Annotated in this window: 50 protein-coding genes and 3 pseudogenes (1 of these 53 only partly in view); 30 read left to right on the top strand and 23 right to left on the bottom strand. The window is 71.3% G+C overall.

Annotated features, from left to right (window positions below):
- A protein-coding gene (locus ACIRU3_RS34325; RefSeq protein ID WP_404064851.1) for a MarP family serine protease crosses the window boundary here: on the bottom strand, positions 1 to 1,071 show its 5' portion. Its footprint begins 123 nt before the window's first position; 1,071 of the gene's 1,194 nt are visible here — the first part of the coding sequence; it begins with the start codon at positions 1,069 to 1,071; the stop codon falls past the left edge of the window.
- A gap of 199 nt (positions 1,072 to 1,270) precedes the next feature.
- Between ACIRU3_RS34325 and ACIRU3_RS34320 the strand changes: the two genes are divergently transcribed.
- The 4 genes from ACIRU3_RS34320 (at position 1,271) to ACIRU3_RS34305 (ending at position 3,305) form a co-directional block, all read left to right on the top strand.
- On the top strand, positions 1,271 to 2,134 hold the full coding sequence (locus ACIRU3_RS34320) for a peptidoglycan recognition protein (RefSeq protein ID WP_404064848.1): 864 nt from the start codon (positions 1,271 to 1,273) through the stop codon (positions 2,132 to 2,134).
- Positions 2,135 to 2,199: 65 nt separating this feature from the next.
- On the top strand, positions 2,200 to 2,418 hold the full coding sequence (locus tag ACIRU3_RS34315; RefSeq protein WP_404064845.1) for a hypothetical protein: 219 nt from the start codon (positions 2,200 to 2,202) through the stop codon (positions 2,416 to 2,418).
- Between the two features lie 259 nt (positions 2,419 to 2,677).
- Entirely contained in the window at positions 2,678 to 2,884 is a 207-nt protein-coding gene (locus tag ACIRU3_RS34310) for a DUF397 domain-containing protein (RefSeq protein WP_404064842.1), read from the top strand.
- Between the two features lie 166 nt (positions 2,885 to 3,050).
- Complete coding sequence (locus ACIRU3_RS34305) at positions 3,051 to 3,305, top strand: hypothetical protein (protein WP_404064839.1); 255 nt, start codon at positions 3,051 to 3,053, stop codon at positions 3,303 to 3,305.
- On the opposite strand, the gene ACIRU3_RS34300 is transcribed toward ACIRU3_RS34305, so the two are convergent.
- The 6 genes from ACIRU3_RS34300 to ACIRU3_RS34275 form a co-directional block, all read right to left on the bottom strand.
- Entirely contained in the window at positions 3,247 to 3,816 is a 570-nt protein-coding gene (locus ACIRU3_RS34300) for a hypothetical protein (RefSeq protein ID WP_404064837.1), read from the bottom strand. The genes ACIRU3_RS34305 and ACIRU3_RS34300 overlap by 59 nt on opposite strands.
- A gap of 47 nt (positions 3,817 to 3,863) precedes the next feature.
- Positions 3,864 to 4,718 (bottom strand): helix-turn-helix domain-containing protein, encoded by an 855-nt coding sequence (locus ACIRU3_RS34295; RefSeq protein ID WP_404064834.1) that lies wholly within the window; start codon positions 4,716 to 4,718, stop codon positions 3,864 to 3,866.
- Between the two features lie 303 nt (positions 4,719 to 5,021).
- Positions 5,022 to 5,540 (bottom strand): DUF4240 domain-containing protein, encoded by a 519-nt coding sequence (locus ACIRU3_RS34290; RefSeq protein ID WP_404065014.1) that lies wholly within the window; start codon positions 5,538 to 5,540, stop codon positions 5,022 to 5,024.
- A gap of 76 nt (positions 5,541 to 5,616) precedes the next feature.
- On the bottom strand, positions 5,617 to 6,600 hold the full coding sequence (locus ACIRU3_RS34285) for a helix-turn-helix transcriptional regulator (RefSeq protein ID WP_404064831.1): 984 nt from the start codon (positions 6,598 to 6,600) through the stop codon (positions 5,617 to 5,619).
- 73 nt (positions 6,601 to 6,673) lie between these two features.
- Positions 6,674 to 9,385 carry a pyruvate dehydrogenase (acetyl-transferring), homodimeric type gene (gene aceE, locus ACIRU3_RS34280; protein ID WP_404064829.1) on the bottom strand — a complete coding sequence of 904 codons (2,712 nt, stop codon included), beginning with the start codon at positions 9,383 to 9,385 and terminating at the stop codon, positions 6,674 to 6,676.
- A 270-nt stretch (positions 9,386 to 9,655) separates the two neighbouring features.
- A complete protein-coding gene (locus tag ACIRU3_RS34275) occupies positions 9,656 to 10,279 on the bottom strand; it encodes a GntR family transcriptional regulator (RefSeq protein ID WP_404064826.1) in 624 nt (207 codons plus the stop codon).
- Positions 10,280 to 10,588: 309 nt separating this feature from the next.
- On the opposite strand from ACIRU3_RS34275, the gene ACIRU3_RS34270 reads away from it, so the two are divergent.
- The 9 genes and pseudogenes from ACIRU3_RS34270 (at position 10,589) to ACIRU3_RS34230 (ending at position 15,959) form a co-directional block, all read left to right on the top strand.
- Positions 10,589 to 10,978 carry a WXG100 family type VII secretion target gene (locus ACIRU3_RS34270; protein WP_404064823.1) on the top strand — a complete coding sequence of 130 codons (390 nt, stop codon included), beginning with the start codon at positions 10,589 to 10,591 and terminating at the stop codon, positions 10,976 to 10,978.
- Positions 10,979 to 11,056: 78 nt separating this feature from the next.
- On the top strand, positions 11,057 to 11,371 hold the full coding sequence (locus ACIRU3_RS34265) for a WXG100 family type VII secretion target (RefSeq protein ID WP_404064820.1): 315 nt from the start codon (positions 11,057 to 11,059) through the stop codon (positions 11,369 to 11,371).
- Entirely contained in the window at positions 11,371 to 11,841 is a 471-nt protein-coding gene (locus tag ACIRU3_RS34260) for a hypothetical protein (RefSeq protein WP_404064818.1), read from the top strand. The genes ACIRU3_RS34265 and ACIRU3_RS34260 overlap by 1 nt, the downstream gene beginning before the upstream one ends.
- Entirely contained in the window at positions 11,741 to 13,117 is a 1,377-nt protein-coding gene (locus tag ACIRU3_RS34255) for an RNase A-like domain-containing protein (RefSeq protein ID WP_404064815.1), read from the top strand. Before ACIRU3_RS34260 ends, ACIRU3_RS34255 begins: the two co-directional genes overlap by 101 nt.
- A gap of 17 nt (positions 13,118 to 13,134) precedes the next feature.
- Positions 13,135 to 13,704 (top strand): hypothetical protein, encoded by a 570-nt coding sequence (locus ACIRU3_RS34250; protein WP_404064812.1) that lies wholly within the window; start codon positions 13,135 to 13,137, stop codon positions 13,702 to 13,704.
- Positions 13,705 to 13,743: 39 nt separating this feature from the next.
- Positions 13,744 to 14,034: pseudogene (locus ACIRU3_RS34245) on the top strand (RNase A-like domain-containing protein); the annotation flags it as partial.
- 344 nt (positions 14,035 to 14,378) lie between these two features.
- On the top strand, positions 14,379 to 14,933 hold the full coding sequence (locus ACIRU3_RS34240; protein ID WP_404064810.1) for a hypothetical protein: 555 nt from the start codon (positions 14,379 to 14,381) through the stop codon (positions 14,931 to 14,933).
- Between the two features lie 59 nt (positions 14,934 to 14,992).
- On the top strand, positions 14,993 to 15,292 hold the full coding sequence (locus ACIRU3_RS34235) for an RNase A-like domain-containing protein (RefSeq protein WP_404064807.1): 300 nt from the start codon (positions 14,993 to 14,995) through the stop codon (positions 15,290 to 15,292).
- 16 nt (positions 15,293 to 15,308) lie between these two features.
- A complete protein-coding gene (locus ACIRU3_RS34230; RefSeq protein WP_404064804.1) occupies positions 15,309 to 15,959 on the top strand; it encodes a contact-dependent growth inhibition system immunity protein in 651 nt (216 codons plus the stop codon).
- A gap of 82 nt (positions 15,960 to 16,041) precedes the next feature.
- On the opposite strand, the gene sucB is transcribed toward ACIRU3_RS34230, so the two are convergent.
- The 3 genes from sucB to ACIRU3_RS34215 form a co-directional block, all read right to left on the bottom strand.
- Positions 16,042 to 17,790: a 2-oxoglutarate dehydrogenase, E2 component, dihydrolipoamide succinyltransferase gene (sucB, locus tag ACIRU3_RS34225; protein WP_404064801.1), complete on the bottom strand. Its 1,749-nt coding sequence runs from the start codon at positions 17,788 to 17,790 to the stop codon at positions 16,042 to 16,044.
- 61 nt (positions 17,791 to 17,851) lie between these two features.
- Entirely contained in the window at positions 17,852 to 19,240 is a 1,389-nt protein-coding gene (gene lpdA / locus ACIRU3_RS34220; RefSeq protein WP_404064799.1) for a dihydrolipoyl dehydrogenase, read from the bottom strand.
- 291 nt (positions 19,241 to 19,531) lie between these two features.
- Positions 19,532 to 21,058 (bottom strand): leucyl aminopeptidase, encoded by a 1,527-nt coding sequence (locus ACIRU3_RS34215; RefSeq protein ID WP_404064797.1) that lies wholly within the window; start codon positions 21,056 to 21,058, stop codon positions 19,532 to 19,534.
- 345 nt (positions 21,059 to 21,403) lie between these two features.
- Here ACIRU3_RS34215 and ACIRU3_RS34210 point away from each other — a divergent pair, with 345 nt between their 5' ends.
- The 4 genes from ACIRU3_RS34210 to ACIRU3_RS34195 all read left to right on the top strand — a co-directional run bounded on the left by ACIRU3_RS34210 (position 21,404) and on the right by ACIRU3_RS34195 (position 27,298).
- Complete coding sequence (locus tag ACIRU3_RS34210) at positions 21,404 to 23,440, top strand: hypothetical protein (RefSeq protein ID WP_404064794.1); 2,037 nt, start codon at positions 21,404 to 21,406, stop codon at positions 23,438 to 23,440.
- Between the two features lie 116 nt (positions 23,441 to 23,556).
- Positions 23,557 to 25,077, top strand: a complete 1,521-nt coding sequence (locus ACIRU3_RS34205; protein ID WP_404064792.1) for a DUF3492 domain-containing protein — start codon at positions 23,557 to 23,559, stop codon at positions 25,075 to 25,077.
- The gene (locus tag ACIRU3_RS34200; protein ID WP_404064789.1) at positions 25,074 to 26,651 is read left to right on the top strand and encodes a hypothetical protein; all 1,578 of its coding nucleotides are present in this window, start codon (positions 25,074 to 25,076) and stop codon (positions 26,649 to 26,651) included. The genes ACIRU3_RS34205 and ACIRU3_RS34200 overlap by 4 nt, the downstream gene beginning before the upstream one ends.
- Entirely contained in the window at positions 26,648 to 27,298 is a 651-nt protein-coding gene (locus ACIRU3_RS34195; protein ID WP_404064786.1) for a spherulation-specific family 4 protein, read from the top strand. Before ACIRU3_RS34200 ends, ACIRU3_RS34195 begins: the two co-directional genes overlap by 4 nt.
- A gap of 78 nt (positions 27,299 to 27,376) precedes the next feature.
- Here ACIRU3_RS34195 and ACIRU3_RS34190 read toward each other — a convergent pair whose 3' ends face one another.
- Positions 27,377 to 28,162, bottom strand: a complete 786-nt coding sequence (locus ACIRU3_RS34190) for an adenosylcobinamide-GDP ribazoletransferase (protein ID WP_404064783.1) — start codon at positions 28,160 to 28,162, stop codon at positions 27,377 to 27,379.
- A gap of 146 nt (positions 28,163 to 28,308) precedes the next feature.
- On the opposite strand from ACIRU3_RS34190, the gene ACIRU3_RS34185 reads away from it, so the two are divergent.
- The gene (locus tag ACIRU3_RS34185) at positions 28,309 to 29,073 is read left to right on the top strand and encodes a hypothetical protein (protein WP_404064781.1); all 765 of its coding nucleotides are present in this window, start codon (positions 28,309 to 28,311) and stop codon (positions 29,071 to 29,073) included.
- Here the strand turns inward: ACIRU3_RS34185 and ACIRU3_RS34180 are convergent.
- From ACIRU3_RS34180 to cobT, 3 genes and pseudogenes are all read right to left on the bottom strand, one after another.
- Positions 29,013 to 29,741 carry a hypothetical protein gene (locus ACIRU3_RS34180; RefSeq protein ID WP_404064778.1) on the bottom strand — a complete coding sequence of 243 codons (729 nt, stop codon included), beginning with the start codon at positions 29,739 to 29,741 and terminating at the stop codon, positions 29,013 to 29,015. The genes ACIRU3_RS34185 and ACIRU3_RS34180 overlap by 61 nt on opposite strands.
- 13 nt (positions 29,742 to 29,754) lie before the next feature.
- Positions 29,755 to 31,564: pseudogene (locus ACIRU3_RS34175) on the bottom strand (phosphatidylglycerol lysyltransferase domain-containing protein); the annotation flags it as partial.
- Positions 31,565 to 31,653: 89 nt separating this feature from the next.
- Positions 31,654 to 32,754, bottom strand: a complete 1,101-nt coding sequence (cobT, locus tag ACIRU3_RS34170) for a nicotinate-nucleotide--dimethylbenzimidazole phosphoribosyltransferase (RefSeq protein WP_404064775.1) — start codon at positions 32,752 to 32,754, stop codon at positions 31,654 to 31,656.
- 132 nt (positions 32,755 to 32,886) lie between these two features.
- Between cobT and ACIRU3_RS34165 the strand changes: the two genes are divergently transcribed.
- The gene (locus tag ACIRU3_RS34165; RefSeq protein WP_404064773.1) at positions 32,887 to 33,867 is read left to right on the top strand and encodes a class I SAM-dependent methyltransferase; all 981 of its coding nucleotides are present in this window, start codon (positions 32,887 to 32,889) and stop codon (positions 33,865 to 33,867) included.
- A 17-nt stretch (positions 33,868 to 33,884) separates the two neighbouring features.
- Here ACIRU3_RS34165 and ACIRU3_RS34160 read toward each other — a convergent pair whose 3' ends face one another.
- On the bottom strand, positions 33,885 to 35,102 hold the full coding sequence (locus ACIRU3_RS34160; RefSeq protein WP_404064770.1) for a bifunctional adenosylcobinamide kinase/adenosylcobinamide-phosphate guanylyltransferase: 1,218 nt from the start codon (positions 35,100 to 35,102) through the stop codon (positions 33,885 to 33,887).
- Positions 35,103 to 35,184: 82 nt separating this feature from the next.
- Here ACIRU3_RS34160 and ACIRU3_RS34155 point away from each other — a divergent pair, with 82 nt between their 5' ends.
- Positions 35,185 to 35,397, top strand: a complete 213-nt coding sequence (locus tag ACIRU3_RS34155) for a hypothetical protein (protein ID WP_404064767.1) — start codon at positions 35,185 to 35,187, stop codon at positions 35,395 to 35,397.
- Positions 35,398 to 35,429: 32 nt separating this feature from the next.
- Here the strand turns inward: ACIRU3_RS34155 and ACIRU3_RS34150 are convergent, their stop codons facing one another.
- From ACIRU3_RS34150 to ACIRU3_RS34140, 3 genes are all read right to left on the bottom strand, one after another.
- On the bottom strand, positions 35,430 to 36,500 hold the full coding sequence (locus tag ACIRU3_RS34150; protein WP_404064765.1) for a S1C family serine protease: 1,071 nt from the start codon (positions 36,498 to 36,500) through the stop codon (positions 35,430 to 35,432).
- A gap of 85 nt (positions 36,501 to 36,585) precedes the next feature.
- Positions 36,586 to 37,323, bottom strand: coding sequence for a class I SAM-dependent methyltransferase (locus ACIRU3_RS34145; RefSeq protein ID WP_404064763.1), 738 nt, complete (start codon positions 37,321 to 37,323; stop codon positions 36,586 to 36,588).
- Positions 37,324 to 37,406: 83 nt separating this feature from the next.
- Complete coding sequence (locus ACIRU3_RS34140; protein WP_404064761.1) at positions 37,407 to 38,033, bottom strand: DUF3043 domain-containing protein; 627 nt, start codon at positions 38,031 to 38,033, stop codon at positions 37,407 to 37,409.
- A gap of 279 nt (positions 38,034 to 38,312) precedes the next feature.
- Here ACIRU3_RS34140 and ACIRU3_RS34135 point away from each other — a divergent pair, with 279 nt between their 5' ends.
- Both ACIRU3_RS34135 and ACIRU3_RS34130 read left to right on the top strand, forming a co-directional pair.
- Entirely contained in the window at positions 38,313 to 39,104 is a 792-nt protein-coding gene (locus ACIRU3_RS34135) for a PspA/IM30 family protein (RefSeq protein ID WP_404064758.1), read from the top strand.
- A gap of 34 nt (positions 39,105 to 39,138) precedes the next feature.
- Complete coding sequence (locus tag ACIRU3_RS34130; protein WP_404064755.1) at positions 39,139 to 39,417, top strand: hypothetical protein; 279 nt, start codon at positions 39,139 to 39,141, stop codon at positions 39,415 to 39,417.
- A 22-nt stretch (positions 39,418 to 39,439) separates the two neighbouring features.
- On the opposite strand, the gene ACIRU3_RS34125 is transcribed toward ACIRU3_RS34130, so the two are convergent.
- Positions 39,440 to 40,753 carry a DUF3616 domain-containing protein gene (locus tag ACIRU3_RS34125; protein WP_404065011.1) on the bottom strand — a complete coding sequence of 438 codons (1,314 nt, stop codon included), beginning with the start codon at positions 40,751 to 40,753 and terminating at the stop codon, positions 39,440 to 39,442.
- A gap of 266 nt (positions 40,754 to 41,019) precedes the next feature.
- On the opposite strand from ACIRU3_RS34125, the gene ACIRU3_RS34120 reads away from it, so the two are divergent.
- The 4 genes from ACIRU3_RS34120 (at position 41,020) to ACIRU3_RS34105 (ending at position 48,577) form a co-directional block, all read left to right on the top strand.
- On the top strand, positions 41,020 to 42,240 hold the full coding sequence (locus ACIRU3_RS34120) for a sensor histidine kinase (RefSeq protein WP_404064753.1): 1,221 nt from the start codon (positions 41,020 to 41,022) through the stop codon (positions 42,238 to 42,240).
- On the top strand, positions 42,237 to 42,920 hold the full coding sequence (locus tag ACIRU3_RS34115; RefSeq protein WP_404064751.1) for a response regulator: 684 nt from the start codon (positions 42,237 to 42,239) through the stop codon (positions 42,918 to 42,920). Before ACIRU3_RS34120 ends, ACIRU3_RS34115 begins: the two co-directional genes overlap by 4 nt.
- Before the next feature lie 169 nt (positions 42,921 to 43,089).
- Entirely contained in the window at positions 43,090 to 46,206 is a 3,117-nt protein-coding gene (locus tag ACIRU3_RS34110) for an efflux RND transporter permease subunit (protein ID WP_404064749.1), read from the top strand.
- 85 nt (positions 46,207 to 46,291) lie between these two features.
- The gene (locus tag ACIRU3_RS34105; protein ID WP_404064746.1) at positions 46,292 to 48,577 is read left to right on the top strand and encodes a PQQ-binding-like beta-propeller repeat protein; all 2,286 of its coding nucleotides are present in this window, start codon (positions 46,292 to 46,294) and stop codon (positions 48,575 to 48,577) included.
- A 34-nt stretch (positions 48,578 to 48,611) separates the two neighbouring features.
- Here the strand turns inward: ACIRU3_RS34105 and nadA are convergent, their stop codons facing one another.
- Positions 48,612 to 49,808 carry a quinolinate synthase NadA gene (gene nadA / locus ACIRU3_RS34100; RefSeq protein WP_404064744.1) on the bottom strand — a complete coding sequence of 399 codons (1,197 nt, stop codon included), beginning with the start codon at positions 49,806 to 49,808 and terminating at the stop codon, positions 48,612 to 48,614.
- A gap of 274 nt (positions 49,809 to 50,082) precedes the next feature.
- Between nadA and erpA the strand changes: the two genes are divergently transcribed.
- Positions 50,083 to 50,439, top strand: a complete 357-nt coding sequence (gene erpA, locus ACIRU3_RS34095) for an iron-sulfur cluster insertion protein ErpA (protein ID WP_020939558.1) — start codon at positions 50,083 to 50,085, stop codon at positions 50,437 to 50,439.
- Between the two features lie 79 nt (positions 50,440 to 50,518).
- Here the strand turns inward: erpA and ACIRU3_RS34090 are convergent, their stop codons facing one another.
- Positions 50,519 to 52,216 carry a hypothetical protein gene (locus ACIRU3_RS34090; RefSeq protein WP_404064741.1) on the bottom strand — a complete coding sequence of 566 codons (1,698 nt, stop codon included), beginning with the start codon at positions 52,214 to 52,216 and terminating at the stop codon, positions 50,519 to 50,521.
- A gap of 101 nt (positions 52,217 to 52,317) precedes the next feature.
- Complete coding sequence (locus ACIRU3_RS34085) at positions 52,318 to 52,527, bottom strand: hypothetical protein (RefSeq protein WP_404064738.1); 210 nt, start codon at positions 52,525 to 52,527, stop codon at positions 52,318 to 52,320.
- A 130-nt stretch (positions 52,528 to 52,657) separates the two neighbouring features.
- Here ACIRU3_RS34085 and ACIRU3_RS34080 point away from each other — a divergent pair, with 130 nt between their 5' ends.
- Positions 52,658 to 53,632 carry a carbohydrate kinase family protein gene (locus tag ACIRU3_RS34080; RefSeq protein WP_404064735.1) on the top strand — a complete coding sequence of 325 codons (975 nt, stop codon included), beginning with the start codon at positions 52,658 to 52,660 and terminating at the stop codon, positions 53,630 to 53,632.
- A gap of 108 nt (positions 53,633 to 53,740) precedes the next feature.
- Here ACIRU3_RS34080 and ACIRU3_RS34075 read toward each other — a convergent pair whose 3' ends face one another.
- The gene (locus ACIRU3_RS34075; protein ID WP_404064733.1) at positions 53,741 to 55,117 is read right to left on the bottom strand and encodes a cysteine desulfurase/sulfurtransferase TusA family protein; all 1,377 of its coding nucleotides are present in this window, start codon (positions 55,115 to 55,117) and stop codon (positions 53,741 to 53,743) included.
- A gap of 302 nt (positions 55,118 to 55,419) precedes the next feature.
- Between ACIRU3_RS34075 and coxB the strand changes: the two genes are divergently transcribed.
- Both coxB and ACIRU3_RS34065 read left to right on the top strand, forming a co-directional pair.
- Positions 55,420 to 56,379, top strand: a complete 960-nt coding sequence (coxB, locus tag ACIRU3_RS34070) for a cytochrome c oxidase subunit II (protein ID WP_404064730.1) — start codon at positions 55,420 to 55,422, stop codon at positions 56,377 to 56,379.
- Positions 56,376 to 56,631: pseudogene (locus ACIRU3_RS34065) on the top strand (cytochrome ubiquinol oxidase subunit I); the annotation flags it as partial. The gene coxB and the pseudogene ACIRU3_RS34065, both read left to right, overlap by 4 nt.

The following is a 56,631-nucleotide window of genomic DNA, read 5'->3' as shown; positions in this document are numbered from 1 at the left end:
GAAGACCATGCCGAACACCCGGCCGTCGGTGGTCAGCAGCGGGCCGCCGGAGTTGCCCGGCCGGACCGTCGAGCGGATCGAGTAGATCTCCCGGGTGACCGTACGGTCGTTGTAGATGTTCTGGCCGGTCGCCCGTACCCGGTTCGCCACCGTCGCCGCCTGCAGGTTCAGGTTGCCGTCCTGCGGGTAGCCCGCGACCACCGCCGAGTCGCCGCGTGCGGCGCCCTTGTCGAAGCGCAGCACCGGGGCACGCAGCTCCGGCACGTACAGCACCGCCACGTCCCGGTCGGGGTCGAACAGCACCACCCGGGCCTCGAACGACTGTCCGGCCCCGCCCACCCGCACGCTCGGGCGGTCGATGCCCGCCACGACGTGCGCGTTCGTCATCACGTGCCGCGGCGCGTACACGAAGCCGCTGCCCTCGCGGCCCTCGGTGCCGGACGCACCCTCGATCTTCACCGTGCTCCGCTGGGCCGCGCCGCTCGCGGCAGGCGTGACACTGTCGCCCGTGGGCTTCGGCACCTGGGCCGTCGACTCGTTCTCGAACGGGTTGAAGACCTGCGGGAAACCCGCCTCGGTCAGCGCGGACGTCGCCCGCGAGAACCACACGGGGGTCGTCTCCGGCATCGTCTGCTGTACCGCGCCCAGCAGTGTCGAGTTCCGTATCGCCGTCGTGAGGCTCTGCGACGAGGACGCGCCCAGCACACTGGCCGCGACCCAGGCCACGATCAGCACGGCCACCGAGTTGGCCGCCGCGCCCCCTATCCCGTCCGCCACCCGCAGCGGACCCCGGCCCTCCCGGTCCAGCTCCCGCCGCAGCCGCAGCGCCAGCCGGCCCGCCAGCTCGTGCCCCACCACGCCCGGGACCAGCACCGTCAGCACCGCCAGCACGGTCGCCGCCGCCGAGCCGCGGGCCGCCAGACCGGTCACCCACGGCAGCACCCACACACCGACGACCGCACCGCCCACGAACCCGGCCAGGGACACGCACCCGGCCACCAGCCCGCGCCGGTAACCGGACACCGCGTAGACGAGGATCACCAGTGCGAGCACCAGGTCGAGCAGGTCCACGGAGCCGCCTTTCTCTAGGACCCCCTAATACGGGCGGGACGGGCCCGATGATCAGTCACGCACATGCGTGGGCGGCCACCGGACGGCGAACCGGCCACGTGCACGTATATCCCCAGAAACGTCCTCCACCAGGACGATGGTTCCACCGGGTGGCACAGCACACATCGCGAGCCGGGCGGAGCGGTCCGACAGTGGGCTCATGCGTGGATTCCGAAGAGCCCGGTGGGCGCGGAAACGGCGGGCCTGGCGTGTTCCCGGCGCCGTACTGGTGCTGCTGGGGTGTCTGCCCGGCCTGACCGCCGCCTTCACGCTGGCCCTGTGCGCCCGCGGTGTCGAGCGCTCCGCCGCGGTCCGGCTCGGCCGGCCCGCCGCGGGGCGGCCCTCGGCGGCCCACCGCGCCATGCGGCCGCGCATCGTGCCCCGCTCCGCCTGGCTGGACCGCACCACCGCCCGGCACACCCAGCCGCCGCCGCGCTACGACGACAAGGTGGTGGCCGTCTTCGTCCACCACACCGACTCGCCCAACCGCTATGCCTGCGCCGACGCGCCCCGCATCATCCGCGACCTGTACGCGGGCCAGACCGGACCCCGCAGCTGGGACGACATCGGCTACAACTTCCTCGTCGACCGCTGCGGCACCATCTACGAGGGCCGCGCCGGAGGCGTCGACCGGGCCGTCACCGGCGCCCACACCCAGGGCTTCAACCACCGCAGCACCGGCATCGCCGCCCTCGGCACCTTCACCGCCGGCGTCCCCGTGCCGCAGGCCATGACCGACGCGCTCGCCGCGCTCGCCGCCTGGAAACTCGGCTTCGCCGACGTCGACCCGCGCTCCCGCGCCCGCCTGGTCTCCAGCAACGGCCTGAGCCGCTACAAGGCGGGCAGCACCGCCACCCTGCCCGCCGTGACCGGGCACAACGACGGCTTCAGGACCAGCTGCCCGGGCGCCGCCCTGACCGCCCGGCTCCCGGAGATCAGACGGACGGCGGCCCGGCTGCAGGGCCGGACACCGGCCGGACCCGAGCCCACAGGAACACCACAGGCGGCTCACCGCACCCCCTGAGGTCGCCGCCCTACCGTCGAGGCACGCACTCAGCGGGAGATGCGCCGACCGGAGGTGGGGAAACGATGAGCGGTCGTACGCGGCAGCAGGACGAGCGGTCGCGGCGGTCCGGGCCGGTGGCCGCCCTGTGGACCCGGGGGGTGCGCCGCCCCTGGACCGTCGTCTGCGTCGTCGCGGCGGTCGTGGTCGGACCGGCCGCCGCCACGGCCTCGGCGCTCGACCGGGCCAACGCTGCGCCTCCGCTGCACGCGTCCGAACAGGAGAGCGCCAAGTCCCTTGTGTGACAAGGCAATCGGGCTTGTTTGCAACTTGGCGCACGGCTTCGGAGAGCCTAACCTTTTCAGGGCAAAAGTGAGGCAGGAGTGAGTGACCGGCGGTCGGGTTGTGCCGCGCACTGGCCACTCCCGCCGTCATCCTGCGGGGCTCCGCGCACGTGCGGTACGGTGCGTGCGCACCGGCGAAAGCGGGAAATACGGGGGTTTCCAGGCGTGGAGCAGCCTCGGATCGTGCGGTCGTCGACCGTGGGGTGAGAGGGAGTCAGGGGTGGGCGACGGTGACCTGCTCGCACTCGGCTGGCGCAAAAGCAGTGCTTGCGATCCGTACGAGTGCGTGGAAGTCGCCCTGACGGACGGGGGAGTTCAGGTGCGTGCGTCGCATCGTCCGGACGGGCATGTGATCGCCTTCGAGGCTCCGGCCTGGAAGGAATTCCTGCGCGCGTTATGCGGTAGAACCCTGGAAGGGCCGGCATGAGGGGTGACTTCCGGCCATGGGAACGGGGCGAGAGCAGGTACGGGGGGTGGCTGTGGTTCGATTGGGCCCAGCAGTGAGACGACATCCGCATCACCACCATGGTCCGATTCAGCTGCCTGGGGGCGAGATGGGGGAATCCGCGAAGACGTCGCTTCCCGTCGGGAGCGTGGAACGGCCGCGGGGCAGATCGCTCCTGGTGTTCGCCGTCCTGATCGTCGTCGGCCTCGCCCTCTCGGGGGGTACGGCCACGCTGGTGGGCGTTCTGCTGTCGCTGGCGGTGACGCCGGCGTTCCGTCCCTGGGTGTGGGCCGTCGTGGGCACGGTGACCGCGGCCGTCGCGGGCGTGCTGCTCGACCGGGGGACTACGGCTGCGGCTCGGCGCTTTCCTCAGCTGGTGGGGCGGCTTCGGGCTCCGGAGTAGGGGGGGTCTGCGAGCGGTTCTCGGGCTGTGCGCGTATTCGCCGGCGGCCCCAGACGAGCGCGGCCACGCCGGCGAAGCCGCTCGCACTCCACATCATGGTGCCCAGGGACGGTGCCGACCCCGGGGCGATCTCCTGGATCAGGGCGTGGGCGCCGAAGGCGGCGAGCGGCACGGCCACGCACAGTGCGACCAGGATGACGGCGGCACCGGCCAGGACCTTGATGAACCGCTTCTGCCCCTGGTCCGAGCCGAGGACCGCGTACATGAGGAAGATCTTCACGTCGTTGTCCGTGGGAGGCCGCTCCGGGAGGACGTCCCGAGGCGGGCGGACGTCCCCGCCCGCCGGGACGACCGCGGTCGGCCGGATCGGCTCCAGCGCGGATACCGGCCCGCCCGGTATCTCCGCACCGCCCGGCTCCGACGGCTCGCCCGCGGTTTCCGGCGCAGCTGCGCCCGGGCCGGCGCCGTTGCCCGCCCGCCACTGCCGTATCCAGGTGAAGACACCCGCCACGGGCCCTCTCCGATCTCTGCCCGACTGTCTCCAGTGCGGTGGAACTGCTAGGACGGGTACTGGTCCAGCACCTCGTCGATGAAGCCGATCGCCTCGTCGCCGGACACGGCTTTCGCGCGGGACTCCTCGAACCTCGCCAGGTACGCGACGACGGCGTCCTGGTCGTCGCGGGTCGTCAGTGCACCGCTCGGGCCCTCCACGAAGAGGACGTCGTCGTCGTTGCGGAACGTCAGCGCGATCGAGCCGCTGCGCAGCACCGGGTGCGCGCCCAGGGTGAAGGGCACGACACTCAGCTCCACGTGCGGGACGCGGGCGGCGGACTTCAGCCGCTCCAGCTGCTCGCGCATCGTGGCCGGTCCGCCGACCCAGCGGCGCAGCGCCGCCTCGTCGACCAGGAAGCGCAGCCGCGGCTCGGCAGCCTCCTGGAGCAGGCGCCGCTGCCGCTCGGCCCGCAGCCGGACGATCGCGTCGGTCCTCTCGGCCGGCCGCTGGGTGTCCTCCAGCAGTGCGCGGGTGTAGTCCTCGGTCTGCAGCAGGCCGGGGACGAATGTGGGGTCGTAGGCGGACAGTTCGCTCGCCGCGCTCTCCAGGCCGAGGAACACGGCGAACTGCGCGCTCACCACGTCCCGGTAGCCGCTCCACCACGGCGGCCGCCGGCTGTCCCGGGTGGCCTGTTCCAGGTCGCGGCGGATCGTCTCGTCCGTGACGCCGTACAGGTCGAGGAGGGCGCGCAGATCGGTCACGGACACCCCGACGGAGCCGCCCTCGATGCGGATGACCTTCGACGGCGACCACGCCAGCCGCTCGGCCACCTGGGGCTGGCTGATGTCCGCGTCATTGCGGTAGTTGCGCAGGGCCAGACGCACCTTGCGCCGTTCCAGAGCCGGGTCTTTCGATGTCATCTCCTCGCGGTCCCGATTCTTTGTCGAGGATGACTTCGAGCCGCCACCTGGCAGGCTGCTGGGTCACAGTCTGCCAGGTGGCAACCTGCTCCCGGACACTTGCCACCTGGCCGCCCTGACGGATTGCGCTCAGCCTACCCCCGGCGCACGGAAAACGTGGAACACGCCCCTGGCGCACGGTTTCTGATGGTGTGTCCAATGGGGCGAGAGGGCCCGCGGGTACGGGTGAATCCGCAGCTCAGACCGACGGGAGGCACGTCGGCGCGCGCCGCGGATCGTTTTCGGTCGATTCCGGCGGCGGAATCAGCCCTTGAAACGCGCCGAAAGTTTGGGATACAGCTCGGCGAGGACCGCCTCGTTCTCGAAGTCGATCGCGGTGCCCTCGGGTTCGGCGGGCGCCGGCGCGATCCCCAGGTCCGGGGCGACGGCTCCGGTGAGCTGCTCGTACGCCTCGTCCGCCGCGTAGCCCAGCTCCTCGCCGTCGCCGTCGATCTCCTCGTCGAAGTCCTCGAGCAGCTCCGCCAGGGAATCGGGGTCGTGCAGGGCGCTCTCGAAGGCCTCCCGGCCCTGGCCGATCAGCCAGCACCGGAAGTAGTCGAAGGCGTCGTCGCTGGCCCCGCCCAGCAGCACCCAGGCGGCGCCCCACAGGTCCCAGTGGTAGGCGCGGTTGTAACGGGCCTCGAAGTGACGGGCGAAGTCCAGGATCATCTCGGGGTCCAGCTGGAGCAGCCGGTCCACGAGCAGGTCGGCCTGCTCCTCGGGGTCACCCTCGGCTGCCTCGCGGGTGGCGTCGATCAGCTCCCAGAACTCCGTCTCGTCCATCACGCCACCAGCATCGGGCCTCGGGGGGTGGGGCGCACGCGGAGTGTGGCGGATCGTTATCAGCGGCGGACCGTTGTCATACGTTCGTACGCCCGTACAGCGCGGCGAGCCCGGCCGCGTCCGCCGCGAACCGCGCCCGCAGGCTCGGCGGCGCCAGCACCTCGGCCTCCGGACCCAGCGCCGTCAGCTGGGTGTGCGCGACCTCCTCCGACTCCACCGGCACGGTCACCGTCACCCACCCCTCGGCATCCGGCTCGCCCGCGCTCGCGAGCGCCTCGCGCGCGCCGAGCGGGTCGACGGCGTACGGCAACCGGCGCACACCGTCAGGGGACAGCCGTACGACGGCCTCGGCGTGCAGGATCGACCGGGCGAACCGCTCGGCCTGCTCGGCCCAGTGGCCGGGCAGGTCGAAGCCCGGATCACGGTCGAAGCGCTCGTCGCGGGCGTCGACGGCGTCGAACCGGTCGATCCGGTACGTCCGGAAGCCACTGCCGTCGGCCACCCGCGCGCACAGGTACCAGACGCCCGCCTTCAGCACGAGCCCGTACGGCTCGAGATCCCGCTCGACGGCCGTGTCCCCGCGCCGGTAGACGGCACCGATCCGACGGTCGTCCCAGACCGCCTCGGCGATCACCGGCAGCAGCGCGGGTGTCTCCGGCTCCCGGAACCAGGCGGGCGCGTCCAGATGGAACCGCTGGGCGGCGCTGTCGGGGGCGTCCCGCAGGGAGGGCAGCAGCGCGGCGGAGACCTTCAGCCGGGCGGCGGAGGCGACGTCCTCCAGTCCCATCTCCCTGAGCGCTCCCGGCACCCCGCTCAGGAACAGGGCCTCCGCCTCACTTCGCGCCAGCCCGGTCAGCCGCGTGCGGTACCCGCCGATCAGCCGGTACCCCCCGGCCCGCCCCCGGTCGGCGTACACCGGCACGCCCGCCTCCGACAGCGCCTGGGCATCCCTGGTGACCGTCCGCTCCGACACCTCCAGCTCCCGGGCCAGCTCGGCGGCTGTCATGGAGGTACGGGACTGGAGCAGGAGCACCATCTTGATGAGCCGGGCCGCACGCATGCCCTTCATGGAACACGAAGAACACGAAGAAGGGGTACGGCGGCAGCCGTACCCCTTCACCGGACCTCGGTGACTACAGCCCGTACTTCTCCCGGGCTTCCTTCACCGCCGTCGCCTTGACCTCGCCGCGCTTGGCGAGCTGGGCCAGGGCCGCGACGACGATCGACCGGGCGTCGACGCCGAAGTGGCGGCGAGCCGCCTCGCGGGTGTCGGAGAGGCCGAAGCCGTCGGCGCCCAGCGAGGACCAGTCCTGCTCGACCCACTGCGCGATCTGGTCCGGGACCTGGCGCATGTAGTCGGAGACCGCGAGGACCGGGCCCTCGGCGCCCTGCAGGGCCTGGCGGACGTACGGCACGCGCTCCTCGCCGCGCAGCAGGGCCGCGTCGGCCTCCATCGCGTCGCGGCGCAGCTCCGACCAGGAGGTCGCGGACCACACGTCGGCGGCCACGCCCCACTCCTCGGCGAGCAGCTTCTGTGCCTCCAGGGTCCAGTGGATCGCCGTACCGGAGCCGAGCAGCTGGATGCGCGGGGCGTTGGCCGGGGCGGTCACGCCCGCGGACTCCGCCGTGTTGAAGCGGTACAGACCCTTGACGATGCCCTCGTCGATGCCGAACCCGGCCGGCTTGGCCGGCTGCGGCAGCGGCTCGTTGTAGACCGTCAGGTAGTAGAAGACGTTCTGGTCCTCGCCCTGCTTGGCCTCGCCGTACATCCGGCGCAGACCCTCGCGGACGATGATCGCGACCTCGTACGCGAACGCCGGGTCATAGGTCAGCGCGGCCGGGTTGGTGGCGGCGATGACCGGGGAGTGGCCGTCGGCGTGCTGGAGGCCCTCGCCGGTCAGGGTGGTGCGGCCCGCCGTCGCGCCGACGAGGAAGCCGCGGCCGAGCTGGTCGCCGAGCTGCCACATCTGGTCGGCCGTGCGCTGCCAGCCGAACATCGAGTAGAAGATGTAGAACGGGATCATCGCCTCGCCGTGCGTCGCGTACGCGGTGGACGCGGCGATGAAGTCGGCCATCGAACCGGCCTCGGTGATCCCCTCGTTGAGGATCTGGCCGTTCTTGGCCTCCTTGTAGTACATCAGCTGGTCGCGGTCGACCGGCTCGTACGTCTGGCCCTTGGGCGAGTAGATGCCGAGCGACGGGAAGAGCGACTCCATGCCGAAGGTGCGCGCCTCGTCGGGGACGATCGGCACCCAGCGCTTGCCCGTCTCCTTGTCGCGGACCAGGTCCTTGATGAGGCGGACGAAGGCCATGGTGGTGGCCACGTTCTGGGAGCCGGAGCCCTTGTCGAAGGAGGTGAAGGCCTTCTCGGCGGGCGCGGGCAGCGGCGCGAGCGGGTGGACACGGCGGGCCGGGGCCGGGCCGCCGAGGGCCGCGCGGCGCTCCTGGAGGTAGCGGACCTCGGGGGAGTCGGCGCCCGGGTGGCCGTAGGGAACCACTCCGTCGGCGAAGTCGCTGTCCTTGATCGGCAGGTCGAGCAGGTCCCGCATCGCCTTGAACTCGTCCACCGAGAGCTTCTTCATCTGGTGGTTGGCGTTCTTCGACGCGAAGCCCTCGCCGAGGGTGTGCCCCTTGACCGTCTGGGCCAGGATCACGGTCGGCGCGCCCTTGTGCTCGACGGCGGCCTTGTACGCGGCGTAGACCTTGCGGGCCTCGTGACCGCCGCGCGAGAGGTGGAAGACCTCGAGGATCTTGTCGTCGCTCAGCAGCTTCGCCATCTCGGCGAGCGCCGGGTCCTTGCCGAAGAAGTCGGCGCGGATGTAGGCGGCGTCACGCGTCTGGTACGTCTGGATCTGCGCGTCCGGTACCTCGCGCAGGCGGCGTACGAGCGCGCCGGTGGTGTCGAGCCGGAACAGCTCGTCCCAGGCCGAGCCCCACAGCGTCTTGATCACGTTCCAGCCGGCGCCGCGGAACTGGGCCTCCAGCTCCTGCACGATCTTGAAGTTGGCGCGGACCGGGCCGTCGAGGCGCTGCAGGTTGCAGTTGATGACGAAGGTGAGGTTGTCCAGCTCCTCACGGGCGGCGAGCGCGAGGGCCGCCGTCGACTCCGGCTCGTCCATCTCGCCGTCGCCGAGGAACGCCCACACGTGCGAGGCGGAGATGTCCTTGATGCCGCGGTTGGTGAGGTAGCGGTTGAAGCGCGCCTGGTAGATCGCGGAGAGCGGGCCGAGGCCCATCGACACCGTCGGGAACTCCCACAGCCAGGGCAGACGGCGCGGGTGCGGGTAGGAGGGCAGGCCGTTGCCGCCGGACTCCTGGCGGAAGTTGTCGAGGTGCGCCTCGTTCAGGCGGCCGTCGAGGAAGGCGCGGGCGTAGATGCCGGGGGAGGCGTGGCCCTGGATGTAGAGCTGGTCGCCGGAGCCGGGGGCCTCCTGGGACTCCTTGCCCTTGAAGAAGTGGTTGAAGCCGGTCTCGTACAGCCAGGCCGCGGAGGCGAAGGTGGCGATGTGGCCGCCGACGCCGTACTTCGAGCCGCGGGTCACCATGGCGGCCGCGTTCCAGCGGTTCCAGGCGGTGATCTTGGCCTCCATCGCCTCGTCACCGGGAACACCCGGCTCGGCGGCGGTGGGGATGGTGTTGACGTAGTCGGTCTCGAGGAGCTTCGGCAGCGCGATGCCGCCCGCCTCGGCGCGCTCCAGCGTGCGGCGCATCAGGTACGCGGCGCGGTGCGGCCCGGCCTCCCTGGCGACGGCGTCGAGGGAGGCCTGCCATTCGGCGGTCTCCTCCGGGTCGCGGTCGGGGAGCTGGTCGAGCGCGCTCGGCTGGATGGCGTTGGGGTCGGTCATGTCGCCGCCTTCCTCAGTCGAAGGGGGTTCCCTCATCGGCAAGGGTTCGGGGTTGCCCTTGGTCTTTGGCAGGACAGGGCAGCGGACTTCGGTGGAAGTCCGTCGGCGACTGTAACCCCCTGATCGATGATCGATCAAAGGGTTGAGGGCCAAAACCTCTCGATTGCGAGAAAGTAGGCACCGGGTGCCTTTCGGGCGGGCACCCGGTGCCGCGATTTCGATCAGTTTTCGAGCCGTTTTCGCAGGTGAGCGTGGCGGCGCTCGGCTGCGTCAGGCGCGCGGAGCGCAGCCCAGGACGTGGGCCTTCACCAGCTCGGCGATGCGGGGATCCCGGCGCTTGAAGGCCTGCACCAGCTCCTCGTGCTCCTCCGCGTACGACTGCTGGACCGTGCCCAGCCAGCGGATGGACAGAGCGGTGAAGACCTCGATGCCCAGGCCCTCCCAGGTGTGCAGCAGGACCGAGTTGTCCGCCGCCCGGACCAGCTCGCGGTGGAAGCCCACCGTGTGGCGGACCTGGGCCGTGCCGTCGGCCTTGCTGTCGGCCTCGTACAGGGCCAGGACATGCGGCTCCAGGGCAGAGCAGTCCTCCGCCAGCCGTTCCGCCGCCAGCTCCGCCGCGATGGCCTCCAGGCCCGCTCGGACCGGGTAGCTCTCCTCCAGGTCGGCCGCGGTCAGGTTCCGCACCCGTACGCCCTTGTTCGGCGCCGACTCGATCAGCCGCAGCGACTCCAGCTCCCGCAGTGCCTCCCGGACCGGTGTCTGGCTGACCTCCAGCTCGGTGGCGATCCGCCGCTCCACGATGCGCTCGCCCGGCTGCCAGCGCCCGCTGACGATCCCCTCCACGATGTGCTCGCGGATCTGTTCGCGCAGCGAGTGGACGACGGGCGCGGTCATGGGGGCTCCTCGGCAGTGCGGACCCGGCGGGTCGGCGGGACCCTTAGACAATACGGCCGTGGCCCCGGACGGGAGGGGCACGGTTGCTCTCACCACAGGTGATGCCTGTTACAGAGAGGTGCCCGCCCTGGTGTGGAAGCATTCCGTTCCGTCGGGCGGGGCTCGTGGGCGGAACGTCAACACCGTTGCGTGTCAGGGGCGTTGGGGCTCGTGACCGGTAGGTGAATCTTGCATTTCTCGAACCCGGATTCGAATAGATTGGGCTCGAGACGTGGCAGGCAGCCGAGGCTGAGCGGAACGGGGGGCGTAGTGGGCCAGAAGAAGGACCTGGCGGCCAAGGACGAGGACCTGACCAAGCTGGCCGGCGACCTCGACACCATGCAGGAGCACCTGACCCGGCAGGTCAAGCGCATGGACCGGCTCGTCGACGAGATCGAGGAGGGCTGGCAGGGGCCCGCGGCGGCCGAGTACCGCAAGCTCCACCGCTCGGTCGCCTCGGACGCCGTCCGGATCCGAGAGGTCATGAAGACGCTTGCAGAGGCCGTGCGGCTGAGCCGGGACGGTTTCACCGAGACGGAGCTCGACGTACTGGCGCGCATGCGTGCCGTCGAGGTCGACGTCGAAGCCGAGACGGACAAGCTGTCCACGCCTGCCGAGGTGCCGCCGACGCGCCCGCGCAGCGGCCTCGACCAGCTGTGACACCAGCCGTAGTCAGTGAACGATGCGACTCAGGGCGGCGGCGCCTCGGTGCCGCGGGTCCGGAACGGGGAATGCGGTATGCAGGGCGACAGCGCCGGCGACGACTACATAGCAGTCTCGTTCGGCACGTTGGAGCATCTGACCGTCGAGCTCGACGACATCCTTGAGCAGCTCAACGGGCAACTGGAGGACCTCTACGCGCGCCTGGTGCCGGTCGTCGCGTCCTGGCGGGGTGAGGCCCGCGAGGTGTTCCTCGGCGAGCTCGACAAGTGGGACAAGTCGGCGTGGGACCTGCAGGCGGCCCACAGGTGGCTGCACGAGGTCGTGACCAGTGGCCATCGTGGGTACGCGGCCGCGCACAGCGCCGTGCTGCGGGGATGGGGCGGCGCCTGATGGCCGAGCGGCGGCCCACCGACGAGGAGCGCAAGAAGGAGCAGGCCGAGGCCCGGACCCGGTCGCCCAAGACGAGCGGCGGCGGATTCGACGTACAGCCGCCGCACCTGCACTACACCGCCCTCGTGGTGCGTGACGGGCAGTTCGACTACGACAAGGGCGCCACGGCGCTGGTCGGGGTGCTGAACGAATACAGTCAGTCGGCGGGCACCGGCTGGGGTGCGGACGAGTTCTCGGCGGCCTACAAGTCGGTGAACGAGAAGTTCCTGGAGCTCTGGGCGAAGAGCGTGGTCAGCGTGGGGGGGTGTCGCCGTCGGCCTGACGGACACGGCGAACAAATACACCCAGGCCGACTGGCACGCCCGCAGGATGCAAGGACCCCCGCCGGTTGCGAAGGCGCCGCCGGTCGTCATCGAGAAGGCGCCCAAGTACGGCCCGGTCAACGACATCAAGTGGTCCGGTACTGGTGAGGACGCGGACTCCTGGGAGATCTCCGGCGTCCTCGGCGAGATCCCCGACTTCCTCGCCGATGTGATCCGGCCGGCCATCGAGCACGGTCTCCGGCTCGGCAAGATGCACGAGATCACGCCGGGGTGCCGGGACGAGGAGTTCAAGGGCATGGCCACCGCCTGGGGTGCGGCCCAGAAGGCCGCCAAGGGCGCGTCGGACGACTTCAACGGTGCCATCAAGTTCATCAGCAACAACAAGGGAAACAGTGAGTGGCAGGGCGCCATGAAAGCCTTCTGCCAGACCATCTGGGGCACCACCGAGTGGGGCAGGACCTACGACAAGCAGATGCAGCGGGTCTCCATCGGTCGTAGCTGGAACACCGACCGCAAGGTCGTGCCCGCGAAGCGGCGTCCCATCATCGACATCCTCCAAGAGACGGCGACCGCCGTGCAGAAGGAGCTCGACGAGTTGGCCGGCGTGGCGGTCACGACCAGGGAGACCACCACCCGGCTCGGCAAAGAGGCGGCGAAGGCCACGGTAAAGGACCTGACGACGGACCTGGACCCGTTCGAGATGACGCGGCTCGCGGCGACCCTGGCGTTCGCCGAGATCGTCATGACGTTCCGCTCGCACATGGACAAGGGGGCCGCGGACGCGGCGGTCGAGAAGTACCACCAGGCCTTCGGTGACGCCGCCACCAAGCTGAAGGAGCTGGAGGCCGAGCTGGACGAGGCACTGCTCAGCGTGCCCACGTTCCTGGCGGAGGAGGCCCGCGCGGAGGGGTACGGAGCGCGTTCCCTCAACGACTTCAAGCAGGAACACAGCTGGCAGCGGCCCGAGAGTACGGTCCCGTACAAGTACTCCCTCGATCTGGCCACCGAGGAGGAGCTGTACGGCGGGCATAGCATCGACAAGCATGTCGGTCTGACGGACATGCAGCTGACGCAGCGGTTGCGAGACCAGTCGACCGGGGCCGGTGTGCCGCAGATTCCTGCTGCTTCGTCCTTCACCGACCTGGAATCGGCCCAGAATTATACGCAATACAATATCCGATGCAATTCGGCAGAGATCGACCAGTGGCTCAAAGGCCCTCCGGATCCGGGTGCGACCGAGGATTTCTCGGTGGGAGCGGTCGACACCGGGAATCACGCGATTCCCGTCGTGACCGGGCGCACGGCGGAAGTGGTGAATGATCACCCGACGCCGCCGAAGGACGCCCACGGCGTCTTGACGGTACTCAAGTACGAGCCAGGCCTGCACCCGCCCTTCGTCGTCTATACGTCCATGCCCACGTGATAAGTGAGGAGGCAATGATGGCCGAGCTCGACGAGCGGTCGTGGGCCGAGTCGATCGGGATGTACGCGCGCAGGTACACCATCGCCAAGGTGACGCGCCGGGAGCACAAGGACTGGCCGCGGGATGTGTACACCCTGATGCGCGGTGACACGCCGGACGCGCGCGGCTGGCGCGTGAACGACCCCCTCGCGGATGAGTTCGAAAGGTTGGACGACCCGTTCTACCCCTTCGTCGAGTTGCCGACCGACCCCGAGAAGGCGGACGCCCTCAAGTCCCGCGTGTACGAGATTCCGCGCTCTTCCGCCAAAAAATTCCTCGTAGTCCTTTCCACGCTGTGGCTCAATGTCGAGAGGACTCCGGAATTCGAGGAACGCAGGGCGGATCTGGAGGGGAAGGCCGAAGTCATCCTCTCGCGCTTTCCTGAGGGTTCCCGCTTCTACGCCAACACCGGGCGGGACAGTGCGCATCTCGACTACTACAAGCGGATTTCCGGCTGCAGCACAATTTCCCGGCACGGCTGGGACCTCGGTATGTTCCTCGTCTCCGAGAGGGAGGTAGGGATGGTCTGGTCCTTCCACGCATGGTGACCCGACCGACTCGATCAGCCGCCCCCTCGCTGCAGAAGGAGCCCCTTGCGCACCCGCACCGCCACCTACCCCGACCGGGAAACCGCCCAGTGGGCGACCCAGCACGTGGTCACCCGCAACGAGCAGGTCATCCACCGCTGGCTGGCCCAGTCCACCCGGCGGCGGCTGACGATCGAGGCGGCCTGGCCGTCCCGGGAGGAGCCCGTCGGCAGGGTGCTGCTGCAGGCCATGATGCTGGCCGGGCGCGGAGCCGTCGACGTACGGGCCGCCCGGGTCGTGCTGCGCCGCGAGCCGGCCGCCGCGCACGGGTTCGCCGTGCACGCCAGTTACGGAATGGGCAGGCCGAGCATTCCAGCGGCTTCCAGCTTCACCGACTTGGAATCGGCGCAAAACTACACGCAGTACATTATTCGGAGTAATAGTGCGGCAATCGACAAATGACTCAAAGGTCCTCCGCCGGTTGGTGGCAGGGAGGAATTTACGGTGGGATCGGTCGACAGTGGGAATCATGCGATTCCCGTCGTGACCGGGCGCACGGCGGAAGTGGTGAATGATCACCCGACGCCGCCGAAGGACGCCCACGGAGTTTCGACGGTACTCAAGTACGAACCGAAGTTGAAGCCACCGTTCGTCGTTTATACGTCCATGCCCAAATGATGAGTGAGGAGGCGGCGATGGCCGAAATCGACGAACGGTCGTGGTCCGATGCAATCGGCATGTACGAGCGTCGGGTGACCATTGCCAAGGTGACGAGCAGGGAGCACGAGAACTGGGCGCTTGATCTGTCCGTTCTGATGCATGGCGACACCCGTGATGTCCGTGGGTGGCGCACCGTGGACCACTGGGAGGGAGAACTCGACAGGCTCGAAGAACCGTCCTACCCCTTCGTCATCCCTCCGGAGGCTGTCGCGACGGCGGACGCCTGGAAGTCCTCTCTGTATGAGATCCCGCGTTCTCAGGCCGTACGGTTCCTCGTGGCTCTTTCCACGCCCTGGATCGATGTCACAGCAGAACCGGATTTCGAGGAGCGCAGGGAGGCCCTTGAAGCGAACGCCCGTGTCATCCTGTCGCGCTTCCCTGATGGATCGCACTTCTATGCGAACACTGGGCGTGACCGTGACTACTATCAGCGGGTTTCCGGGTGGAATTCCTTTTCCACGCGCACCTTCGACTTCGGCCTGGTGCTCGTTTCGGAGACGGAAGTCGGGATGGTCTGGTCATTCCGCTGATGTGAAGCGATTCGCCGCGCTGCTCCGATCCGCCGTACTGCCCACCATGGAGAAGACCCGTGCGCACCCGCACCGCCACCTACCCGGACCGGGAAACCGCCCAGTGGGCGACCCAGCACGTGGTCACCCGCAACGAGCAGGTCATCCACCGCTGGCTGGCCCAGTCCACCCGGCGGCGGCTGACGATCGAGGCGGCCTGGCCGTCCCGGGAGGAGCCCGTCGGCAGGGTGCTGCTGCAGGCCATGATGCTGGCCGGGCGCGGAGCCGTCGACGTACGGGCCGCCCGGGTCGTGCTGCGCCGCGAGCCGGCCGCCGCGCACGGGTTCGCCGTGCACGCCAGTTTCCCCGTCTATCTGTGAAGGCAGTGGTCCGACCGTGGCGCTGACCCCCCTTGAGCACGACCGCAGATACGGCGAGCTGGACCAGGTCCTGCGCGCCTACGTCGGCCAACCCGCCGACGACACCGAGGAGAAGCCGAGCGCTGCCCTCACCGCCTATCTGCGGCACACCTGGCACACCCGCCCCTGGGCGCTCGCCGCCGCCGAGAGCCAGCTGAAGGAGTATGCGCGTACCCCGCCGGGGCGGCTGAGGGTCCAGCTCGGCGAGTTCTACGCCCTGCCGGACGTGGGCCTGGCCGACGCGGAGATCCTGGACTGGCTGATGCTGCTCGCCGACCACATCCGGCGCAGCGTCGACGAGGGGCAGGTCCCGGTCCCGGCGAAGCCGGACACGCACTGGGAGTGGCAGGCCAGGTTCCCCGAGCTCGGGCAGTTCCTCGGGGGCTGGTTCTCACAGGACATGCCCGACGAGTTCGGCGGGCACGACGTGGCCGTGGACGACTACGCCGCGACGACCGACCGGCACCTCGTCGCGCGCCTCGTGGGCGAGATCCGGGAACTGCTGGCCCTCGGGCTCGACGAGAGCGAGTACGCCGTCGGCGCCGCCGAGCTGGGCATGGAGGTCGAGGCACCGGACCAGCACGCCGTGAGCGGCTGGCTCGCGCTGGTGGCGGCACGGCTCGCATAGCGGCACCCCCGCGCACGAACAGAGCCCCCGTCCGGAGAAGAACTCCGGACGGGGGCTCCGTCGTACTGCCTGATCAGGGAGATCAGAGGCCCAGCTCGACCTCGAACTCGCCCGCCTCCAGGATCGCCTTGACCGCCGTCAGGTAACGGGCCGCGTCGGCGCCGTCGACCAGGCGGTGGTCGTAGGAGAGGGTCAGGTAGGTCATGTCGCGGACGCCGATGACCGTGCCCTCCTCGGTCTCGATGACGGCCGGACGCTTGACCGTGGCACCGATGCCGAGGATCGCGACCTGGTTCGGCGGCACGATGATCGTGTCGAACAGCGCGCCGCGCGAGCCGGTGTTGCTGATGGTGAAGGTCGCGCCGGACAGCTCGTCCGGGGTGATCTTGTTGCCGCGGACCTTGCCCGCCAGGTCGGCCGTGGCCTTGGAGATGCCGGCGATGTTCAGGTCGCCCGCACCCTTGATGACCGGGGTCATCAGGCCCTTCTCCGAGTCCACCGCGATACCGATGTTCTCGGCGTCGAAGTAGGTGATGGTGCCCTCGGCCTCGTTGATCCGGGCGTTGATGACCGGGTGGGCCTTCAGCGCCTGGGCGGCGGCCTTGACGAAGAACGGCATCGGGGAGAGCTTGACGCCCTCACGGGCCGCGAAGGAGTCCTTCGCCTTGGCACGCAGCTTCATCAGCCGGGTGACGTCGACCTCGACGACCGACGACAGCTGGGCCTGCTCGTGCAGCGCCTTGACCATGTTGTCGCCGATGACCTTGCGGATACGGGGCATCTTGACGGTCTGGCCGCGCAGCGGGGAGACCTCCAGCGCCGGTGCCTTCCTGGCGGCGGCAGCCGGAGCGGCAGCGGCCGGGGCCGGAGCAGCGGCGGCGGCCTTCGCGGCCTCGGCGGCGGCGAGGACGTCCTGCTTGCGGATACGACCGCCGACGCCGGTGCCCTTGACGGTGGCCAGGTCGACGCCGTTCTCGGCGGCGAGCTTGCGCACCAGCGGGGTCACGTAGGCACCCTCGTCCGTCGCCTGGGCGGCGGGCGAGGGAGCGGCCGGGGCAGGGGTGACCGGAGCCGGAGCCGGGGCGGCCGGAGCCGGGGCAGCGGCGACCGGGGCGGGCGCGGGCGCCGGAACGGCGGGCGCCGGGGCCGGGGCGGCCGGGGCAGCGGCGGCGGGCGCCGGAGCCGGGGCGGCCGGAGCCGGAGCGGCGGCCGGGGCGGCACCGGGGGCGCCGATGACGGCGAGCTTGGCGCCGACCTCGGCGGTCTCGTCCTCGCCGACCACGATCTCGAGCAGCACACCGGAGGTGGGCGCCGGGATCTCGGTGTCGACCTTGTCCGTGGAGACCTCGAGCAGCGGCTCGTCGGCCTCGACGGAGTCGCCGACCGACTTCAGCCAGCGGGTGACGGTGCCCTCGGTGACGGACTCACCGAGCGCGGGAAGGACCACGTCCGTGCCCGACGCGCCACCGGCCGGAGCCGCGGGAGCGGCGGGGGCCTGGGGAGCCGGGGCGGGGGCGGCCTCGGCCACGGGCGCCGGAGCGGCGGCCGGCGCCGGCTCTGCGGCCGGGGCCGGAGCGGCGGCGGGGGCACCCGTGCCGTCGTCGATCACGGCCAGTTCGGCGCCGACCTCGACGGTCTCGTCCTCGGCGACCTTGATGGAGGCCAGCACACCGGCGGCGGGCGAGGGGATCTCGGTGTCGACCTTGTCGGTCGACACTTCGAGCAGCGGCTCGTCGGCCTCGACGCGCTCGCCCTCGGCCTTCAGCCAGCGGGTGACAGTGCCCTCGGTGACGCTCTCGCCGAGCGCCGGAAGGGTTACGGAAACCGCCATGGTTTCGGTTGCTCCTTACGAATTGCGGAAGTCTGTGTCGTCGCGCCCGTTGACCGAAGGCTCAGTCGTGGGAGTGCAGCGGCTTGCCGGCCAGCGCCAGGTGTGCCTCGCCGAGCGCCTCGCTCTGCGTCGGGTGGGCGTGGATGAGCTGGGCGACCTCGGCCGGCAGCGCCTCCCAGTTGTAGATCAGCTGGGCCTCGCCGACCTGCTCGCCCATACGGTCGCCGACCATGTGGACGCCGACCACGGCACCGTCCTTCACCTGGACGAGCTTGATCTCGCCCGCGGTGTTGAGGATCTTGCTCTTTCCGTTGCCCGCCAGGTTGTACTTCAGAGCGACGACCTTGTCCGCGCCGTAGATCTCCTTGGCCTTGGCCTCGGTGATGCCCACGGAGGCGACCTCGGGGTGGCAGTACGTCACCCGGGGCACGCCGTCGTAGTCGATCGGGACGGTCTTCAGACCGGCCAGACGTTCCGCCACCAGGATGCCCTCGGCGAAGCCGACGTGCGCGAGCTGGAGCGTCGGGACGAGGTCGCCGACGGCGGAGATGGTCGGAACGTTGGTGCGCATGTACTCGTCGACGAGGACGTAGCCGCGGTCCATGGCGACCCCGGCCTCCTCGTAGCCCAGGCCCTGGGAGACCGGGCCGCGGCCGACGGCGACGAGGAGGACCTCGGCCTCGAACTCCTTGCCGTCCGCGAGGACGACCTTCACACCGTCCTGGGTGTACTCGGCCTTCTGGAAGAAGGTGCCCAGGTTGAACTTGATGCCGCGCTTGCGGAACGCGCGCTCAAGAAGCTTCGAGCTGTTCTCGTCCTCGACCGGGACGAGGTGCTTCAGGCCCTCGATGACCGTGACGTCCGAGCCGAAGGACTTCCACGCCGAGGCGAACTCGACGCCGATGACGCCGCCGCCCAGGATGATCGCGGACTTCGGCACGCGGTCCAGGACGAGGGCGTGGTCGGAGGAGATGATGCGGTTGCCGTCGATCTCCAGGCCGGGCAGCGACTTCGGCACGGAGCCGGTCGCCAGCAGGACGTGGCGGCCCTGGATGCGCCGGCCGTTCACGTCGACGGAGGTGGGGGAGGACAGCCGGCCCTCGCCCTCGATGTACGTCACCTTGCGGGAGGCGACGAGACCCTGCAGCCCCTTGTACAGGCCGGAGATCACGCCGTCCTTGTACTTGTGGACCCCGGCGATGTCGATGCCCTCGAAGGTGGCCCTGACGCCGAACTGGGCGCTCTCGCGAGCCTGGTCGGCGACCTCGCCCGCGTGCAGCAGGGCCTTGGTGGGGATGCAACCCCGGTGCAGGCAGGTGCCGCCGACCTTGTCCTTCTCGATCAGGGCGACGTCCAGGCCCAGCTGCGCCCCGCGCAGGGCCGCGGCGTAACCACCGCTACCACCGCCGAGGATCACTAGGTCGAAAACGGTGCTGGCGTCGTTCGCCACGTCACGTCCTCCATGCATGTGCGCCGTACGCCGGTCTTCGATGACCGGCTGGCGGCTGGTGTCCGGCCGCTTGATGCTTCGGCCCTTCGGTGGGGGCCCTGTCCTGCCGGGCTCCATCTTTGCACTTGTTCGAGGCGGACGAGACGCCGGGCTGGGGTGTGAGACAGCCCACGTCCCCTTGAAACATGTCCCGGCGGCAGCCGACCAAAAGGGGCGTGGGGACCGCGCGAGCAGCCCCCACACCCCTGCGGTCGCCCCGACGACGGAGCGACCCGAGCTATTGGGCGAACATCAGCCCAGGTCACCCGCGGCGGTCAGCTCGGCGAGACGCACCAGCGTCCGGACGGCCGTACCCGTGCCGCCCTTCGGCGTGTAGCCGAACGGACCACCCTCGTTGAAGGCCGGACCGGCGATGTCGAGGTGCGCCCAGGTGATCCCCTCGCCCACGAACTCGCGCAGGAAGAGACCGGCGACCAGCCCGCCGCCCATCCGCTCGCCCATGTTCGCGATGTCGGCGACGGTGGAGTCCATCCCCTTGAGCAGGTGCTCCGGCAGCGGCATCGGCCACGCCGGCTCGCCCACCTCCTCCGCGGCCTCGTACACCGTCGTACGGAAGGAGTCGTCGTTCGCCATGATCCCGAACGTCCGGCTGCCCAGCGCCAGCATCATCGCGCCGGTCAGCGTGGCGACGTCCACGATCGCGTCCGGCTTCTCCAGCGAGGCCGCCCACAGCGCGTCGGCGAGGACCAGCCGGCCCTCGGCGTCGGTGTTGAGCACCTCGACGGTCTTGCCGCTGAACATGCGCAGCACGTCACCCGGCCGCACGGCCGAGCCGGACGGCATGTTCTCGGCCAGCGCCAGCCAGCCGGTGACATTGACCTCCAGGCCGAGGCGGGCGGCGGCGACGACCGCGGCGAACACGGCGGCCGCACCGCTCATGTCGCACTTCATCGTCTCGTTGTGACCGGCCGGCTTGAGCGAGATGCCGCCCGAGTCGTAGGTGATGCCCTTGCCGACGAAGGCCAGGTGCTTCTCCGCCTTCGGGTGCGTGTACGACAGCTTGACCAGGCGCGGGGTCGCGGCCGAGCCGCCGCCGACGCCGAGGATGCCGCCGTAGTTGCCCTTGGCCAGGGCCTTGTCGTCGAGCACCTGCACCTTGATGCCGTGCTCCTTGGCCGCGGCCTGCGCCTCGGCGGCGAACGCCGCCGGGGTGAGGTCGTTCGGCGGCATGTTGATCAGGTCGCGGGAGCGGTTCAGCTCCTCGGCGACCGCGAGGGCCCGGGCCACGGCGCTCTTGTGGGCCGCGTCCCGCGGCTTGCCGCCGAGCAGCGCGGCCTCGGCCAGCGGCGCCTTGCCGTTCCTGGCCTTGGCTTCCTTGCCGGATTCCTTGTACGTGTCGAAGGCGTAGGCGCCGAGCAGGACGCCCTCGCCGATCGCGCCGACGGCGCCCGGGCCGTCGACGGGCAGGGCGAACGCGGCCTTCTTGGAGCCGGTGAGCGCGCGTGCGGCCACGCCGGCGGCCCGGCGCAGCGCCTCGGCGTCGAACCCGGCGTCCTTCCCGGGCTCCGCGCCCAGGCCCACCGCCACCACGAGCGGCGCCTTGAAGCCGGCCGGGGCGGGCAGCTTCGTCAGCTCGCCCTCGGCACCCGAGGCGCCGAGGGTCTCCAGGACGCCGGCCAGCGTGCCGTCGTACGCCTTGTCCACGGCTTCGGCGCCCGGGGCGACGACGGGGCCCTTCGCGCCCTTGGCGACACCGATCACGATCGCGTCGGCCCGCAGGCCGTGCGCCGCGGCGGTGCTGAGAGTCAGAGCAGTCACGGTGGTGAAATCTCGCTTCCGATGTGAAGTTGCTGTGGCCGATGAGGGGTGGGTCGACCGGGCCCGAGAGCCGACCCTAGGTCCAGGCCTGGGGGCATGTGGCAACCGGGGCCTTCACCCTGTCGGCGAACACCCGTGACGAGACTACGCGCGTACGACCGTTCGCTCATGCCTGCGGGTGTTCACCCCTGCGTGGCGTCGTGGCCACTTCCCGCCCCCGGGGGCGGGTGACCTGAGCCACACTCGTCGGGTTCCGGTGGGCGGGCTGCCCACCGCTTCGCATGATTTCCACTGATTCTCCGTGGATTCGCCACAGGAGGATCTTCTGGGGGGAAGGAACCTGCCATGGCACACCGCGCGCACCGCTGGAGAGCCACGACCGTCACCGCGACGGCCGCAGGACTCATAGCACTGGGGCTCGCCGCCCCGCCCGCCTCGGCCGCCACCGCCCCGCGCGTCGATCTGCGGGTGCTGGTGGTCGACGACGGCGGCAGCCCGGTCGGCGCGATCACCGCGCAGCTGAAGAGCGAGGGCATCCCGTACACCACCGTCGACCTGGACGACTCCGGTCGCCCCGCCATCACCGCCGCCTTCCTGAGCGACACGGTGAGCGGCCGGCCCCGTGCCAAGTTCCAGGGTGTGGTCCTGCCCGACGAGGCCCCGTTCGGCGCGGGCTCCGCCGAGCAGACGGCCCTGGAGTCCTACGAGAAGACGTACGGCATCCCGCAGGTCGACGCCTACACCTGGGCCCACCCCGAGGTCGGCCTGGACTACACCGACAACAACGGCTACGCCGGCAGCCTCGACGGACGGACAGCCGCCGTCACCACGGCCGGCCGGGCCGGCCCCTTCGGGTATCTGGACGGCGCGTTCTCCTTCGAGGACAACTCGCCGTCCGTGCAGGAGAGCTACGGCTTCGTGGCCCAGCCCCGCACCGGCTTCACCAGCTACGTCGACGTCCCCGTACCGGGCGGCACCGGCACCGGCAGCCTGCTCGGCGAGTACGCCCACGACGGCCGGCGCGAACTGGTGGTGACCTTCGCCTACAACCAGTACCAGCAGCAGTTCCGGGTGCTGGCCCGCGGCATCGTGGAATGGCTGACCCAGGGCGTGCACCTGGGCCAGGCCCGCAACTACTTCGCCGTCCACGTGGACGACGTGTTCGCGCCGGACGCCCGCTGGGACGCCGAGCGCAACTGCACGCCCGGCGACATCGACTGCGCGGGCGGCGGCGACGACACGGAGACGCCGATCCGGATGACGGCGGCCGACGCGCAGTACGCGGCCGCCTGGGAGCAGACCCACGGCTTCACGCTCGACATGGTGTTCAACGCGGGCGCCGGCGAGGAGTGGAAGAGCGAGAACGGCGGCACCGACCCGCTGGCCGCCCAGCTCCTCAAGGACAAGGCCAAGTACCGCTGGGTGAACCACACCTACACCCACCTGTTCCTCGGCTGCGTCCAGGACACCTCGACCGTGCCGTGGAGCTGCGTGAAGAACGCCGACGGCTCGACGCGGTGGGTGAGCCGCTCCGACATCTCCGGGGAGATCTCCGACAACTACAACTGGGCGCTCCAGCACGGGCTCTCCGTCGACCGCGGCGAGCTGGTCACGGGTGAGCACTCGGGTCTGAAGACCCTGCCGCAGCAGCCCCAGGACAACCCCAACCTCGGGCCGGCCCTGGCGGCAGGCGGCGTGAGGTGGACCGCCTCGGACAACTCCCGGGAGTCCGAGCAGCGCACCGTGGGCAGCAGTACCCTCACCGTGCCGCGCTACCCGATGAACGTGTACTACAACGCGGGCACCGAGGCCGAGATGGCCGACGAATACAACTGGATCTACACGTCCAGGGCGGACGGCGGCAGCGGGATCTGCGAGGACAACCCGGCCTCGACCTGTCTGACGCAGCCGCTGGACACGGCCACCGGCTACACCGGCCACATCGTGCCCACCGAGGCCCGCACCGACCTCGGGCACGTGCTGGCCAACGACCCGCGCCCGCACTACGCGCACCAGTCCAACCTGGCCGAGGACCGCATCCTCTACCCGGTCCTGGACCGCGTGCTGGCCGACTACCAGGCGCTGTTCGCCGACAACACCCCGATCGTCAACCTGCGCCAGAGCGCCATCGGCGCCGAGCTGCAGAACCGGGCCAAGTGGCAGACCGCGCTCGACAACGGCCGGGTCACCGCCTACCGGATCGGCAACACCGTGACGGTCACGGCCCCGTCCGGCACCCAGATCCCGGTGACGGCGCCGGAGGGAACCAGGCAGCAACTCCTGCTCGGTACGACCGCTTTCGGCACGGCGTACGCGGGCGAGCGCTCTGCGTGGGCGACACCGGGTGCCCTGCAGTCGGCGCTCACCTTGAAGCTGCCGTAGGGGAGCGCCCCGGAAGGGGCGCGGGGAACTGCGCGCCCGGCAACGACGGACCCGCAGCCGGGTCCGGGCCGCAGTTCCCCGCACAGCATCCGCACACCAGGGGGGAACGCGCATCCATGCGCTCCGGCCGTCATGTCACCATGCTCACCGAAGGCACCTACCCGCACATCCACGGAGGGGTCAGCACCTGGTGCGACCAGCTCGTCAAGGGCATGCCGGAGGTGGCCTTCCAGCTCGTCTCGCTCACCGGCAGCGGCCGCGAACCCGTGACCTGGGAGCTGCCGGCGAACGTCCGCGGGCACACCACCGTGCCCACCTGGGGCCCGCGCCCCGGCCGGGCCCGCGCCCCCCACGGCCGGGCCCGGCGTCGCTTCACGGACGCCTACGAGCGTCTCGTGCTGTCCTTCCTCGATCCCGAGGGCCGCTGCGACTTCGGTGAGGCGCTGTACGAGCTGGCCGTCATCGCCCGCGACGGATGGCTGTCGGCGGCCCTGCGCACCGAGTCCGCGCTGCGTTCGCTGCAGTGGATCTGGACGATGCCGCATCTGCCGACGGCGGCCGCCCGGCCCACCGTGCACGACGCGCTGACCGCCACGGACCTGCTGGAGCACGCCCTGCGCCCGCTCGGGGTGCGCATTCCCGTCGACTCGGTGGCGCACGCCGTCAGCAGCGGCCTCGCCACCCTGCCCGCCCTCGCCGCGCACCACCTCGACGGGGTGCCCTTCCTGCTCACCGAGCACGGCATCTATCTGCGGGAGCGCTATCTGGGACAGTGCGGTGACGGACACCGCTGGCCCGTGAAGGCGTTCATGCTCGGCTTCTACCGTGAACTGAATTCACACGGGTACCGCGCCGCCGACCTGATCACACCGTGCAACCAGTACAACCGCCGCTGGGAGGAGCGCGGCGGCGCCGACGCCGGCCGGATCCGCACGGTCTACAACGGCGTCGACCCGTACGCCTTCCCGCACGCAGGGCCCGAACCCGACGTGCCCACCCTCACCTGGTGCGGCCGCGTCGACCCCATCAAGGACCTGGAGACCCTGCTGCGTGCCTACGCCCTCGTCCGGGCCGAACTCCCCGAGACCAGGCTCCGCCTGTTCGGCCCGGTCCCGGCCGGCGGCGAGGGTTACCGCATCCGCCTGGAGAAGCTCGCCGCCGAACTCGGCGTCACCGACGGCCTGACCTTCGAGGGCCGCATCAGCGAGGTCTGGCGCGCCTACGCGGCCGGCCACCTCGTCATGCTGTCGTCCGTCTCCGAGGGCTTCCCGTTCTCGATCATCGAGGCCATGTCCTGCGGCCGTACGACCGTCTCGACGGACGTCGGCGGGGTCCGTGAGGCGGTCGGCGACACCGGCCTCGTGGTCCCGCCGCGCGAGCCGGAGAAGATGGCCGCCGCCGCGCTGGCCCTCCTGCGCGACGACGAACGGCGCCTGAGGCTCGGCGAGTCGGCCCGGCAGCGGGTGATCGACCTGTTCACCCTGCGTCGCTCGGTCGACCACTTCCGCACCATCTACCAGGAACTCGCCGGACGCCCCGAGGTGTACGAGCCCACGGTCGAGACGGTCGCCGACTGGACCGCGGAACTGCGCGACCCCTGGTACGCGGCGGTGGCGACGGACGGGACCGGCCGGTGAGCGAAGACCGGCGGACGCCCTCCGGGACCCTGTCCGCAATCCCGCGCCCCCGTCGGCAGCCCAGCTGGGCCCGGCCCGATCCGATCGAGGAACTCGCCGGGGAACTGGACGAGTTCGTGTCGGCCGCCGTCCACCCGGACGAGGTGGCGGCCCTGCTGGAGTCCGACGGCCTGTCCGACGACCGGATACGCGAGCGCTACGGCGTCGAGAACTCCTTCGCGCTCGCCGAGCAGCTCTACGACCGGACCCCGCGCCGCCACCCCGAGCCGGACGGCGGACTCCCCGACCCGTGGCGGGCCGGTCTGCTCGGCTGTCTGCTGCGCGGACTCGTCTTCGCGCTGCCGGGCCTCGCCTACGTCCTCGGCGCCCCGCTGCTCACCGGACCGCACGAGTCCGCGGGCCTCCCCGCGGGTGCCCGCACCCTGCTGGCCGGCGCTTTGTGCGGCTGGGCCTGGAACCAGGGGCTCGCCCACCGCGCCCATTCCTGGCTGGGCCTCGGCGACCGCCCGGCGGCCCGTCGCTGCCTGCTGGTCGGCGCCCCGGCGGGCATGCTGCTCGGCACGCTGGTCGCGCTCGCCGTCGCCGGCACCGGCCACCCGGCCGCCGTCGCGTTCGCCGCCGGACAGTCCTGCTACCTGGGCGCGTCCGGGGTCCTGCTGGTGATGGGCCGGGAACGGGCGCTGCTGGCGGCCCTGGCGCCGATGACGGCCGGCGCCCTCGTGGCACCGGTCCTCCCGCTCCCCGGACCCGCCGGCCCGGCCCTCCTGCTGACCTCGCTGACCGCAGTGGCCGTCCTGGGCCTCCTCGAAGTCGCCCCGGCGGGCAAGGACCCGGGCGACGGCAGCCGGACCGCGGGCCTTGTCGCCCTGCTCACTTCAGGCCGCCGGGCCACGGCCGCCATCCTGCTGTCCTTCGGCCGCTCCGCTGCCAAGCACCGGCCGTCCCTGGGCCGCCGCGGTGCCGGGCGTCCACCGCGGCCGGTCGCCGTGCCGAGGTTCGCCGACTCCCTGCCCTATGCCGTGTTCGGCCTCGGCAGCGGTGTGCTGGTCGTGTACGCGGCCCTCGGTGATGTCCTCACCGGCGCGGAGCACAGTGCGGTCGCCGCCCCGGCGGCCCTGGCGCTCACGCTCAGCATGGGCCCCGCCGAATGGCTGCTGTACCGCTTCCGCAGCGCCAGTCTGGCCGCGCTGCGCGCCAGCGGTACCCCGAGGGAGTTCAGCCGGGCCACGGCCCGTGTCCTGGCCCGCTGCCTCACCGGCTATCTGGCCGCGCTGCTCGCCCTGGCCCTCGCCGCCGGCGCACTGTGGCCGCACGCACCCGCGCCGTCCGGCGTGCGCGTGGCCGGCCTGCTCGCCCTCGGCGTGGTGCTGTGGACCGGCCTGTTGCTCCAGTCCTTCGGCGCCGTCCTCGGTGCGACGGCGGTCTGCTGCGCGGCCGCCCTCGCCCAGACCCTGGCCCTGCTCACCCACGCGGCCGGCCCGCACACCGTCGCGCTCGCCGTGTACGCGTCGGCGGCCGTCGCTCAAGTCGCTCTGGTCCGCGGACTGCTGGGAAGGGTGAGCGCCCACCGATGAGCACCCTCCTGGTCCCGTACTACGAGCACCCCTCGGTCCGCCCCGCCGAGTGGGCGGTGATCCTCGCGGCCGCGCCCCGCCTGTACGGCGTCGTCCTCAACCCGGCCGACGGCCCCGGCGACCGCCCCGACGAGGCCTTCGCCGAGACCGCCGCCCGGCTGCGGACGGCGGGGGTGACCCTGCTCGGCTACATCGACACCGGCTACGGCAGGAGGCCCTACGAGGACGTCGTACGGGATCTGCGCCGGCATCGCGCGTGGTACGGCACCCAGGGCGCCTTCCTCGACCAAGTGCCGTCCGGGCCCGCCGAGTCACGGCACTACGAGCGGCTGACCACGGCCGCCCGGACCCTCGGCTGCGTCACCCTCGCGCTGAACCACGGCACCCCGCCGCACCCGGCGTACGCGGCGCTCGCCGATCTCCTCGTCACCTTCGAGGGGCCCTGGGCGACGTACCTGCGCACGCCCCGGCAGCCCCGGCACTACCCGGCCGGGGCGCGGGCGTGTCATCTGGTGTACGGCGTCCCGCCGGACGCGGACGCGGCCGGGGCCGCCCGTGCGCGGGGCGCTGCCGTGCACTGCGCGGTGCCCGGCACGGGCGCTCACCCCTGGGGCACCCTGCCCCACGGCCTGGACTCGACCCTCTGAAGCGTTCCCCGGCCGAAGCGGAGAACCGGGTGAGTGCATGCCGGATCCCGCGTCGCCGGCACGATCCGGAGGACACTCCTAACGCCCCAGGGACAGCACCACGAGCGCGGCCGTCGCCGCCGTCTCCGCGAGGGCGCCGAACACATCCCCGGTGACTCCGCCGAAGCGGCGGGTGCAGCGGCGCAGCAGGAGTCCGGCGGCGGCCAGGGACAGCAGGACCGCGGCCGCCGTACGGACGGCGCCGTACGGGCCGAGGGCCGCTCCCCAGGCGGCCGTGACGATCGTGCAGGCAGCCGTGACGGCCAGCGCGGCCGGCACCGGCACCACCCCGGCGACCGCCGCCCCCAGTCCCTCCGGACGGGCGGCCGGCACCCCGGCGCGAGCGGCCAGGGTGAGCGCCAGCCGGGCCGCGACCGCCGAGGTGAGCGCCGCGGTCGCGCCGCGTACCCAGGAGTCGTCGTAGAGCTGCGCCAGCACGGCGACCTGGGCCAGCAGCACCAGGACGAGGGTGAGCACCCCGAACGGCCCGATGTCCGACTGCTTCATGATCCGCAGCGCGTCCTCGGCGGGCTTGTTGCTGCCCAGCCCGTCCGCCGTGTCGGCGAGCCCGTCGAGGTGCAGTCCACGGGTCAGCGCGGCCGGTACGGCGACCGAGGCCACCGCGGCGAGCAGCGGGCCGGAGCCCAGGAGGAGGAGCAGCAGCCCCAGTCCTGCGGCACAGCCGCCGACGACCAGTCCGACCACCGGGGCGCTCAGCATGCCCCCTCGGGCGGCGTCCCGGTCCCAGCGGTGCACCCGGACGGGCAGCACGGAGAGGGTGCCGAAGGCGAAGCGGAGGCCGTCGAGAGGGGAGGTCTTGAGCACCGGCGCAGGTTACCGGGCCGTCGGCGGACTCCCCGCCATGCCCGGGGACGCTGCGTCGTCCGGGGGAGGACGCCCGCAGCCCCCGCCCCGAAAAACAGGGCTGACCCGCGCTGAAATAGCCGTTGATGTCCTAGTAATGTGCGCACATGGGGCACTGGTGGGAGCGGAACATCGTGGAGCCGGGCAAGCTTCCGCTGCTGCTGGCTCTGGCCGCCTTCGTCGTCACCTTCGTCGTCACTCGCGTGATCGTCCGGCTGATCCGCGCCGGCAAGGGCCCCTTCGGCAACGTCAAGGCGGGCGGGCTGCACATCCACCACGTGGTCCCCGGGGTCGTGCTGACCGTCGTCGGCGGCTTCGGTGCCGTCGCCAGCGACCGGCACGGCGCGGGCGGGGCCGTCGCCGCCGTCGTCTTCGGCATGGGGGTGGGGCTCGTCCTGGACGAGTTCGCGCTGATCCTGCACCTCGACGACGTCTACTGGAGCGAGGAGGGACGCAAGAGCGTCGAGGTCGTCGTGGTCACCGCCGCCCTCGTCGGCCTGCTGCTGGCCGGGTTCTCGCCGTTCGGCGTCAACGACCTGTCCGCCGAGGAACTCCAGGACCGGGGCACGGTCATCGCCAACATCGGCGTGAACTTCTTCTTCGCCCTCATCGCGCTGAGCAAGGGCAAGGCCCGGATCGCGATCTTCGGGGCGGTCGTGCCGCTGGTCGCCCTGGTCGGCGCCGTCCGGCTGGCCCGCCCCGGATCCCCCTGGGCCCGCCGCTTCTACGGCCGCCGCCCCCGCGCCCGCGCCAAGGCCGCCCTGCGCGTCTACCGCCACGACCGCCGCTGGGCCGGACCCCGCCGCGCCGTTCAGGACTGGATCGGCGGAAAGCCCGACCCGCGCCCGGCCCGGCTGCCCGGCCGCCGCTGACGGCGCCGCAGCCGGCCCTTGTACCGGTGCCGCAGCGCCGCCGCCAGGCACAGCAGCCCCACCCCCGTCAGCGCGGCCAGATGCTCCTTGCCCGCCAGGTTGTCCTTGAGCAGCACCTCGACCACCATCGCCAGGGTCACCGCACCCGCCGTCACATAGGCGCCGTAGCGCCAGCTCACGTACACGGCGAGCCCCACCACGGCCGCCGACGGGCCGGTGTCCACGACCTGCGCGTCCGAGGCGGGCAGACCGAACGGGGCGTGCGGGCCGAGCGCGATGCCCACGCGTGCGTACAGCGTCCCGGCGAGCGTGGCGACATAGGAGATGGTCAGTGTCCGCCACCAGCCCAGACACACCTCGGCGATGCCGAACACGAGCAGGATCTGTGCGAGCGCCCCCCACACGGGCAGGTCGAGCGCCGGGACGAACAGCGACAGGGGAGTGCGCAGCAATGCCAGCCACAGCGGGTCCTCGGCCCGGACGGCCCCCACGTCCTGCACGAACTGGAAGCCCCACGGCCGGTTCTGCACGAACTGCAGCAGCGTGGTCAGACACACCGCCGTGACCGTCATCGGGACCGCCCGCAGCCGCCGCTTGAGCAGGGGCTCGCGCACGGTGACGTACAGCAGCCCCCACTCGGCACGGGCCCAGCGGGCGAGCTTCCTCATCGCGTGTTCCTCGTCGGTGTGAGTCCAGGTGTCTGCGGTGCAGCCACTTCGGCAGCCCCGGCGCCGTGGGTCCTGTCGTCGGACAGGGCCCCCAGGAAGCCCTCCGCGCGGGCCGACGCGAGGCCGATGCGCAGCAGGTCCGCGCTCTTCTCGAAGAGCAGGAACCGTGGCTCCCAGATGGGCCGGTACTTGGCATTGGCGCGATACAGCGACTCGATCTGCCACCAGCGGGAGAAAAAGCTGAGCAGCGACCGCCACAGCCTCAGCACCGGTCCGGCACCGAGGCGCGCCCCGCGTTCGAAGACCGAACGGAACATGGCGAAGTTGAGTGACACCTGGGTGATCTTGATCTCGCCGGCCCGGCGCAGCAGCTCGATGACCATGAACTCCATCAGCCCGTTGGCAGAGCCGTCGACGTCGCGGCCCCGCCGCATGAGGTCGAGGGAGAGTCCGTGCGGCCCCCAGGGAACGAAGGAGAGCAGCGCGCGCAGCCTGCCCTCGGCGTCCGTGCACTCCAGCATCACGCACTGCCCGTCCTCGGGATCCCCGAGCCGTCCGAGCGCCATGCTGAACCCGCGCTCGGTCGCCCCGTCCCGCCAGGCGTCCGCACGCTCGACGAGATACGCCATCTCGTCCGCCGGGATGTCCGAGTGCCGCCGGATGCGTACCCGGTACCCGGCCCGCTTCACCCGGTTGTGCGCCTGCCGGACGGTGCGCATCGCCCGCCCCTCCAGCGTGAACTCGGCCACCTCCACGATCGCCTCGTCACCGAGTTCCAGCGCGTCCAGACCGTGCCGCGCGTAGACCGTCCCCGCTTCCTCGGACGCCCCCATCACCGCCGGGATCCAGCCGTGCGCCCGCGCCTCGACCAGCCACGGCACGATCGCCCCGGGCCACGCCTCGGGATCGCCCAGCGGATCCCCGGAGGCCAGACTCACCCCGCCGACGACCCGATAGGCGATGGCCGCCTTCCCGGTCGGTGACCACACCACGCTCTTCTCCCGGCGCAGCGCGAAGTAGCCGAGCGAGTCCCGCTCGCCGTGCCGCTCCAGCAGCACCCGCAGCCGCTTCTCGTCGTCCTCGGTCAGCGGGTCGACGGCACGCCGGGAGCGGAAGGCGGCGTAGAACACGGTGAGGACGAGCAGCGTGCTGAGCACGTTGATCGCCACGTTGGCCCAGTTGGGCGGGTCGATACCGGGGAAGCGGGACTCCTCGGCGGCCACCGAGACCAGCCGGAGGGTGCCGTAGTGCCAGCGCTCCAGGAACGTCGAACGCGCCGCGTCCGGCGCCTGGTCGGTGACCGTGATCAGCAGCCCGGCGAGCAGTGAGGCGACGAGCCCGCCGCCGACGGCGACGGTCGCGGCGAGCCGCGGGTTGGTCCGGTCACCCTTGGCGTAGAACTCGCGGCGCCCGGCAGGCAGCGCCCCGACGAAGGCGGCCGTCACCACCAGGGAGACCCAGTTCTGCGGGTACCGCCGGATCTCCGGGAACGCCATGGCGAACGCGAGCAGGGCCAGGAACGACCCGCTCAGCACCAGGTTCAGGATCCACGCGGCCCGCTTGCGCCGGCGCATGGTGATGGCCAGGAACGCGGTGAACACGCCCGAGGCGAAGCCGGCCGTCAGCAGATACGGCGTGAAGTAGTTCTCCTGGTTGTGCCGCCGCACGTCCTGGCCCAGCGAGACCCAGACCGCACTCAGGAAGTTGATGAAGGCGACGGCCCGCAGATACCAGAGGGCAAAGGCGGCGGCCCGGCGGGAGGCTCTTGTGGACCGCCGCTCCGGCTCGGCCTGCTGCTCCACGGCAATTCGGGCATCTCCCATGGAGGAGGATCATATGGGGGCTGTCCCGGCGAACCATTCTTTTCCGGCTGCCGTGGTGTGCGCACTCCGGTCCGCCGTGACCCGTCCGGCTACTCCTTCTCCTGCTCCGCCTCCTGCTCCTGCTCCTGCTCCTGCTCCTTCTCCGGCTCCTGCTCGGGAAGCTCCGCGGCCAGCGCCGCCGCGGCCCGGACCAGCGGCAGCGAGAGCAGTGCACCCACGCCCTCGCCGACCTTCACGCCCTGCTCCAGCAGGGGCTCCAGCGCCATCCGGTCCAGCGCCTTCGCCTGCCCCGGCTCGCCGCTGTCGTGCCCGGCCAGCCACCAGTCCGGCGCCCGGAAGGCAACCCGCTGAGCGACCAGCGCACACGCGGCGGCCACCACACCGTCCAGAATCACCGGCAGTTTCCGCACCGCACACTGCAGAAGGAACCCGGTCATCGCGGCGAGATCGGCCCCGCCCACGGTCGCGAGCAGCTGCAACTGGTCCCCGAGCACCGGCCGCGCCCGCCGCAGCGCGTCCCGGATCGCCGCACACTTGCGCATCCACGCCAGGTCGTCGATGGCGAGCCCGCCCCGCCCGGTCACCACGGAGGCGTCGGTCCCGCACAGCGCGGCGACCAGCACCGCGGCGGCCGTCGTACCGCCCACGCTCACATCGCCGAGCACCACCAGATCCGTCCCCGAGTCGGCCTCCTCGTCGGCGACGGCCACGCCCGCCCGGAAGGCCGCCTCGGCCTCGTCCGCGGTCAGCGCGTCCTCGATGTCGATACGACCGCTGCCGCGCCGCACCCGGTGCCGTACGACATCCTCCGGGAAGGCGTCCTGCGGGCAGTCCAGGGCCATGTCCACGACGCGCACGGGCACGTCGAGGCGGCCCGCGAGCACCGACACCGCGCTGCCGCCCTCCAGCACCGCCCGCACCAGCTGCTCGGCACTGCCCGCGGGCCGTGCGGAGACGCCGAGTTCGGCGATGCCGTGGTCACCGGCGAAGAGCACCACCCGAGGCCGTTCGACCGGCCGTACCGGTACGGCGCCCTGCGCGGCGGCCAGCCATTCGCCCAGCTCGTCCAGGCGCCCGAGCGACCCGGGCGGCACGATCTGGCGCTCGCGCCGGGCCTCGGCGTCACGGCGTACGCCCCCGTCCGGGCGCTCGATCAGATCGGAGAAGTCGTCCAGATTAAGGCTGCTCATTCGCCGAACAGTACCGCCAGCGAACGAACGCTTCCGCGCCACACCGCCACCACACGGCCACGACGTCGTTGCACCTCAGATCGGTATCCCATACGTTCCGGTTTGCATCGGAATGTCGCAAAGGGAGCCCCCATGCAGCCCTCGCCCACCACCCCGCGGGTCACCGAAGCGCGCGACCCCTTTCAGGAGCCGCGCCGCGCGGACTGCCCCTGGTGCGGCTCCCCCCGGCTGCGGACCCGGCTGCGCGCCCCGGACCCGCTGCGCCACCGGCCGGGCACCTTCGTCCTCGACGAGTGCGCCGACTGCGCCCACGCCTTCCAGAACCCCCGGCTCACGGCGGAGGGATTCGCCTTCTACCACCGGGACTTCTACGAAAGACACCTGGAGGAGTTCGCCGGGCGCATCCTCTCCGCCCGAGCGGTCCGGCGTCGGCACCGCGCCACCGCCCACGCGCTGTCGGAGCTGCGCGAACCGGAGAGCTGGCTGGACGTGGGCACGGGACACGCCCGCTTCCCCGAGGCGGCGAAGGAGTACTTCCCGTACACCAGCTTCGACGGCCTGGACCCGACCGCCCGGGTGGAGCAGGCCCTGCTGGAGGGCCGGGTCGAGGAGGCCCACCGCGGCTATCTGACCACCCGCGGGACGGCGGCCCGCCTGCGCGCCCGCTACGACGTGGTCAGCATGTTCCACCATCTGGAACACGCCCCGGACCCGCGCGCCGAACTCCGCGCCGCCCTCACCGTCCTGCGCCCGGGCGGCCATCTCGTCGTCGAAGTCCCCGACCCGCGCTGCGCGTTCGCGAGACTCCTCGGCAAGTGGTGGTTCCCCTACGGCCAGCCCCGCCATCTCCACCTGGTGCCCCTGGCCAACCTCCGCGCGGAACTGGAGACCCAGGGCTGCACGATCCTGGTCACGGACCGCAAGGCCCCCCATGTCCCCTACGACCTGTCAGCGGCCCTCTGCCTGGCCCTGGCCCACGTCCCCCCCTTCCTCAGGGCCACAGCCACCCCTGTCCTCGCCCTGGCCTCGGCCCTGGACCACATCCTGGCCCCCCTCGCCCACCACTCCCGCCTCTCCAACGCGTACCGCGTCGTGGCCCGCAAGGACCGCTGATCCACCCGGGACAGGCCCTAGGATCCGTCGGCCCGGCCCCGCAGCACCAGCGCCTGCCCCGCCACCACCAGCAGCACCTGCTCGCACTCGCTCGCGAACGCCGCGTTCAGCCGGCCGAGTTCATCCCGGTAGCGGCGCCCTGAAGCGGTCGCCGGCACGATCCCCGACCCCACCTCGTTGGACACGGCCACCACGGTCCGGCGAGCGGCCCGCAAGGCCGACGTCAGCTCCAGCACCCGCTCGCGCAGCGCCTTCTCCCCGCCCCCCGCCCACTCCGCGTCGTCCCACGCCCCCACGGAGTCCATGACATCCGTCAGCCACAACGACAGACAGTCGATCAGCACCGGAGGCCCGTCCTCGCCCAGCAACGGCACCAGATCCGTCGTCTCCGCCGTGTGCCACGACCCCGGCCGCCGCTCCTGGTGCACGGCCACCCGCGCCGCCCACTCGTTGTCCCCGCCCCGCGTCCCGCCCGTGGCCACGTACAGCACGTCGGGAAAGGCCTCCAGACGCCGCTCGGCCTCCACCGACTTACCCGACCGCGCGCCGCCCAGCACCAGCGTCCGGCGCGGCACGTCCGGCACCTCCTCGTACGCCCCGACCGCCAGCGTCGTACCGTCCGGCACCGCCCGCGCACCGGCCGCCGCGAGCCGCCGCCGCAACTCCGCGCCCTGCGGCACGTCGTGGTCGAGATGGACGGCGACGACGTCCGTGGTGGGCCCGACCGAGCCGACCGCCCGCAGCCGGGCCAGTGCGTCCGGGCGTCCCACGACATCGGCGAGAACCATCTGGTACGGCTCCGCCGCCGACTCCTCGAGACCGGCCGGCGCCCCGCCCGGCGGCAGGTACAGCAGCCGCTGCCCGTCCGGCCCGTTCACCGCGTACCCGGTGCCGCCCGCGTCCATCGCCACGGCCCGCACCCGATGCCCCGTCAGCAGCACCAACTCCCGCCCGTCCGGCACCCGGCCGGGCTGCGGCAGCGCGGCCGGCACCTCCACCGCCGGACCGTCGTGCGGATGCGACAGCAGCACCTGCCGTACCCCGCCCAGCGAATGCCCGGACCGCGCGGCCGCGAAGGCCGCCCCGGGCGTCAGGTCGAGCAGCAGCGTCCCGTCCACCAGCAGCGCGGTCGCCGCCCGCGCATCCGGCCCCAGCGCCGTCGCACAGACGGCACAGGGACAGTCGGGGCGGGGCAGTCCCGCGGGGGCACCGGTGCCGAGCAGAGTCACTTCCACGAACCGATTTTCACCCGTCCCAGCAGGTCTTGCGCATCCGGCTAGGCTGCGGGGGCAGGAGTTGGATCACAAGGAGGCCCACATGACGGCATGGACGTGGCGGTTCGAGAAGGCCGACGGGACGGAGGTCCAGCCCGCGGTGCAGCCGGAGGAGTTCACCACGCAGGGGGACGCCGAGTCCTGGATCGGTGAGCACTGGAAGGAGCTGCGGGAGGGCGGCGCCGACCAGGTGCGACTGTTCGAGGAGAGCACCGAGATCTACGGCCCGATGAGCCTGCACGCCGACGCCTCGTAGCCCGATCGGGGGGTGAGGAGGGGCCGCCCTCCTCACTGCTCACCCAGCGTCACCTCCGCCGTCTTGGCGGCGCCGTCGCGCTCGTAGGTCACCGTCGTCTTCTGCCCCGGCTTGTCCGCAGCCAGCGCCTCGGACAGCTCCGTCGTGGTGGTGACCGGCGTGTCGCCCACCTTGGTGATCACGTCACCGGGCCGCAGCCCCGCCTTGTCGGCCGCGTCGCCGCTCTTGACGGTGACCACGGCGGCCCCGGCCGGCTGGTAGCTCTCGTCCACGACCGTCCGCGCGGTGAGGCCGAGCGCGGCCCGCCCCGAGTCGACGACCTTGCCGCTCTTGACGATCTGGTCGGCGACCGTCTTCACCATCGACGCCGGGATGGCGAACCCGATACCGGGCGCCGCGCTGCCGCCGAGTTCGGGGTCGGTGGCCGCGAGCGTCGGGATGCCGACGACCTGCCCCTCGAGATTGACCAGGGCGCCACCGCTGTTGCCGGGGTTGATGTCGGCCGACGTCTGCACCATGTTCGCGATGGTGGCGCCCGTACCGCCGCCCGAACGGCCCTCGCTGACGGTCCGTCCGGTCGCCGAGACGATGCCCTGGGTCACGCTGGACGACAGCCCGAGCGGCGAGCCCATGGCCATCACGATATGGCCGACCTGCACCTTCTCGGAGTCCCCGAACGTCGCCGGCTTCAGCCCGGCCGGCACCTTGTCGAGCTTGATGACCGCGAGATCCTGCTCCGGGTACGAGTACACCAGGCGGGCCGTGAGCGGCTGCTCGTTGTGGGCCGTGGTCACCTTGAAGGTCTTCTCGGAGCCGACCACGTGCGCGTTGGTGACGATGTGCCCCTGGTCGTCGAACACCACCCCGGAGCCCAGGTCACGGCTCGCCTCGATCTGCACGACCGACGGCAGGACCTCCTTGATGACCTTCAGATACTGGTTCTGCAGGTCGGCCGCGTCCGTGAGGAGGCCCGCCCGGGTGGTCGAGCCGTCCTCCTTCCCCGGTGACTCCGGGGCCGTGCAGGCGGCGATCAGGAGCGCGGAACAGACGAGCGCGGGCACGAAGGCGCCCCGCCGGAGGGCACGGGTACGGGAAGCGTCCATGCCCCGAGTCTCTCTTCGGGGCGAATGTCCGGGCCTGCCGTGTACGCCCGAACGGGCCCGGTCCGTACTCCGTGCGGAGGCGGACTCAGCCGCGCACCCCGCACAGATGCAGCAGCGCCGCGGCCCCCCGGTACGGATCCGTCCGCCCGGCCCGCTCCTCGACCGCCAGCAGGGTCTCCAGGTCGTCCGGGATCCGTGCGTCGTCCGCAGCCGTGTCGGTGAAGACCTGCACGCCGTACCAGGCGTGCAGCGGAGCGGCGATGCCGGCGAGCGTGGCGGTGAGCGCCGACAGCCGGTCGGCCCGGACACCGAGGCCGGGGCGGAGGGTGGTCCCCCCGTTCGGGTCGATTCGAGAATGGGGGAGGTAGGCGGTGGTGTCGAACGCGGCCAGCGCGCCCGCCCAGTCCCCGGACAGGCCCGGCCGCATGGCGAGCGCGTCGCCGTTGCGCACCAGCAGCGACAGCAGCCCGCCCGGCGCGAGCATCCGGGCCAGACCCGCCACCAGCGGGTCGGGCTCCTCGACGTACATCAGAACGCCGTGGCACAGCACCACGTCGAAGCTGCCCGGCAGGAAGTGCACGCCGGTGTCCCGTCCGTCGCCCTGCACCAGCCGGAACCGCTCGCGGATGCCCTCCGGCTCACCGGCGAGCGCCTCGCGTGCGGCCGCGATCTTCGTCGCGTCCTGCTCGACCCCGGTCACCTGGTGCCCGAGCCGGGCCAGCCGCAGTGCCTGCGTGCCCTGGCCCATGCCCACGTCGAGCACCCGCAGCCGCTGCCCGACCGGGAACCGCCCGGCTATCTGCTCGTCGACCTGCCGGGCCACCAGCTCCTGTCGGACGACATCACGCAGCCGGCCCAGCTTGTTCAGCCAGGACTCGGCCGCACCCCCGGTGAAGGCGTCTGCGCTCAGGGCCGCTCTCCGCGCTTGACCTGCGGCTTCGGCAGCCGGAGCCGGCGCATCTGGAGGGAGCGCATCAGGGCGTAGGCGACGGCGCCCCGGCGGTTCTGGTCCGGGAAGCGCGCGGCCAGCCGCTTCTTCAGCCGGAAGCCGCTGACGGCCGCGTCGAGCACGATCAGCACGATCACGACGAGCCACAGCCACAGCGCGATGGCCTGGATCTGGGGCACCCGCACCACGCTCAGCACCAGGATGACCACGGCCAGCGGCAGGAAGAACTCCGCCACGTTGAACCGCGAGTCGACCCAGTCGCGCGCGAACTTGCGGACCGGGCCCTTGTCCCGGGCGGGCAGATAGCGCTCGTCGCCGCCCGCCAGCGCCTGGCGCTGGCGGTCCAGCGCCTGGCGACGCTCCTCGCGCTGCCGCTTGGCGGCGTCCTTGCGGGTCGTCGGGGTGTTGGCGACGCTGCGGCGCTGGGACTGGGCCTCACTGCGCTTGGGCGTCGGCCTGCCCTTCGGGGCCTGCGGGTCTCGGGGCTGCTTGGAGTCGGTCACGCCCGCCTTGTCGGCGGTGGCCTTCTCTTCCTTGGCACGGCTACGGAACACAAAACCCAAGGGTACGGGCTTCACCGGCATGGACCCCAGCCGGCCGGGGAACGATCCCGCAACACCGGACGTCTGTAGGGGGACAGAGGGGACGTTGCAGACGCTTCACCCGGCGGTCACCGAAGGGCCCCGAGGGGCTCACCCGGAAGTCCACCTACTCCTCACGCCGGAGCGATACCGTCCGCAGTCGTCCTTGGGGATGAGCGCATCACTCCCCGAACAGTGCGGTAATGGAGTCAGGGCCCGTACTGTGGGTTCTGTCGCAGGATCTGTGAGCTGGAGTCCGTCAGAAGGGGGCGCGCGAAGCCCATGAGCGGTGTCATGAAGCGTATGGGGATGATCTTCCGCGCGAAGGCGAACAAGGCCCTTGACCGGGCCGAGGACCCGCGCGAGACCCTCGATTACTCGTACCAGAAGCAGCTGGAGCTGCTGCAGAAGGTGCGCCGCGGCGTCGCCGACGTGGCGACCTCCCGCAAGCGCCTCGAACTCCAGCTCAACCAGTTGCAGCAGCAGTCCTCCAAGCTGGAGGACCAGGGCCGCAAGGCGCTCGCGCTCGGCCGCGAGGACCTGGCCCGCGAGGCGCTGTCCCGCCGCGCCGCTCTCCAGCAGCAGGTCACGGACCTCGAGACGCAGCACTCCACGCTCCAGGGCGAGGAGGAGAAGCTCACCCTCGCGGCCCAGCGTCTCCAGGCCAAGGTGGACGCCTTCCGTACGAAGAAGGAGACCATCAAGGCCACCTACACCGCCGCCCAGGCCCAGACCCGCATCGGCGAGGCCTTCTCGGGCATCTCCGAGGAGATGGGCGACGTCGGCCTGGCCATCCAGCGTGCCGAGGACAAGACGCAGCAGCTCCAGGCCCGCGCCGGCGCCATCGATGAACTGCTCGCCTCCGGTGCCCTCGACGACCCCACGGGCATGGCCAAGGACGACATCGCCGCCGAGCTGGACCGGCTCTCCGGTGGTACGGATGTAGAGCTGGAACTGCAGCGCATGAAGGCCGAGCTGGCTGGGGGCACCTCCCAGCAGGCGATCGAGGGCGGCACCGGCCGGCCGCAGTCCCAGCAGCAGCCGCAGGACACCCCGCGCTTCGACAAGCAGTAGTCCGGCGCCGGAACCCCGAGCCGAGGAGGCCGACGTGATCGTACGGATCATGGGGGAGGGGCAGGTGAAGCTGGACGACTCCCGCTTCACCGAGCTGAACAAGCTGGACGACGAGTTGCTCGAGGAGATGGAGAGCGACGACGAACAGGGCTTCCGCCGCACGCTCTCCGCACTCCTCGACGCCGTCCGCCAGTACGGCACCCCGCTGCCGGACGACTCGCTGGAACCCTCGGAGCTGATCCTTCCGTCCCCGGACGCGACGCTCGACGAAGTCCGGGACATGCTCAGCGACGACGGGCTGATCCCGGGCTGATCCCGGGCTCGGCCCGGCCGGGTCAGCTCAGGGTGAACCAGGTGGTGCGGGACTTCTGCCACTCCGGGTGGGAGAGGTCCTTCGCGTCCGTGCCGTCGCCGTAGAGGTCGGCGTCCCCGTCGTCGGTGATCAGCTGCACCCGGGCGCCCGGGACGGTCAGGTCGGGCACCGCCACGATGGACTCCCAGCCGCCCGCGTCCGACGTGGGCAGCTCCAGCACCTTCACCGGCTGGTGCCCGGCGATCCCGTCCCATGAGTACAGGGCGTACGGGTCGCTGTTGTCGTCGGCCGCCCAGGACCCGGCCAGGATCAGGAACTGACCCTTGTCGTTGCTGCGCAGGTCGCGGACGGACAGCCCGCCGAGGTCCAGCTCGACCGGCGTACCGAACGTGGCCTTCGTACCGCGGACCACCCGGTCCATGTTCGTCACCGGCACGATCAGCGCCTTGCCGCCCGACCGCGGCGGCACCAGCGGGGCGCGGAAGCCGACGTAGGCGGTGGTGGTGGAGCCCGGGGCGAACTCCAGGCCCTCCACGTTGAAGCCGTCCACCTGCTTCGGGACCTGCCCGTCGGCTGTCGCCGCGGCGAAGCCGTACCGGTCGCCGTTCGCCTCGTCCCAGGCCACCAGGTCGTCGCGCAGGCCGTGCCCGGCGCTGCCGAAGGAGAGCGTGGTGGCCGCGCCCGAGCCGGAGACGGTGGTGGTGAAGACCGTGTTGCGGTCGGCCTTGTACTCGCCGTCCTTGTTGTTGCCCAGCGAACCGGTCCAGTAGATCGTGCTGCCGACGCGGGTCCCGCCCTCGATGTCGACCTCCTTGTCGGCGTCCAGCGCGCTGTCCAGGGCCCAGGTCCTCACCGGGGCGCCGGAGGCCGAGCCGTCGTACAGGCGCAGCGTGTTGTCCTCGTCGTTGGCGACGACGACGTACCCGCCCCCGACGTCCACCGCCGCGGAGGCGTCCGAGGCGCCGGTCAGATAGCGGGCGTCGGCCGAGCGCTGGACCGCGGGGGAGGCGGCGTAGTGCAGGGTCGTGGTGGCCGTCCTGCCGCCGAGCCCCGTCACCTTCAGCGTGAGGTCCGCATAGCCCTGGGCGTGCGCGGTGACCGAGACGGCACGGCCGCTTCCGGTGCCCGTGACCCGCACGTCGGAGGTGGCCGCCACGGCCGTACGGCTGCTCTTGGAGGCCGTCACCGTCAGCGCCGAGGCGTCCGCACCGCTCTGCGCGACGGTCACGGTGACCGCCGGGTCGCCGGTGCTGCCGACCGCGCCCGACAGATAGGCCGACGACAGCTTGATCGTCGGTGTGCCGTAGCTGACGGCCTGAGCAGGGGTGGTGACCATACCCGTGGCCGACACCAGCGCGAGGGCCGCGACCGGCCAGAGCACACGGCGGGACGGCGGGGAGGAAGGGCGCACGTCGGCTGCCTTTCGTCGACAGGACGCATCCGGCCGGGCGGCGCGAATGCCGACGAGAAGGCTGAGCAGATCCGGCCAACACCGGGCGTCCGCCGGACGTCCCGGCCACGAACACCGCCCGACAACTGACGGCGGGTGAGCTGTGCCCCGCTCCGTTCCGGCCCTTCGTCCGGCCCCGTACTGTTCACAGGGTGAGCACTCTCGAACGCGCCCGGTGCCGCCTCAAGGCCCACGCCCTCGCGCTGGACGCGGCCATCGCGGCGGGTGTGCTGGTGTGCATGGTCGTCGGATCCTTCGTGGTGCCCCGCGGGGAGAACGGCGTCACCTGGGGCGTCCGCAGCCCGGACCCGCTCAGTCTCGTCCTGATGACCCTCGGTGCCGCGGCGCTCGTCTTCCGCCGCCGCGCCCCGAAGACGGTCCTCGCCGTCACCGGCACCGTCTCCCTGATCGAGTTCTTCACCGGCGACCCGCGTGCCCCGGTCTCCATGTCCGCCGTGGTCGCCCTCTACACCGTCGCGTCGAGGACCGACCGCACCACCACCTGGCGGGTCGGCCTGCTCACCATGACGGTGCTGACCGCCGCCGCCATGCTCGGCGGCTCCCTTCCCTGGTACGCCCAGGAGAACCTGGGCGTGCTCGCCTGGACCGGCATCGGCGCCACCGCCGGAGACGCCGTGCGCAGCCGCCGCGCGGTCGTCCAGGCCATCCGGGAGCGCGCCGAACGGGCCGAACGAACCCGCGAGGAGGAGGCCCGCCGCCGGGTCGCCGAGGAACGGCTGCGCATCGCCCGCGATCTGCACGATGTCGTCGCCCACCACATCGCCCTGGTCAACGTGCAGGCCGGAGTCGCCGCCCACGTGATGGACAGGCGGCCCGACCAGGCCAAGGAGGCCCTCGCCCACGTCCGCCAGGCCAGCCGCAGCGCGCTCAACGAACTGCGGGCCACCGTCGGCCTGCTCCGTCAGTCCGGCGATCCCGAGGCACCCACCGAACCCGCCCCCGGCCTCAGCCGCCTCGCGGACCTCGTCGGCACCTTCCACAGCGCCGGACTCCCCGTCGAGGTGGCCCGCACCGACCAGGGCTCCGGACTCCCGGCCGCCGTCGACCTGGCCGCCTACCGGATCGTCCAGGAAGCCCTGACCAATGTGCAGAAGCACGCCGGCACCGACGCCAAGGCCGAGGTCAGCGTCGTACGCGTCGGACCGAACATCGAGGTCACCGTCCTGGACGACGGCGCGGGCCCGGCCGGTGAGCCCGGGGCCGGCGGCGGGCACGGGCTGCTCGGCATGCGGGAACGGGTCACCGCCCTCGGCGGCACCCTGACCACCGGACCCCGCTACGGCGGCGGCTTCCGCGTCCATGCGATCCTGCCGGTCAAGACCCGTACGACGGCCCCGGGGGAACCCGCATGACGATCCGTGTCCTGCTCGCCGACGACCAGGCACTGTTGCGCAGCGCCTTCCGGGTGCTGGTCGACTCCGAGCCCGACATGGAGGTGGTGGGGGAGGCCTCCGACGGCTCCGAGGCGCTCCGGCAGGCCAAGGAGCACAGCCCCGACGTCGTCCTCATGGACATCCGGATGCCCGGCACCGACGGCCTCGCCGCCACCCGCATGATCAGCGCCGACCCGTCCCTCGCCCACGTCCACGTGGTCATCCTGACCACCTTCGAGGTCGACGACTATGTGATCCGGTCCCTGCGCGCCGGCGCCTCGGGCTTCCTCGGCAAGGGCAGCGAACCCGAGGAACTGCTGAACGCCATCCGGGTCGCCGCGGGCGGCGAGGCGCTGCTGTCCCCGGCCGCCACCAAGGGCCTGATCGCCCGCTTCCTCGCCCACGGCGACAGCGACGAGGACGGCCGCGACCCCGCCCGCTCCGAGCGGCTCGACGCGCTCACCGGCCGGGAGCGTGAGGTACTCGTCCAGGTCGCCGGCGGCCACTCCAACGACGAGATCGCCGAACGCCTCGAAGTCAGCCCGCTGACGGTGAAGACGCACGTCAACCGGGCCATGGCCAAGCTGGGCGCCCGGGACCGGGCCCAGCTCGTCGTCATCGCCTACGAGTCGGGGCTGGTACGTCCGAGGATGGACTGATCTCCACCCGCGCGTACTGCGCGCGGAGTAGGAGCCGGATAAGGAACTGGACCTGGGGCCTACGGAATGGCCGTCCGGCATGGCTCAGGGTGGTGGAGTGGGCGCTCGCCTGTGCGCCCCGCAGCAGCTTCTGCAGCTTCTGCCGCTCACAGAAGAGAGACCCTGACCCATGTCCTGGCTGTCGAGATTCAGCCTCGCGCAACGGGCCCTGATCGGCCTGATGTCGCTCATCGCGCTCGTCTTCGGGCTGATCGCGATACCCCAGATCAAGCAGCAACTGCTGCCCACCATCGAACTGCCCGTGGTGTCGGTCATAGCGCCCTACCAGGGCGCCGCACCGGACGTCGTCGAGAAGCAGGTCATCGAGCCCATCGAGGACAACCTCCAGGGCGTCGACGGCATCACCGGTGTCACCTCCACCGCGAGCGAGGGCAACGCCGTGATCATGGCGTCCTTCGACTACGGCAACGACACCAAGCGGCTCGTCTCCGACGTCCAGCAGGCCGTCAACCGGGCCCGCGCCCAGCTGCCGGACGACGTGGACCCGCAGGTCGTCTCCGGCTCCACGGACGACATGCCGACCGTGGTCCTCGCCGTCACCTCCGACAAGGACCAGCAGGCCCTCGACGACCAGCTCGACAAGACGGTCGTACCGGCCCTGAAGGACATCGACGGCGTCGGCCGTGTCCAGGTCACCGGCGTCCGCGACGTCCAGGTCGCCGTCACCCCGAACGACGCGAAGCTCGCGCGGGCGGGCCTCACCTCCGCCGCCCTCGGCCAGGCCCTGCAGGCGGGCGGCGCGACCGTCCCGGCGGGCTCCTTCGACGAGGACGGCGCCAACCGCACCGTCCAGGTCGGCGGCGGCTTCACCTCGCTGAAGCAGATCCAGAACCTGATGGTCACCGGCGAGGGCGCGAAGAAGCCCGTACGCCTCGGCGACGTGGCCACCGTGACGGAACGGCCGGCCCCGGCCGACTCCATCACCCGCACCGACGGCCGGCCCAGCCTCGCCGTCAACGTCACCATGGACCACGACGGCAGCGCGGTCTCCATCTCGAACGCGGTCAAGGACAAGCTGCCCGAGCTGCGCCAGGACCTCGGCGCGAGCGCGAAGCTCACGGTCGTCAGCGACCAGGGCCCGGCGGTGTCCAAGTCCATCAAGGGCCTGACCACGGAAGGCGGCCTCGGCCTGCTCTTCGCGGTCCTGGTCATCCTGGTCTTCCTCGCCTCGATCCGCTCCACGCTGGTCACCGCGGTGTCCATCCCGCTGTCCGTCGTCCTCGCGCTCATCGTGCTGTGGACCCGCGGTCTGTCCCTGAACATGCTCACCCTGGGCGCGCTGACCATCGCCATCGGCCGGGTCGTCGACGACTCGATCGTGGTCCTGGAGAACATCAAGCGGCACCTCGGCTACGGCGAGGAGCGCAAGGAAGCGATCCTGGGCGCGGTGCGCGAGGTGGCCGGCGCGGTCACCTCCTCCACCCTCACCACGGTCGCCGTGTTCCTGCCGATCGGCCTGGTCGGCGGCATGGTGGGCGCCCTGTTCGGCTCGTTCAGCATCACGGTGACGGCGGCCCTGCTGGCCTCCCTCCTCGTCTCGCTGACGGTCGTACCGGTCCTGTCGTACTGGTTCCTGCGCGCCCCCAAGGGCACTCCCGAGGACGCCGAGGAGGCCCGCCGCCGGGCCGAGGAGAAGGAGGCGAAGAGCCGCCTCCAGCGCCTCTACGTCCCCGTCCTGCGCTTCGCCACCCGCCGCAGGCTCACCAGCGTGCTGATCGCGATCGTGGTCCTCGTCGTCACGTTCGGCATGTCCGGACTGCTGAAGACGAACTTCTTCGACCAGGGCGACCAGGAAGTCCTCACCGTCAAGCAGGAGCTGAAGCCCGGCACCAGCCTCACGGCCACCGACGCCGAGGCCAAGAAGGTCGAGAAGCTGCTCGCCTCCACCGAGGGCGTCAAGGACTACCAGGTCACCGTCGGCTCCTCCGGCTTCATGGCGGCCTTCGGCGGCGGCACCGACACCAACCAGGCGTCGTACCAGGTCATGCTGAAGGACTCGGCGTCCTACGCCGACGTGCAGCAGCACCTCGAGGACGGGCTGAAGAAGCTCAAGGGCATCGGCACGACCACCGTGTCCGCCGGTGACGGCTTCGGCAACCAGGACCTCAGCGTCGTCGTCAAGGCGGCCGACCCGCAGGTGCTGCGGGAGGCCTCCGACCGGGTGCGCTCCACCGTGGCCGGCCTCGACGACGTCACGGACGTCACCAGCGACCTCGCCCAGAGCGTGCCGCGCATCTCGGTCAAGGCCAACGCCGACGCGGCCGCGGCCGGGTTCGACGACCAGAAGCTCGGCGCCGCGGTCGCCCAGGCCGTGCGCGGTACGACGGCGGCGAAGGCGATTCTCGACGACACCGAGCGCGACGTCGTCGTGAAGTCGGCCAAGCCCGCCACCACCCTGGCCCAGCTGAAGGCGCTGCGCCTCGGCACGGTGAAGCTCGGTGACATCGCGACCGTGAAGCTGGTGGACGGGCCGGTGTCGATGACCCGCATCGACGGCCGGCGTGCCGCGACCATCACGGCCAAGCCGACCGGGGACAACACGGGCGCGGTCAGCACCCAGCTCCAGTCGAAGATCAAGGCCCTGAAGCTCCCGGCGGGCGCCGAGGCGCAGATCGGCGGTGTGACCTCGGACCAGGACGACGCGTTCAAGAACCTGGGCCTGGCCATGCTGGCGGCGATCGCGATCGTCTTCATGCTGCTGGTCGCGACGTTCCGCTCGCTCGTCCAGCCGCTGATCCTGCTGGTCTCGATCCCGTTCGCGGCGACGGGCGCCATCGGCCTCCTCGTCGCCACCGGCACCCCGATGGGCGTCCCGGCGATGATCGGCATGCTGATGCTCATCGGCATCGTGGTGACCAACGCGATCGTGCTGATCGACCTGATCAACCAGTACCGCAGGCAGGGCTACGGCGTCGTCGAGGCCGTGGTGGAGGGCGGCCGCCACCGGCTCCGCCCGATCCTCATGACGGCCCTGGCGACGATCTTCGCCCTGCTCCCGATGGCCCTGGGGGTCACCGGCGAGGGCGGCTTCATCGCCCAGCCGCTGGCCGTGGTCGTGATCGGCGGTCTGATCTCGTCGACGCTGCTGACCCTGCTCCTCGTCCCGACGCTCTACGCGATGCTGGAACTCCGCAAGGAGCGCCGCGCGAAGAAGCGGGCCGCGAAGAAGGGCACAGCGCTCCCGGCGCAGTCCGCCGCCGACGAGCCGGAGCCCGCGGGAGTCTGAGAAGCCCGCACCGGCGTCCCCTCCCGCACAGGGCTTTCATATCCTGTGATCTCGAACTGCTCTGCGGGGGAGGGGGAACGGGGCGGTGGCATTGCACGAGGGTGACCCCGACGCGCTCGGTGGGTACCGGATCGTCGACCGGCTCGGGGCCGGTGGCATGGGTGTGGTCTACCGGGCGAGATCCCGGTCGGGCCGTGAGGTCGCCGTCAAGGTGGTGCACGCCCAGTACGCCGGGGACGCGGTCTTCCGCGCCCGCTTCCGGCAGGAGATCGAGGCCGTCCGCAAGGTGAGCGGCGCCTTCACCGCGCCGGTCGTGGACGCGGACCCGGAGGCGCCCCGGCCCTGGATGGCGACCCAGTACGTGCCCGGACGCTCGCTCTCCGCGGGCATCCGGGCCGACGGCCCGCTGCGGGGCGCCGAACTGCGGCGCCTCGCGCTCGGGCTGGTCGAGGCGTTGCGCGACATCCACCGGGCCGGTGTCGTGCACCGCGACCTCAAACCGGCCAACGTCCTGATGGCCGAGGACAGTCCCCGGGTCATCGACTTCGGCATCTCGCGCGCGGCGGAGAACCAGACGCTGACCGAGACCGGGCACATGATGGGCACCCCGCCCTTCATGTCCCCGGAACAGCTCGCGGACGCCCGCTCGGTGGGGCCCGCCTCGGACGTCTTCTCCCTCGGCGCCCTGGTGGTGTTCGCCGCGACCGGCCGCGGCCCCTTCGACGCCGACAACCCCTATCTGACGGCGTACCGGGTCATGAACGAGGAGCCGGACCTGGCGGCGGTCACCGAGCCCCTGCGCACGGTCCTGTCCCGGTGCCTGGCCAAGGACCCGGCGGCCCGTCCCGGACTCGACACCCTCGCGGGCGAGTTCGCCGTGGCTCTGCCGGAGTCGCCCTCCGACGAGACACCCACCGTTCCGCAACGCCCCGAGGACCCTGAACCCACCCGCCTCGCGGAGCCGGCCCGGGCCGCCCCGTCCTCGTCCTCGGCTCCGGGCGCCGGCCCGGCGCCGGCGGAGGGTGAGGCGGTGCACGGTGCCTCCGCGCCGCGCACGCGCAACCGCCGGCTGCCGCTTCTCGCCGGGGTGGTGGGCGTGCTGGTGGCCGTACTCATGGCCTATCTGCTGGGACCGCTCGGAGGCGGCGACACGGCCGAGGGGGGCGGCTCGCCGAGTCCCGCGGCCACCCGCTGGGGCGACCTCCCGGGCGGCTGGCGTCCCTGGCAGACGACGGTGCTGGCGGCCGCCGCCCGGGGCGTGCAGCGGCCCCGGGCGCCGCAAGGTCCCGATTCCGCCGGGCAGCCCTCCTGCGCGCTGAGCGCGGGGTCGGTCTACTGCGGGGGCAACAGCACCCTGCCGGTCCGGGTCGACGCCGTCACCGGCCGCGTGCTCTGGCGTGCCGACACCGACCCCCCGGGTCTCGAGCCGAACCGCTACAACAGCATGGTCATCGGGGTGCACGAGGGTGTCGTACTCGTGCGCGAGAGCGTCTTGAACACGGCGGCCAACGACACTGCGGCCTCCGTCGTCGCGTTCCGCGCCGCCGACGGCAGGCGGATGTGGTCCCGTCCGATGCGGGACGACCTCGCTCCCGCTGTGCTCGTCGGCGGTCTGGTCCTGACCCTGGACGGTCCGACCGTGACGGCGCGGTCCCCGCGCGACGGCTCCGCGCGCTGGTCGACGACGACCGTGCCGACCGGCTACGGCTGCGACTTCCTCAGCGCCGGTGACGCCCTGTACGTGGACTGCACCGGCTACCACACCCCCTCGGGCGTCCAGCGGCGGCTGATCGCCGTCGACCTGGCGGACGGCTCCGCCCGGCGCGCGGCGTCGGCACCGCCGGAGGGGGCGGCATACGCCGGGACCCTGGACGGACGGCTGGTCTTCGTGGGCCGGCGATCCAGCGACCCGACGGCGCAGGACAACCCGTACGCCCGCGTCGAGCTGATCGACCCCCGGGCCGGTACCCGCACGACCCGCACGCTGGACGGGGAGTACAGCGGGCGGGTGACGGTGACGCACGGGGTGCTCTGTTTCGCTGCCGCCGGCGGCCGGATGACCGCCCTGTCGCCGCTGACCGGCAAGCGGCTGTGGCAGACCCCCACGACCCTGGAGCGGCCGGCCGCGCCGGTCGCCGACGGGCGCGGCAGTGTGTTCGTGCCCAGCGCGAGCGGCCGGGTCGCGGCCCTCGACGCCCGCACCGGCCACCTGCTGTGGGAGTCCTACCCGCGCGCCGACATCCCGGTCAGCGGTGACTACCACTCGTCGGAGCTGCTGTTCAACGGTGGTGCGCTGGTGGTGACGACCCCCGACGGCACGATCTTCACCCTCGATCCGGCACACCCGGAACGGAAACCGGCGTCGACGTGAGCACGCACATCGACGCCGGACAGATCGCGAACGGCTACGGCAGTGCCAGCATCCGCTCCAGCGCCAGCTTGGCGAAGGCCTCCGTCTCCTGGTCGACCTCGATGCGGTTGACCAGGTTGCCCTCGGCCAGGGACTCCAGGGCCCAGACCAGGTGGGGCAGGTCGATGCGGTTCATGGTCGAGCAGAAGCAGACCGTCTTGTCGAGGAAGACGATCTCCTTGCCCTCGGGCGCGAAACGGTTCGCCAGGCGGCGGACCAGGTTCAGTTCCGTGCCGATGGCCCACTTGGAGCCGGCCGGGGCCGCCTCCAGGGCGTTGATGATGTACTCGGTCGAGCCGACGTAGTCCGCCGCGGCCACGACCTCGTGCTTGCACTCGGGGTGCACCAGGACGTTCACACCGGGGATGCGCTCGCGCACGTCGTTCACGGAGTCCAGGCTGAAGCGGCCGTGCACCGAGCAGTGACCGCGCCACAGGATCATCTTCGCGGCCCGCAGCTCCTCGGCCGTCAGGCCGCCGTTCGGCTTGTGCGGGTTGTAGACCACGCAGTCGTCCAGGGACATCCCCATGTCCCGCACCGCGGTGTTGCGGCCCAGGTGCTGGTCGGGCAGGAAGAGCACCTTTGTTGCCGAGGGCTCCCCCTGCTCGAAGGCCCAGTCGAGGGCGCGCTTGGCGTTCGACGAGGTGCAGATGGTGCCACCGTGCTTGCCGGTGAACGCCTTGATGTCCGCCGAGGAGTTCATGTACGAGACCGGCACGACCTGGTCGGCGATGCCCGCCTCGGTCAGCACGTCCCAGCACTCGGCGACCTGCTCGGCCGTGGCCATGTCGGCCATGGAGCAGCCGGCTGCCAGGTCCGGCAGGACGACCTTCTGGTCGGCGGACGTCAGGATGTCCGCCGACTCGGCCATGAAGTGCACACCGCAGAACACGATGTACTCGGCCTCCGGGCGTGCGGCCGCGTCCCGGGCCAGCTTGAAGGAGTCGCCCGTGACATCGGCGAACTGGATGACCTCGTCGCGCTGGTAGTGATGGCCGAGCACGAAGACCTTGTCACCGAGCTTCTCCTTGGCCGCGCGGGCACGCTCGACCAGATCGGGGTCGGACGGTGAGGGCAGGTCGCCGGGGCACTCGACACCCCGCTCACTCTTCGGGTCGGCCTCACGGCCGAGAAGCAGCAGGGCGAGCGGAGTCGGCTGTACGTCGAGGTCCGGGGTCTGGGCGGTGGTCACGACACGCACCCTTTCTACTTTTCGTCTAACTGACGCTATCTATCATAACCGGTTCACGTCACTTTGACGATGCGCATAGCGTCGATGTGACATGAATCCCGCCCGTGTCCCGCGGGTCCCTCTTCGGGTCGCTGTCCGCCCTTTCGGGCATGTGCGAGCATGAGGACACAAGCAAAAAACGCGACCACGCGAATGCCCGGCCCGGAATGAATCCGCGGAAACGCCGGTTGCACTCGTCGGCAAGCAGTCTCCGTACAACCCGGGAGAGATGTAGATGTCCGTATCGGACGAGACCACCACCGTCACCGACGGCATCGTCCTGACCGACGCCGCCGCGTCCAAGGTCAAGGCCCTGCTCGACCAGGAAGGCCGTGACGACCTCGCCCTGCGTGTCGCCGTCCAGCCCGGCGGCTGCTCCGGCCTGCGCTACCAGCTCTTCTTCGACGAGCGCTCGCTCGACGGCGATGTCGTGAAGGACTTCGGCGGGGTCAAGGTCGTCACCGACCGCATGAGCGCTCCCTACCTGGGCGGTGCCACCGTCGATTTCGTGGACACCATCGAGAAGCAGGGCTTCACGATCGACAACCCGAACGCGACGGGCTCCTGCGCCTGCGGCGACTCCTTCAGCTGATCCGGCCACGGCCTGACGGGCTGACGGACACACGAAAGGCGGCGGTCCCCTCAGCGGGGCCGCCGCCTTTCTGCGTCCGTCAGTGTCCGTCGGCCGGCCGGCGGGCCTGCGGTCGCAGCGCCCCCGGCTTCGCCTTCGGGATCTGCCTGCCGTCGGTGGCGACCACCTTCCGGCCGTCGAGGGGCGCGTCCAGCCGTACGGTCTGCACATACATCTTGGCCATGGCGACACAGATCTTGTCCGGCCAGGACTTCGAGGTCACCGTCACCGTCACCCGGCCGGCGCTCTCCTTCGCCGACGCCTTGTAGTCGGAGCACACCCCGCCCGTGAAGCTCACGTTCAGCTCGCGGCCGTCGGCACTGTAGCCGTCGACCTTCACGTCATGTGTCCGGGGTGCCGAGGTCGGTTCCGAGGACGGCGCCGACGCCGACGGCGTCGCCAGGTACTTCGGGTCCACCGCCGGATACGTCACCGTGGACATGCCCCGCGCCGCCGTACCCCGTACCTCGAACAACCAGGACGGCACCAGCGTCTGCCGCCCGGCCACGGACTGCGTGGCCAGCCCGAACACGGCCTTCTCCACGGTGACCGCGGCCGCCTCGGGCGCCGGTGTGGAGGAGGCGGCGGAGCACGGCTGCTCCAGCCGGTTCTTCAGAGGGACGGGAGTGGCGCAGCCGCCGATGCCCATCCGGTGGCCGTGCCGGTGCGCGGTGTTCATCAGCGCCAGCGTCTTCTTCGCGTCCAGCACGGGGTACGTGTCCCCCTTGGCCGGGGCCGCCAGCAGCCCGTGGCCGCCGATGATGTCCCCCTGCTTGTCGACGGTCAGGCCGGTCGTCCAGCCGTTCGTGGGCAGCCCGCCCACCACCGGATCGGCGTCGACCACCCGCTGTGCGCCCATGATCTGGCTCGCGTCGATCTTCGAGTCGTCCTGCCCGAGTGCCTTCAGCACCGGCGCCGCCGCCTTCTCGGCGACCGCGACGCTCACCGGCTCGCCGGCCGGGGCCCCCGGGTCCTGCGTGCAGACGGTGATCTTGCGGCAGTTGTCGGTACCGGGCGCGTACCGGCTGAAGGTCCAGTTGCCCGGGGCGTCCCTGTTCACCTGGAGCGTCGGTCCGGACCCGTCCTTGCCACCGCCGACCCGCCAGCTCGGCCCCTCGGCCACGGGCGTCCCGTCGATCCCGAGGGCCTCGGCCAGCCGGGCCACCTCGTCCTTGCCGACCTGGCCCTTCGGCGCGTACACCGGCGCCGAGCCGGGACCGTCGGGCAGCTGTCCCGCGGCGACGTACCTCACGCCGTACGGGTCCGGCTCACCGGGTGCGATCTCGCCCGTGCCGCCCTGCGACCACGTGTCCAGGACGAGGGGCGGGGGAGTGGCGCCGCTCCCGGACCCGCCGGCACTCGTACGGCCGTCCGGGCCATTGCTCGCGGCGAGATAGGCACTCCCGCCCGCGACCAGCAGGACGGCCGCCGCGACCGACAGGACGACCATGGGGGAGCGGCGCCGCCCGGACCGCTCACCGGGGCTCGCGTCACCGACGTCACCGCCCGCGCGCACCTCGCCGACCTCGCCGACGTGGCCGGCTGCCTCGCTGGTCCCTGAGACCTCGGGTTCCTCGGCGCTGTCGGCGGCCTCGGACTTCTCGGCGCTCTCTGCCGCCCCGGAGGTCCCGGGCTCCTCGGCGCGCTCTGCGGCCCCGGAGACCTCGGAGGCCTCAGAGACCTCGGAAACCTCGGAAACCTCGGGCTCCTCGGGATTCTCGGGTCGCTCGGTGTTCACCGCATCGCTCCTCGCTGGATCGTGTCCCACGCCCCCGGCACGGGGGACGGCGATGGGACGTGCCAGGGGAGCGTGCGGTTCCCGGCTGTGCGCCCTTGACGTCAGTCGCCGTAGTCCGACATGGCGTCCAGCAGCCTGGCCGAGCGCACCGGCACGGTCACCCCGTGGATCAGCGACGGCGGCACCGGCCGGGAGCCCGCATGCTCGGGAACCGACCAGTGCGCGGCCATCCGGGCGCAGTCCCCGCGCAGCGAGGCGAGATCGCCTTCGAGGTCGGCCGGAGCGGGACAGTTGACCTTGAGGTTCGTCATGACGGCACCGTAGGCACGTCGAGCCTCGCGAAGAAAGATCTACTATCGGGTAGTTTTGCCAGCTTCAGTGGCCCGCCCCGAACGGGTAGCGTGAACTGTCAATCCAGCCTCCCGCAGGAGAATGTCTGTCGTGCGCATCGCAGTCACCGGCTCCATCGCCACCGACCACCTCATGACCTTCCCCGGCCGCTTCGCCGACCAGTTCGTCGCGGACCAGCTGCACACGGTCTCGCTCTCCTTCCTGGTCGACAATCTGGACGTACGCCGGGGCGGCGTCGGCGCGAACATCGCCTTCGGCATGGGCCAGCTCGGCACACAGCCCATCCTGGTCGGAGCCGCCGGCTTCGACTTCGACGACTACCGGGCCTGGCTCGACCGCCATGGCGTGGACACCGACTCGGTCCGAATCTCCGAGACCCTGCACACCGCCCGCTTCGTGTGCACCACCGACGCCGACCACAACCAGATCGGCTCCTTCTACACCGGCGCGATGAGCGAGGCCCGCCTCATCGAACTGAAGACGGTCGCCGACCGCGTCGGCAGCCTCGACCTGGTCCTGATCGGCGCCGACGACCCGGAGGCGATGCTCCGCCACACGGAGGAGTGCCGCTCCCGGGACATCCCGTTCGCCGCCGACTTCTCCCAGCAGATCGCCCGGATGGCGGGCGAGGAGATCCGGATACTGCTGGACGGGGCGACGTACCTCTTCTCCAACGAGTACGAGAAGGGGCTCATCGAGTCCAAGACCGGCTGGACCGACGCCGAGATCCTGTCCAAGGTCGGCCACCGCGTCACCACGCTCGGCTCTCAGGGCGTGCGGATCGAGCGGTCCGGCGAGGACCCGATCGAGGTCGGCTGCGCGGAGGAGGAGCGCAAGGCCGACCCCACCGGTGTCGGCGACGCCTTCCGCGCGGGCTTCCTGTCCGGCCTCGCCTGGGGCGTCTCCCTGGAGCGCGCGGCCCAGGTCGGCTGCATGCTGGCGACCCTCGTCATCGAGACGGTGGGCACGCAGGAGTACCAGCTGCGGCGCGGTCACTTCATGGACCGGTTCACCAAGGCGTACGGGGACGAGGCGGCGGACGAGGTCCGCAGCCACCTTCGCTGAGCTCCGCCGTCGGGTGCGGCTGCGGCCGCGTGGGGGCTGATCGCGCCCACGCGGCCGCAGCCGCATGTCAGCACAGCCCCGCGCCCCCTCGGGGGCGCGGCCGCCCCCTCAGCTCACCCTGCGCACCACGTAGGCCGTACCCCGCTCGGCCGGTTCCTCGCCCACATACTCCTGCCCCCGCATCTCGCACCACGCCGGGATGTCCAACCGGGCCGCCTCGTCGTCCGAGAGCACCCGGACCGTGCCGCCCACCGGGACGTCCCCGATGACCTTGGCCAGTTCGATGACCGGGATCGGGCACCGCTTGCCGAGGGAGTCGACGACCAGTTCCTCCGCCCGGACCACGGTCGCCGGAGCCGGCGCCCCCAGCTTCTCCCGCACCCCCGCCACCGTCCCCGGCAGCACGTCCAGGAACCGCTGCACCTCCGCCGCTGACACCCCCGGCGGCAACGACACCCGCACGTTCCCCTCGCTCAGCACCCCCATCGCCTTCAGCACATGGCTGGGCGTCAGCGTGCTGCTCGTGCAGGACGATCCGGACGAGACGGAGAAACCCTCCCGGTCCAAGTCGTGCAGCAGGGCCTCTCCATCGACATAGAGACAGGAGAAGGTGACGATCCCCGGCAGTCGTCGCTCGGCATCGCCCACCACCTCCACGTCCGGCACCAGCTCCGGCACCCGGGCCCGGATCCGCTCCGTCAGCTCCCGCAGCCGTACCGCCTCCTGGGCCGCCTCGGCCCGCACCGCCCGCAGGGAGGCCGCGGCCGCGACGATCGCCGGAAGGTTCTCGAACCCGGCTGCCCGTCCCGACTCCCGCTCGTCCAGCGGCCCTTGCGCCGCGAACCGCACGCCCTTGCGTACGACGAGCAGTCCCACCCCCGAGGGTCCGCCCCACTTGTGCGCGCTCGCCGCCAGCAGCGACCAGCCGCCCTCGACCGGCCCCCATCCGAGCGACTGCGCGGCGTCCACCAGCAACGGCACCCCCGCCGCCCGGCACACCTCGGCCACCTCGCCCACCGGCTGCACGGTCCCGACCTCGTGATTGGCGGACTGCAGACAGGCCAGCGCGGTGTCCTGCCGGAGGGCGGCCGCATAGGCCGACGGGTCCACCGCTCCGGCCCGGTCCACGGCCACCGTGCTCACCGCACCGCCCTGTGCCTCGAACGCCTCCGCCGAATGGAGTACCGAGGAGTGTTCGACGGCTGACACGATCAGGTGGCGTCCGACCCGCCGCCGCCCGGCCAACGCCCCCGCGACACCGGTGTGTACGGCCCGCGTCCCGGAGGAGGTGAACACCACCTCGTCGGCCCGGCACCCCACCGCCTCGGCGACCGCCTCCCGAGCGGCGTCGAGCAGCATCCTCGCCTTCCGCCCCTCCCTGTACAGCCGAGCGGGATCGGCCCACCCCTCGTCCAGAGAGGCCAACAAGGCCTGCCGGGCCACGGGGTGAAGGGGAGCGCCGGACGCGGCGTCAAAGTAGGACACACAGCAACGGTAAATCTTCGGTGGAGCAGCCGACCTCAAGGGGCGCGAGGAACGGCGCGACCAGCCACAACGCACCCCGCACCCGCACGCCAAACCGCAACAACCCGAGCTATTGGGCTCCCAATCCCACCCTTAAGGAGTGACCGGCGGCGCGTATGCCCCCCTCCCCGCGAACGCCCGGAGGGCGTCGGCTAGGGTTTGGTCCGCATAAACATCCAAACCCCTGCCCGACGCAGGGCGGCGACCGACCAGCGAGAAGGCCGCAGCCGACCGCGCGGGCGAGACTCTCGGGAAGGCGCTACGTGAGTCCCAACGGCTCCGACCGCTCGCCGCGGCGCCCGATGCGGCGGAAGCTGCTGCAGGCAATGACCGCGGGCCTGGTCCTGGCGACCGCAACCGGTTGCACATACAAGGACTTCCCCCGCCTTGGCATGCCCACCCCGACCACGGAAGAGGCTCCGCGGATCCTCTCCCTGTGGCAGGGCTCCTGGGCTGCCGCGCTCGCCGTCGGCGTGCTGGTGTGGGGCCTGATCCTGTGGAGCGCCATGTTCCACCGGCGCAGCCGCACCAAGGTCGAGGTACCTCCGCAGACCCGGTACAACATGCCGATCGAGGCGCTGTACACGGTGGTCCCGATCATCATCATCTCGGTGCTCTTCTACTTCACGGCCCGTGACGAGACGAAGCTCCTGGACCTCTCCAAGAAGCCCGACGTCACGGTCAACGTGGTCGGCTTCCAGTGGAGCTGGGGCTTCAACTACATCGCGGACGTCCCCGGTTCCACCGGCAACGCCAAGACCGACAAGAACCTGAACGCGATTCCGGACCGGTTCAAGAAGGAGTTCCCCGCGAACGCCGGCGGTGTCTACGACGTCGGTACGCCCGGCACGCGGAACCCGCAGACCGGCAACCCGGGTCCGACGCTCTGGCTTCCCGAAGGCAAGACGGTCCGCTTCGTCCTGACCTCGCGTGACGTCATCCACTCGTTCTGGGTGGTGCCGTTCCTCATGAAGCAGGACGTCATCCCGGGCCACACCAACGCCTTCCAGGTGACCCCCAACCACGAGGGCACCTTCCTCGGCAAGTGCGCAGAACTCTGCGGCGTCGACCACTCCCGGATGCTGTTCAACGTGAAGGTCGTCTCCCCCGAGCGCTACGAGCAGCACCTCAAGGACCTCGCCAAGAAGGGGCAGACCGGTTACATTCCCGCCGGCATCGCGCAGACGCCGCACGAGAAGAACCGGGAGACGAACAACCTGTGAGCATCCTCAACGAACCCCAGGGTGCCGCGGCAGCTGAGGACTCGTACGAGAACGAGCTGCCGGTCAGGCGCAAGCAGCCCGGCAATGTCGTGGTGAAGTGGCTGACGACCACCGACCACAAGACGATCGGCACGCTCTATCTGGTCACCTCGTTCGCGTTCTTCCTGATCGGTGGCGTCATGGCGCTGCTGATGCGCGCCGAGCTGGCCCGGCCGGGTCTGCAGATCATGTCGAGCGAGCAGTTCAACCAGG

This window comes from Streptomyces sp. NPDC101151 (assembly GCF_044768335.1).
Lineage (GTDB): Bacteria > Actinomycetota > Actinomycetes > Streptomycetales > Streptomycetaceae > Streptomyces.
Note: the sequence above shows the minus strand (reverse complement) of the source record. Positions and strands in the feature narration are given on the sequence as shown.

What these genes read in the sequence shown, in the direction of transcription:
- ACIRU3_RS34285 (WP_404064831.1), bottom strand. Translation starts at nt 6,600, where the DNA reads ATGCGTGCGGCCCGGCTCATCAAGATGGTGCTCCTGCTCCAGTCCCGT.
- ACIRU3_RS34195 (WP_404064786.1), top strand. Translation starts at nt 26,648, where the DNA reads ATGAGCACCCTCCTGGTCCCGTACTACGAGCACCCCTCGGTCCGCCCC.
- ACIRU3_RS34150 (WP_404064765.1), bottom strand. Translation starts at nt 36,500, where the DNA reads ATGGACGCTTCCCGTACCCGTGCCCTCCGGCGGGGCGCCTTCGTGCCC.
- ACIRU3_RS34115 (WP_404064751.1), top strand. Translation starts at nt 42,237, where the DNA reads ATGACGATCCGTGTCCTGCTCGCCGACGACCAGGCACTGTTGCGCAGC.
- ACIRU3_RS34315 (WP_404064845.1), top strand. Translation starts at nt 2,200, where the DNA reads ATGAGCGGTCGTACGCGGCAGCAGGACGAGCGGTCGCGGCGGTCCGGG.
- aceE (WP_404064829.1), bottom strand. Translation starts at nt 9,385, where the DNA reads ATGACCGACCCCAACGCCATCCAGCCGAGCGCGCTCGACCAGCTCCCC.
- cobT (WP_404064775.1), bottom strand. Translation starts at nt 32,754, where the DNA reads ATGAGCAGCCTTAATCTGGACGACTTCTCCGATCTGATCGAGCGCCCG.
- ACIRU3_RS34140 (WP_404064761.1), bottom strand. Translation starts at nt 38,033, where the DNA reads ATGCCGGTGAAGCCCGTACCCTTGGGTTTTGTGTTCCGTAGCCGTGCC.
- ACIRU3_RS34180 (WP_404064778.1), bottom strand. Translation starts at nt 29,741, where the DNA reads ATGAGGAAGCTCGCCCGCTGGGCCCGTGCCGAGTGGGGGCTGCTGTAC.
- ACIRU3_RS34260 (WP_404064818.1), top strand. Translation starts at nt 11,371, where the DNA reads ATGGCCGAGCGGCGGCCCACCGACGAGGAGCGCAAGAAGGAGCAGGCC.
- ACIRU3_RS34210 (WP_404064794.1), top strand. Translation starts at nt 21,404, where the DNA reads ATGGCACACCGCGCGCACCGCTGGAGAGCCACGACCGTCACCGCGACG.
- ACIRU3_RS34110 (WP_404064749.1), top strand. Translation starts at nt 43,090, where the DNA reads ATGTCCTGGCTGTCGAGATTCAGCCTCGCGCAACGGGCCCTGATCGGC.
- ACIRU3_RS34135 (WP_404064758.1), top strand. Translation starts at nt 38,313, where the DNA reads ATGAGCGGTGTCATGAAGCGTATGGGGATGATCTTCCGCGCGAAGGCG.
- ACIRU3_RS34185 (WP_404064781.1), top strand. Translation starts at nt 28,309, where the DNA reads ATGGGGCACTGGTGGGAGCGGAACATCGTGGAGCCGGGCAAGCTTCCG.
- ACIRU3_RS34295 (WP_404064834.1), bottom strand. Translation starts at nt 4,718, where the DNA reads ATGACATCGAAAGACCCGGCTCTGGAACGGCGCAAGGTGCGTCTGGCC.
- ACIRU3_RS34155 (WP_404064767.1), top strand. Translation starts at nt 35,185, where the DNA reads ATGACGGCATGGACGTGGCGGTTCGAGAAGGCCGACGGGACGGAGGTC.
- ACIRU3_RS34125 (WP_404065011.1), bottom strand. Translation starts at nt 40,753, where the DNA reads ATGGTCACCACCCCTGCTCAGGCCGTCAGCTACGGCACACCGACGATC.
- ACIRU3_RS34205 (WP_404064792.1), top strand. Translation starts at nt 23,557, where the DNA reads ATGCGCTCCGGCCGTCATGTCACCATGCTCACCGAAGGCACCTACCCG.
- ACIRU3_RS34085 (WP_404064738.1), bottom strand. Translation starts at nt 52,527, where the DNA reads ATGACGAACCTCAAGGTCAACTGTCCCGCTCCGGCCGACCTCGAAGGC.
- ACIRU3_RS34165 (WP_404064773.1), top strand. Translation starts at nt 32,887, where the DNA reads ATGCAGCCCTCGCCCACCACCCCGCGGGTCACCGAAGCGCGCGACCCC.
- ACIRU3_RS34290 (WP_404065014.1), bottom strand. Translation starts at nt 5,540, where the DNA reads ATGGACGAGACGGAGTTCTGGGAGCTGATCGACGCCACCCGCGAGGCA.
- ACIRU3_RS34255 (WP_404064815.1), top strand. Translation starts at nt 11,741, where the DNA reads ATGCAAGGACCCCCGCCGGTTGCGAAGGCGCCGCCGGTCGTCATCGAG.
- erpA (WP_020939558.1), top strand. Translation starts at nt 50,083, where the DNA reads ATGTCCGTATCGGACGAGACCACCACCGTCACCGACGGCATCGTCCTG.
- ACIRU3_RS34320 (WP_404064848.1), top strand. Translation starts at nt 1,271, where the DNA reads ATGCGTGGATTCCGAAGAGCCCGGTGGGCGCGGAAACGGCGGGCCTGG.
- ACIRU3_RS34240 (WP_404064810.1), top strand. Translation starts at nt 14,379, where the DNA reads ATGGCCGAAATCGACGAACGGTCGTGGTCCGATGCAATCGGCATGTAC.
- ACIRU3_RS34275 (WP_404064826.1), bottom strand. Translation starts at nt 10,279, where the DNA reads ATGACCGCGCCCGTCGTCCACTCGCTGCGCGAACAGATCCGCGAGCAC.
- sucB (WP_404064801.1), bottom strand. Translation starts at nt 17,790, where the DNA reads ATGGCGGTTTCCGTAACCCTTCCGGCGCTCGGCGAGAGCGTCACCGAG.
- ACIRU3_RS34265 (WP_404064820.1), top strand. Translation starts at nt 11,057, where the DNA reads ATGCAGGGCGACAGCGCCGGCGACGACTACATAGCAGTCTCGTTCGGC.
- ACIRU3_RS34250 (WP_404064812.1), top strand. Translation starts at nt 13,135, where the DNA reads ATGGCCGAGCTCGACGAGCGGTCGTGGGCCGAGTCGATCGGGATGTAC.